The 57671-nt window shown below is 41.6% G+C and carries 58 protein-coding genes; 37 read left to right on the plus strand and 21 right to left on the minus strand.

Annotation, left to right across the window (positions count from 1 at the left end):
- A partial coding sequence (locus AC13CC_RS07105; RefSeq protein WP_482875575.1) for a transposase occupies positions 1–118 on the plus strand: 118 nt, incomplete at its 5' end.
- 331 nt (positions 119–449) lie between these two features.
- Here AC13CC_RS07105 and AC13CC_RS07110 read toward each other — a convergent pair.
- Positions 450–2717: a patatin-like phospholipase family protein gene (locus tag AC13CC_RS07110; protein ID WP_482875977.1), complete on the minus strand. Its 2268-nt coding sequence runs from the start codon at positions 2715–2717 to the stop codon at positions 450–452.
- Positions 2718–2720: 3 nt separating this feature from the next.
- Entirely contained in the window at positions 2721–4514 is a 1794-nt protein-coding gene (gene uvrC / locus AC13CC_RS07115; RefSeq protein WP_482875979.1) for an excinuclease ABC subunit UvrC, read from the minus strand.
- Positions 4515–4989: 475 nt separating this feature from the next.
- Here uvrC and AC13CC_RS07120 point away from each other — a divergent pair, with 475 nt between their 5' ends.
- Positions 4990–5553: a 5-formyltetrahydrofolate cyclo-ligase gene (locus AC13CC_RS07120; protein WP_326279492.1), complete on the plus strand. Its 564-nt coding sequence runs from the start codon at positions 4990–4992 to the stop codon at positions 5551–5553.
- Here the strand turns inward: AC13CC_RS07120 and AC13CC_RS07125 are convergent.
- The 4 genes from AC13CC_RS07125 to ileS all read right to left on the minus strand — a co-directional run bounded on the left by AC13CC_RS07125 (position 5541) and on the right by ileS (position 10662).
- Positions 5541–6191: a lipoprotein signal peptidase gene (locus AC13CC_RS07125; protein ID WP_326279493.1), complete on the minus strand. Its 651-nt coding sequence runs from the start codon at positions 6189–6191 to the stop codon at positions 5541–5543. The two genes, AC13CC_RS07120 and AC13CC_RS07125, sit on opposite strands and share 13 nt — an antisense overlap.
- A gap of 33 nt (positions 6192–6224) precedes the next feature.
- A complete protein-coding gene (locus tag AC13CC_RS07130) occupies positions 6225–6806 on the minus strand; it encodes a DUF4097 family beta strand repeat-containing protein (protein WP_326279494.1) in 582 nt (193 codons plus the stop codon).
- Between the two features lie 67 nt (positions 6807–6873).
- On the minus strand, positions 6874–7257 hold the full coding sequence (locus AC13CC_RS07135; protein ID WP_482875981.1) for a TraR/DksA family transcriptional regulator: 384 nt from the start codon (positions 7255–7257) through the stop codon (positions 6874–6876).
- Between the two features lie 3 nt (positions 7258–7260).
- The gene (gene ileS / locus AC13CC_RS07140; protein ID WP_482875984.1) at positions 7261–10662 is read right to left on the minus strand and encodes an isoleucine--tRNA ligase; all 3402 of its coding nucleotides are present in this window, start codon (positions 10660–10662) and stop codon (positions 7261–7263) included.
- A gap of 180 nt (positions 10663–10842) precedes the next feature.
- Between ileS and AC13CC_RS07145 the strand changes: the two genes are divergently transcribed.
- Entirely contained in the window at positions 10843–11136 is a 294-nt protein-coding gene (locus tag AC13CC_RS07145) for a hypothetical protein (RefSeq protein ID WP_326279499.1), read from the plus strand.
- A 174-nt stretch (positions 11137–11310) separates the two neighbouring features.
- On the opposite strand, the gene AC13CC_RS07150 is transcribed toward AC13CC_RS07145, so the two are convergent.
- The 4 genes from AC13CC_RS07150 to AC13CC_RS07165 all read right to left on the minus strand — a co-directional run bounded on the left by AC13CC_RS07150 (position 11311) and on the right by AC13CC_RS07165 (position 17162).
- A complete protein-coding gene (locus AC13CC_RS07150) occupies positions 11311–13731 on the minus strand; it encodes a TonB-dependent receptor (RefSeq protein ID WP_482875986.1) in 2421 nt (806 codons plus the stop codon).
- Positions 13732–13733: 2 nt separating this feature from the next.
- Positions 13734–14453, minus strand: a complete 720-nt coding sequence (gene recO, locus AC13CC_RS07155; protein WP_326279501.1) for a DNA repair protein RecO — start codon at positions 14451–14453, stop codon at positions 13734–13736.
- Positions 14454–14537: 84 nt separating this feature from the next.
- Positions 14538–15878, minus strand: coding sequence for an NADP-specific glutamate dehydrogenase (gene gdhA, locus AC13CC_RS07160; protein WP_326279502.1), 1341 nt, complete (start codon positions 15876–15878; stop codon positions 14538–14540).
- 129 nt (positions 15879–16007) lie between these two features.
- Positions 16008–17162: a cystathionine gamma-synthase gene (locus AC13CC_RS07165; protein ID WP_326279504.1), complete on the minus strand. Its 1155-nt coding sequence runs from the start codon at positions 17160–17162 to the stop codon at positions 16008–16010.
- Positions 17163–17236: 74 nt separating this feature from the next.
- Here AC13CC_RS07165 and AC13CC_RS07170 point away from each other — a divergent pair, with 74 nt between their 5' ends.
- Entirely contained in the window at positions 17237–17977 is a 741-nt protein-coding gene (locus AC13CC_RS07170) for a DUF3298 and DUF4163 domain-containing protein (protein WP_482875988.1), read from the plus strand.
- Here AC13CC_RS07170 and AC13CC_RS07175 read toward each other — a convergent pair.
- The gene (locus tag AC13CC_RS07175; protein WP_482875990.1) at positions 17974–18441 is read right to left on the minus strand and encodes a DinB family protein; all 468 of its coding nucleotides are present in this window, start codon (positions 18439–18441) and stop codon (positions 17974–17976) included. The two genes, AC13CC_RS07170 and AC13CC_RS07175, sit on opposite strands and share 4 nt — an antisense overlap.
- A 174-nt stretch (positions 18442–18615) precedes the next feature.
- Between AC13CC_RS07175 and AC13CC_RS07180 the strand changes: the two genes are divergently transcribed.
- Complete coding sequence (locus tag AC13CC_RS07180) at positions 18616–18969, plus strand: arsenate reductase family protein (RefSeq protein WP_482875992.1); 354 nt, start codon at positions 18616–18618, stop codon at positions 18967–18969.
- Positions 18966–19862 carry a DMT family transporter gene (locus tag AC13CC_RS07185; protein ID WP_326279512.1) on the plus strand — a complete coding sequence of 299 codons (897 nt, stop codon included), beginning with the start codon at positions 18966–18968 and terminating at the stop codon, positions 19860–19862. The genes AC13CC_RS07180 and AC13CC_RS07185 overlap by 4 nt, the downstream gene beginning before the upstream one ends.
- Positions 19863–19873: 11 nt before the next feature.
- On the opposite strand, the gene AC13CC_RS07190 is transcribed toward AC13CC_RS07185, so the two are convergent.
- The gene (locus tag AC13CC_RS07190) at positions 19874–20362 is read right to left on the minus strand and encodes an acyl-CoA thioesterase (protein WP_482875994.1); all 489 of its coding nucleotides are present in this window, start codon (positions 20360–20362) and stop codon (positions 19874–19876) included.
- Positions 20363–20480: 118 nt separating this feature from the next.
- Here AC13CC_RS07190 and AC13CC_RS07195 point away from each other — a divergent pair, with 118 nt between their 5' ends.
- The 8 genes from AC13CC_RS07195 to AC13CC_RS07230 all read left to right on the plus strand — a co-directional run bounded on the left by AC13CC_RS07195 (position 20481) and on the right by AC13CC_RS07230 (position 26447).
- Positions 20481–21458: an NAD(P)H-dependent flavin oxidoreductase gene (locus AC13CC_RS07195; protein WP_326279516.1), complete on the plus strand. Its 978-nt coding sequence runs from the start codon at positions 20481–20483 to the stop codon at positions 21456–21458.
- A 22-nt stretch (positions 21459–21480) separates the two neighbouring features.
- The gene (locus AC13CC_RS07200; RefSeq protein WP_326279517.1) at positions 21481–22440 is read left to right on the plus strand and encodes a YheT family hydrolase; all 960 of its coding nucleotides are present in this window, start codon (positions 21481–21483) and stop codon (positions 22438–22440) included.
- 117 nt (positions 22441–22557) lie between these two features.
- Complete coding sequence (locus tag AC13CC_RS07205) at positions 22558–23037, plus strand: c-type cytochrome (protein WP_482875997.1); 480 nt, start codon at positions 22558–22560, stop codon at positions 23035–23037.
- A gap of 83 nt (positions 23038–23120) precedes the next feature.
- The gene (locus tag AC13CC_RS07210) at positions 23121–23828 is read left to right on the plus strand and encodes a membrane or secreted protein (RefSeq protein WP_482875999.1); all 708 of its coding nucleotides are present in this window, start codon (positions 23121–23123) and stop codon (positions 23826–23828) included.
- A gap of 37 nt (positions 23829–23865) precedes the next feature.
- Positions 23866–24417, plus strand: a complete 552-nt coding sequence (locus tag AC13CC_RS07215) for a dihydrofolate reductase family protein (protein WP_326279522.1) — start codon at positions 23866–23868, stop codon at positions 24415–24417.
- A 181-nt stretch (positions 24418–24598) separates the two neighbouring features.
- Positions 24599–25018, plus strand: a complete 420-nt coding sequence (locus tag AC13CC_RS07220) for an META domain-containing protein (protein WP_482876000.1) — start codon at positions 24599–24601, stop codon at positions 25016–25018.
- Positions 25015–25839, plus strand: coding sequence for an META domain-containing protein (locus AC13CC_RS07225; RefSeq protein ID WP_482876002.1), 825 nt, complete (start codon positions 25015–25017; stop codon positions 25837–25839). Before AC13CC_RS07220 ends, AC13CC_RS07225 begins: the two co-directional genes overlap by 4 nt.
- 2 nt (positions 25840–25841) lie before the next feature.
- On the plus strand, positions 25842–26447 hold the full coding sequence (locus AC13CC_RS07230) for a DinB family protein (protein ID WP_482876003.1): 606 nt from the start codon (positions 25842–25844) through the stop codon (positions 26445–26447).
- Positions 26448–26557: 110 nt separating this feature from the next.
- Here the strand turns inward: AC13CC_RS07230 and AC13CC_RS07235 are convergent, their stop codons facing one another.
- Entirely contained in the window at positions 26558–27478 is a 921-nt protein-coding gene (locus AC13CC_RS07235) for a nicotinic acid mononucleotide adenyltransferase (RefSeq protein ID WP_482876004.1), read from the minus strand.
- A gap of 124 nt (positions 27479–27602) precedes the next feature.
- Here AC13CC_RS07235 and AC13CC_RS07240 point away from each other — a divergent pair, with 124 nt between their 5' ends.
- On the plus strand, positions 27603–28604 hold the full coding sequence (locus AC13CC_RS07240) for an NAD(P)H-dependent glycerol-3-phosphate dehydrogenase (protein WP_326279532.1): 1002 nt from the start codon (positions 27603–27605) through the stop codon (positions 28602–28604).
- On the opposite strand, the gene AC13CC_RS07245 is transcribed toward AC13CC_RS07240, so the two are convergent.
- Genes AC13CC_RS07245 through AC13CC_RS07255 form a run of 3 tightly spaced genes read right to left on the minus strand, consistent with a single transcriptional unit; the run spans position 28601 to position 30938 of the window.
- Positions 28601–30268, minus strand: coding sequence for a glycerol-3-phosphate dehydrogenase/oxidase (locus AC13CC_RS07245; protein WP_482876006.1), 1668 nt, complete (start codon positions 30266–30268; stop codon positions 28601–28603). The genes AC13CC_RS07240 and AC13CC_RS07245 overlap by 4 nt on opposite strands.
- Before the next feature lie 4 nt (positions 30269–30272).
- A complete protein-coding gene (locus AC13CC_RS07250; RefSeq protein ID WP_482876008.1) occupies positions 30273–30581 on the minus strand; it encodes an antibiotic biosynthesis monooxygenase family protein in 309 nt (102 codons plus the stop codon).
- Positions 30582–30938 (minus strand): hypothetical protein, encoded by a 357-nt coding sequence (locus AC13CC_RS07255; protein ID WP_293165934.1) that lies wholly within the window; start codon positions 30936–30938, stop codon positions 30582–30584.
- Between the two features lie 59 nt (positions 30939–30997).
- Between AC13CC_RS07255 and AC13CC_RS07260 the strand changes: the two genes are divergently transcribed.
- The 6 genes from AC13CC_RS07260 (at position 30998) to AC13CC_RS07285 (ending at position 35798) form a co-directional block, all read left to right on the plus strand.
- Positions 30998–31528, plus strand: a complete 531-nt coding sequence (locus tag AC13CC_RS07260) for a CvpA family protein (protein WP_482876010.1) — start codon at positions 30998–31000, stop codon at positions 31526–31528.
- Positions 31529–31716: 188 nt separating this feature from the next.
- Positions 31717–32232, plus strand: a complete 516-nt coding sequence (locus AC13CC_RS07265; RefSeq protein WP_482876012.1) for a CAP domain-containing protein — start codon at positions 31717–31719, stop codon at positions 32230–32232.
- 107 nt (positions 32233–32339) lie between these two features.
- The gene (locus AC13CC_RS07270; protein ID WP_326279542.1) at positions 32340–32882 is read left to right on the plus strand and encodes a 3-hydroxyanthranilate 3,4-dioxygenase; all 543 of its coding nucleotides are present in this window, start codon (positions 32340–32342) and stop codon (positions 32880–32882) included.
- Positions 32882–33253, plus strand: a complete 372-nt coding sequence (locus AC13CC_RS07275; protein ID WP_482876013.1) for a DUF1304 domain-containing protein — start codon at positions 32882–32884, stop codon at positions 33251–33253. Before AC13CC_RS07270 ends, AC13CC_RS07275 begins: the two co-directional genes overlap by 1 nt.
- Before the next feature lie 70 nt (positions 33254–33323).
- Positions 33324–34877 (plus strand): L-piperidine-6-carboxylate dehydrogenase, encoded by a 1554-nt coding sequence (amaB, locus tag AC13CC_RS07280; RefSeq protein WP_482876014.1) that lies wholly within the window; start codon positions 33324–33326, stop codon positions 34875–34877.
- A 363-nt stretch (positions 34878–35240) separates the two neighbouring features.
- Positions 35241–35798: a hypothetical protein gene (locus AC13CC_RS07285; RefSeq protein ID WP_326279548.1), complete on the plus strand. Its 558-nt coding sequence runs from the start codon at positions 35241–35243 to the stop codon at positions 35796–35798.
- A gap of 27 nt (positions 35799–35825) precedes the next feature.
- Here AC13CC_RS07285 and AC13CC_RS07290 read toward each other — a convergent pair whose 3' ends face one another.
- Positions 35826–36821, minus strand: coding sequence for an acyl-ACP desaturase (locus AC13CC_RS07290; protein WP_482876016.1), 996 nt, complete (start codon positions 36819–36821; stop codon positions 35826–35828).
- A gap of 47 nt (positions 36822–36868) precedes the next feature.
- Positions 36869–37594, minus strand: a complete 726-nt coding sequence (locus tag AC13CC_RS07295) for a metallophosphoesterase (protein ID WP_482876018.1) — start codon at positions 37592–37594, stop codon at positions 36869–36871.
- Positions 37595–37745: 151 nt separating this feature from the next.
- On the opposite strand from AC13CC_RS07295, the gene AC13CC_RS07300 reads away from it, so the two are divergent.
- On the plus strand, positions 37746–38690 hold the full coding sequence (locus AC13CC_RS07300; RefSeq protein WP_482876019.1) for a carbohydrate kinase family protein: 945 nt from the start codon (positions 37746–37748) through the stop codon (positions 38688–38690).
- Positions 38691–38702: 12 nt separating this feature from the next.
- Here the strand turns inward: AC13CC_RS07300 and AC13CC_RS07305 are convergent, their stop codons facing one another.
- The 3 genes from AC13CC_RS07305 to AC13CC_RS07315 form a co-directional block, all read right to left on the minus strand.
- On the minus strand, positions 38703–39839 hold the full coding sequence (locus AC13CC_RS07305; protein WP_482876020.1) for a DUF5929 domain-containing protein: 1137 nt from the start codon (positions 39837–39839) through the stop codon (positions 38703–38705).
- A 151-nt stretch (positions 39840–39990) separates the two neighbouring features.
- On the minus strand, positions 39991–40749 hold the full coding sequence (locus tag AC13CC_RS07310) for an SDR family NAD(P)-dependent oxidoreductase (protein ID WP_326279553.1): 759 nt from the start codon (positions 40747–40749) through the stop codon (positions 39991–39993).
- 9 nt (positions 40750–40758) lie between these two features.
- Positions 40759–41631: an aldo/keto reductase gene (locus AC13CC_RS07315; RefSeq protein WP_482876021.1), complete on the minus strand. Its 873-nt coding sequence runs from the start codon at positions 41629–41631 to the stop codon at positions 40759–40761.
- A 159-nt stretch (positions 41632–41790) separates the two neighbouring features.
- On the opposite strand from AC13CC_RS07315, the gene AC13CC_RS07320 reads away from it, so the two are divergent.
- The 15 genes from AC13CC_RS07320 to AC13CC_RS07390 all read left to right on the plus strand — a co-directional run bounded on the left by AC13CC_RS07320 (position 41791) and on the right by AC13CC_RS07390 (position 57625).
- A complete protein-coding gene (locus AC13CC_RS07320; RefSeq protein WP_482876023.1) occupies positions 41791–42792 on the plus strand; it encodes an AAA family ATPase in 1002 nt (333 codons plus the stop codon).
- A 69-nt stretch (positions 42793–42861) separates the two neighbouring features.
- A complete protein-coding gene (locus AC13CC_RS07325; RefSeq protein WP_293165961.1) occupies positions 42862–43728 on the plus strand; it encodes a DUF58 domain-containing protein in 867 nt (288 codons plus the stop codon).
- Positions 43728–45392: a hypothetical protein gene (locus AC13CC_RS07330; protein ID WP_482876025.1), complete on the plus strand. Its 1665-nt coding sequence runs from the start codon at positions 43728–43730 to the stop codon at positions 45390–45392. Before AC13CC_RS07325 ends, AC13CC_RS07330 begins: the two co-directional genes overlap by 1 nt.
- On the plus strand, positions 45393–46391 hold the full coding sequence (locus tag AC13CC_RS07335; protein ID WP_326279560.1) for a vWA domain-containing protein: 999 nt from the start codon (positions 45393–45395) through the stop codon (positions 46389–46391).
- Between the two features lie 3 nt (positions 46392–46394).
- Complete coding sequence (locus AC13CC_RS07340) at positions 46395–47447, plus strand: VWA domain-containing protein (RefSeq protein WP_482876026.1); 1053 nt, start codon at positions 46395–46397, stop codon at positions 47445–47447.
- The gene (locus tag AC13CC_RS07345; protein WP_482876027.1) at positions 47434–48327 is read left to right on the plus strand and encodes a tetratricopeptide repeat protein; all 894 of its coding nucleotides are present in this window, start codon (positions 47434–47436) and stop codon (positions 48325–48327) included. Before AC13CC_RS07340 ends, AC13CC_RS07345 begins: the two co-directional genes overlap by 14 nt.
- On the plus strand, positions 48327–50114 hold the full coding sequence (locus AC13CC_RS07350) for a BatD family protein (protein WP_482876028.1): 1788 nt from the start codon (positions 48327–48329) through the stop codon (positions 50112–50114). Before AC13CC_RS07345 ends, AC13CC_RS07350 begins: the two co-directional genes overlap by 1 nt.
- A 2-nt stretch (positions 50115–50116) precedes the next feature.
- Positions 50117–50875 carry an SH3 domain-containing protein gene (locus AC13CC_RS07355; protein ID WP_326279568.1) on the plus strand — a complete coding sequence of 253 codons (759 nt, stop codon included), beginning with the start codon at positions 50117–50119 and terminating at the stop codon, positions 50873–50875.
- Positions 50876–50931: 56 nt separating this feature from the next.
- Positions 50932–51243, plus strand: coding sequence for a hypothetical protein (locus tag AC13CC_RS07360; RefSeq protein ID WP_293165974.1), 312 nt, complete (start codon positions 50932–50934; stop codon positions 51241–51243).
- A gap of 83 nt (positions 51244–51326) precedes the next feature.
- Entirely contained in the window at positions 51327–52910 is a 1584-nt protein-coding gene (locus AC13CC_RS07365; protein ID WP_326279571.1) for a SulP family inorganic anion transporter, read from the plus strand.
- Between the two features lie 11 nt (positions 52911–52921).
- On the plus strand, positions 52922–53548 hold the full coding sequence (locus AC13CC_RS07370; protein ID WP_326279573.1) for a carbonic anhydrase family protein: 627 nt from the start codon (positions 52922–52924) through the stop codon (positions 53546–53548).
- A gap of 99 nt (positions 53549–53647) precedes the next feature.
- Entirely contained in the window at positions 53648–55501 is a 1854-nt protein-coding gene (locus AC13CC_RS07375; RefSeq protein WP_482876030.1) for a SulP family inorganic anion transporter, read from the plus strand.
- Positions 55502–55513: 12 nt separating this feature from the next.
- A complete protein-coding gene (locus tag AC13CC_RS07380) occupies positions 55514–56206 on the plus strand; it encodes a hypothetical protein (protein WP_482876032.1) in 693 nt (230 codons plus the stop codon).
- Positions 56199–57218 (plus strand): phenylalanine--tRNA ligase subunit alpha, encoded by a 1020-nt coding sequence (gene pheS / locus AC13CC_RS07385; protein WP_293165983.1) that lies wholly within the window; start codon positions 56199–56201, stop codon positions 57216–57218. The genes AC13CC_RS07380 and pheS overlap by 8 nt, the downstream gene beginning before the upstream one ends.
- 8 nt (positions 57219–57226) lie before the next feature.
- On the plus strand, positions 57227–57625 hold the full coding sequence (locus AC13CC_RS07390; protein WP_326279579.1) for a hypothetical protein: 399 nt from the start codon (positions 57227–57229) through the stop codon (positions 57623–57625).
- The last annotated feature ends 46 nt before the right edge of the window (positions 57626–57671 follow it).

The following is a 57671-nucleotide window of genomic DNA, read 5'->3' on the forward strand; positions in this document are numbered from 1 at the left end:
AAGTACAAATGCTTCAGCAGAGTCCTTCAATGCAAAAATAAAAGCCTTTAGGGCTCAGTTTAGAGGTGTCAAAAATGTAGAGTTCTTCCTATTTAGATTAACAACAATTTTTGCATAAACACAACAATTGGTCTTGATCCAAAATCACTTTAGGGGCCATGCTGTTCACATATACTTAAACAAAACTTATTCCAAAATAGTATAAACAAAAAAAGCCCAGTCTTGAGACTGGGCTTTTCCTAAATAACCAACCAAACTTTAAATTATGAAAAACCAATACTTAAAGTTATAAGGGAACCACCCCTTATGTGGGTCAAAGATACGGCAAGGTTTTGTAGGAAAAAGTGTTTTTAACGGACTTTAACTAAACCCTTATATTATTGGTTGATTTTATCGGTTTTTTTGACAAATTATTAAGAGAATTGGGCTGATTGATCGAGTGATTTTTATTAGAACCAATACCCGACACTGAAGAAGATATTGCTTTCACTAATCTCCGGAGACCACGAATAGTAAACTTGAATTGGTCCTAGAAAAGATTCGAAACCATAGCCTACCCCATATCCTGAAAAACTAGGCTCTTTGAACCAATCCCCTGTTCTAAAAAGATCGTCGTTGATATTGGCATAATTTGCAGAAAACAAAAAGTGGTGCTTGTAGGTAAATTCGTAATCCAAACGACCATATCCTTTAATGTAACTATTGCCTGGCAAGCTAAGAAAATCGTAACCGAAGAAGGGCACAAAATTGTTTACAAAGTCGTTGCCAAAACCTCCCAGGATAAAATCAAAAGAAGTTACTTGCGAAGTTCCAAGCTTTACACCTCCATCCGCTTCCAGCTGTAAGCTTAAGTTATTTAGCATTGAAAATGTGCCGCCAAACTTAGTCTTTGCTACGGCAAACTGGCTAAAATTATTGTTATAATCGGAAGAGAACGCGTAAAAGTGAAAATCGCCATCGAACAAAAGCCCTTTGGTGGGAAAGTATTTATCATCGTACGTGTCCAGTTTTATTTGGGAGAACGCGCTAAAATAATTGGAGTTTTCAAAAGTAGTCCTTTTGTTGGATGCCGACATTGCAACCTCCCCATCTGTATCTATTTGGTTTAGTGTTCGAGTACTATAGTTCAAGAATTTGTGCTCTGCTCCAATGGTAAAGGCAAACTCTTCTTGGAGAACGGTTTGCAGATATACTTGGTTGGTAAGGTCGGTCACATCTATATTAATTCTTTGGATATTGGGATTGTTCGGAACATTAAAGTTGCCTTGAATCAAAGAAAAATCGGTTTCAGCATCAAAATCGGTCAATTTTGAATTTATCCCAAGGCTCCAGTAATAGCCTTTATCCAAATAGTACTGCATGTTGTACCTAATATGGTCGCCCAATATAAAATCAAAGGAAGCCACATCATCCTTCATTAAAAAATTCTTTTTGGTGAGATTGATCAATGCCGCACTTTTATATAGATCATCATAATGAGCAGACATTTTTATGAACATTTTGGTGGGGTTCTCTTTGAGTTTTAGAATCAAGTCCGTGCCCAGACCGTTAGATACAAGGTCGTACCGGATTGCCTTAAAGTTTCCCGTTGCAGAAAGATTGCTCATTCCTTGCTTTAAATCATCAAACGAAATCTTCTCCGCCAGATTAAACCTCAACTTACCTTTAATGTACCCTCTGGTGTACTGGTCGTTACCTTTAATGATCATCCTGTTGATGGTTAGGCTGTCTACCATCTTGATTCTTTTACGGGGTTTTGGGGCTTCATCTTGACTTTGTGCTATTTGTTTTAGCTCATCCATTTTATTTTGAGCCGCAGCTTCCCCACTCTTCAGAATTTGTTTGCCCTTATCAAAAGCAATAACGGAAAATTCGTCAATGTCCGGCCGGATATACAAATCGGTTTCCTTGGATTTTTTCTTCATATCGTTTACCGTACGATAATTGTTGATCTGGAGCAATATTTCCGTAGCCGAAGAAAGTGATTCCCTTGTGGCCAGATCGTGTTGCACGTCTACCCCAATGATAATGTCTGCCCCCATTGCCTTTACTTGATTTATAGGGTAATTGTTCACCACGCCGCCATCGATCAAGATCTGTCCATCGATCTCAGCAGGTTCAAAAAGTGAAGGGAATGTCCCACTTGCCACAATGGCCTCGGGCAGATATCCTTTGTCCAGAAGAACCTCTTCCCCAGTTTCTACATTGGTGGCCACACACAAGAAAGGTGTAGGCAATTTTCTGAAATCCTGCACATCCTTTACATGGTACAAGAGCTGAACCAATAGGTTGTATATGTTCTGTCCGCCAGAAATAGCTTGCGGGAAGGTTACCTTAAAATTTTCGAAAGGCAAGGAAAGGGCATAGCGTTCGGAATCCTCTTTCTCGTAAAATGTTTTTGCACTTCGGGGAACATTGTCCTGTATCAAATCGGTAAAATCGGTACTCCTAAAAATGGAATCCAATTGCTGGGCGGAGTAGCCCGATGCGTACAAAGCCCCAACAATGGCCCCCATACTGGTTCCGCCAATATAATCCACTTTAACACCAGCTTCCTCAATAATCTTTAATGCGCCAATATGAGCCAAACCCTTGGCGCCGCCTCCACTTAGTACCAGCCCAACTTTTGGCGACTTTTTGTCTGTAGTGTTTTGGGCCATCCCCACCACACCTAGTAAAGCAATTAAAAGTGTTGTGATTGTTAGTTTTTTTCGCATTGCTTACTTATGAAAAGTTTTATAAATCTTCTTTGCCTTGGACACCCCAACGGAAGCTGTTAAAGTTTCCAGGGACGCTTCTTTGATTCGTTTTACCGATTTAAAGCTTTTTAGTAGTTGCTGGGCGGTTTTTTCCCCTATCCCCTCAATATTAACCAATTCTGAACTAATTGCACCCTTACTCCTTTTGTTCCGGTGATGGGTGATCCCAAACCGGTGGGCTTCATTTCGGAGCTGTTGGATTATTTTTAAACTTTCCGACCTTTTGTCCAAATACAGCGGTACCGGGTCGTCCGGAAAATAGATTTCTTCCAACCGCTTGGCAATGCCAATAATGGCTATTTTTCCACGTAGCCCCAAAACTTCCAAACTCTTTAACGCCGACGATAATTGCCCTTTTCCTCCATCTATTACAATAAGTTGGGGCAGGGATTCTTCTTCTTCGAGCAACCTTTTGTACCTCCTAAATACTACTTCCTCCATACTGGCAAAGTCGTCCGGTCCCTCCACAGTTTTTATATTGAAGTGACGATATTCTTTTTTTGAGGGTTTTCCATCCTTGAAAACAACACAGGCCGCAACGGGATTACTGCCTTGTATGTTGGAATTATCAAAACACTCAATATGTCGTGGCTCCTCCGAAAGCCTTAAATCCGACTTCATTTGTGCCATGATGCGTTTGGTATGGCGGTCTGGGTCGGTAATTTTGATTTGCTTTAGCCTATCCTGCCTATAAAACCTTGCATTACGTTCGGACAAATCTAATATCCTGCGTTTATCGCCCAACTTGGGCAGGGTCATCTTTACATCATCTTCCACGATAACCGGAAAGGGCAAATACACTTCCTTGGATTGTGAGTTGAAGCGCTGTCTAATTTCCGTAATTCCCAATTGGAGCAATTCTTCATCGGTTTCATCAAGCTTCTTCTTTATTTCCAGAGTATGAGACCTAATTATGGCCCCGTGGGAAATCTGTAAAAAGTTGACATAGGCATGGGTCTCATCAGAAATAACCGAAAATACATCCACATTGTTGATCTTGGGGTTCACTACAGTGGATTTGGCTTGATAATTTTGCAGAACTTCAATCTTATCCTTCACACGCTGTGCCTTTTCAAATTCCATTTTCTCGGCAAAATCCTTCATTTGCTGCTTAAAGGTCTGTATGGAGTTTTTTAAGTTTCCTTTTATGATCTGCCTAATATCTTCTATCTGGTCATGATACTCTTTTTCGCCCTGAAGTCCCTCGCAAGGCCCCAAACAATTGCCCAAATGATAGTCCAAGCATACTTTATATTTACCGGCATCTATTTTTTCTTCGGATAGGTCGTAGTTGCAGGTACGCAATGGGTACAGGCTCTTTACCAGATCCAGAAGCGTCCTCACCGTTTTCATGCTGGTGTAGGGGCCAAAGTATTCGGAACCGTCCTTGATCAGTTTTCGTGTGGAAAATACTCTGGGGAATCTTTCATTTTTAATACAGATCCACGGATAGGATTTATCGTCCTTGAGCAAAACGTTGTATCGGGGCAACAGTTTTTTAATGAGATTGTTCTCCAGCAAAAGGGCGTCCGACTCCGTAGGCACCACAATATGTTTAATGGAATGGATCTTCTTTACCAGCACCCGGGTTTTGCCATACTCTTGTTTTTTATTGAAATACGAGGAAACCCTCTTTTTAAGGTTTTTGGCCTTGCCAACATATAAAATCTTTCCATCGGCATCATAAAATTGATAAACCCCTGGATTGTTGGGCAGCGAGCTTAACTGTACTTTTAAAGATGCTGATTTGGACATAAGTAGTTCTAAAATGAACTGTTTTTGACTTTATAACAAAGTTATATTTTAATTGTGGTGATAATTGTTAAACTTGATGAATTCACGTTTTGCGTTCATATTTGACCGTTTTCACTTTAAAATCCGTCAAAAAGCACACAAAATCAGAATTTTGGCTACCCTATCCCAAACAAGGGTTTGTCCCTAAAAAAACTATGGAAATTGGACAATTTGATGATTGAGGTTTGGTTTAATTTGTTAAACAGTTGCTAAAAATTGTGCATTTCGTCGATAAAAAGTGCATTTCATGGTAAAATTTTCAATTGTTTTACTTACATTTAACCATCTAAATACAGTCCGATGGAAAACTATATTATCGTTTTGGGAATGTACTTGATTTTGATGCTTTTCTTCAAAATTTTTTTCTCCGTTGCAACCAACAAGGGAGAATAATGCTCCATTGCCCAAAAACAACCCCAAAATCTTCAACAGTTAAATGTTGAAACGTGAACTTAGAAAAAAATACACAAATCTGAGAGCAGCTATTACTCCTGCAAAAGCCTCGGATTTGAGTTTAGTGTTAGCCAACAATATACTCCAAATCCCTATCTGGGATTTTTTTTATTTCCATATATTTCTGAGCATAGAGGAAAAGAGCGAAGTGGACACTTTGCCTTTGATAACACTTCTCCAAGGAAAGGATAAAAACGTGGTGGTCCCCAAAGTGGTAAGCAGCAATTCCATGGAAAATTATTTGCTCACCGACAATACTTCTTTAAAAAAAAGTGCCTGGGGCGTACCCGAACCTGTGGATGGCATTGAAGTCCCTGAAAACAAAATTGATGTAGTCTTTGTACCCTTATTGGCTTTTGACTCCTTGGGCAACCGGGTGGGATACGGAAAGGGCTTTTACGATACCTTTTTGAACAAATGCCCCAAGGAAACCATAAAAATTGGCTTATCGTTTTTTGAAGCTGAAAATGAACGAATTACCGATGTCCATAAAAACGACGTAAAATTGGACTACTGCGTTACCCCAAAAAAGGTTTATGCATTCTGATCGGCAACGGCCTCTTTCTTATCTTCCTCCTTTGGAAATGCTTTTTTATTGAAAACAATCAAAATTCCTACCCCTGTACTTATTGCGGTATCGGCAATGTTGAACACTGGCTCAAAAAAGCGAAAACGTTGACCTCCCCATGAGGGAACCCAATCTGGCCATGTGGTATCCACCAAAGGAAAGTAAAGCATGTCCACCACTTTGCCGTGGAACAAACTTCCATAAGGCTCTTCCGCAAAAAGCGTAGCTACCTGACCATGGCTGTGGTCAAAAATAAGTCCGTAGAAAACAGAATCGATAATGTTACCTACCGCTCCGGCAAAAATTAGGGAAACCGCCAAAATCAAAGTTTTGGGTGACTGTTTTCTAATAATGTCCCACAACCAATATCCAATTCCAAAAACGGCAAAAATCCTGAATATCGTCAAAACCAGTTTTCCCACTGGCTCGGATATTGGCAGCAAATCACTCAATTTTGTGCCCCAAGCAGCGCCTTCATTCTCAATAAAAAGTATTTTGAACCAACTGAAAACCTCATGCGCCTCACCCAATATAAAACTGGTTTTGATATAGATTTTACTGATCTGGTCCACCAATAGGATCAGAATGATTATAATAAGGGACTTCTTTAAATTCATTATTCTATTAAAAGGGTAGCAAAAATATGGATATTATTTTGTTTTGGTTAAGAAGATGTCTCCTTCTATCGTCTTCAGAACAAATTGATTGTGACCAAAGGGTATTGTTTCCTTCTCTACTCTTCCGTAAGTGCTCTCCGCAACAATATCTCCACTCGGTACAGTTACCGTAATATCCCCTTTTTGGGTGGTCACCTTAACAGATTCGGAAACATTCTCCAAGGTACAGCGCCCATCGGACAAGGTAACGTTCAAATCTCTATATTTTCCCGAAACATACAAATTGGTATTGGTTCCAAATACATCTACACTTTTATATTCGGGAACACTAATTTCCAAAGCTATGGAAACAACTTTGTGCGCACTGAGTTTGTCGTTGGGGTTTACAAAAAGGGGTTGAAAGCCAGCACTTATCATGGCCGTGGTCCCGCTTTGTTCAATGGATATCAATAAATCTTTGGCATATTCCCCCTCCATACTTGCAGCGACCTGTACCTCATCGGACGATGTGGTCTTTAAATCAATTCGGTAACAATATTGGGCATCTATTTGAATAGTTTCCGTGCGAGGGCCAATAAAGGCTTTCCTTACTGATTTTTGCGCGTGAGTATTCACGAGCGTAAAAAAAACCGGCAAAAACAATAGTGCCCTCATAAATAAAAAACGCCCGAAGGCGTTTCAATTACTTCTGCATGTTCTTCGCCTCAATGCTCAAAGTAGCATGGGGCACAAGCTTTAATCGCTCCTTGTTGATGAGCTTACCGGTAACCCTGCAAACACCATAGGTCTTGTTCTCGATTCTCAATAGCGCATTCTTTAAGTCGCGGATAAATTTCTCCTGACGGATGGCCAATTGGGTGTTCGCTTCCTTGCTCATGGTCTCAGAGCCCTCTTCAAATGCTTTAAACGTTGGTGAAGTATCATCTGTACCGTTGTTACCATCGTTCATATAGGAGCTCTTTAAAAGTTCCAAGTGTTTCTTGGCCTTCTCTATTTTTTCCTCTATCAAAGCCCTGAATTCTGCAAGGTCCTTGTCGGAATATCTTACTGTTGAATCTTCTACCATTTTCTAATGTTTTTGAATAAACAATTTTGTATTCACTTCATCAAAGGCAATTGCTATACCTTCTTCAAGTTTTTCTTCAAAGTTGAGCTCAGCGGTCAAAGTTTCCGTTTTGATGTAATCCTCGTTACTGGAAACCGCATTTTCCACAAAGCCGTCCTTCAATATCTTAATATCAATTTTATCAGTCACCTCAAACCCGGATTCCTTTCGAAGATTCTGGATTCGGTTCACCAGCTCTCTCGCAATACCTTCTTTTCTTAAGGTTTCATCTATGGTAACATCCAGCGCTACGGTCAATGGACCGGAACTGGCCACCAACCAACCTTCGATGTCTTGGGAACTTATATCTACATCGGTTAACTGTAAATTAACGGTTTTATTTTCCAACTGTAGCAATAATTCTCCCTCGCGTTCCATTTTTTGTATGTCCTCTTGGCCCAATTTAGATACTCCGGCAGCAATTGCTTTCATATCCTTACCAAATTTTGGGCCCAACACCTTAAAGTTGGGTTTTATTTGTTTTACCAGAACTCCTGAAGCATCGTCCAACATCTCAATTTCCTTCACGTTTACTTCGGATTTCACCAAATTGGAAACGGCTTCAATATCACTCCTTTGCTCATCATCCAAAACTGGGATCATGATTTTTTGAAGCGGTTGGCGTACCTTTATTTTCTCCTTCTGACGTATGGAAAGTACCAAAGAGGAAATTTTTTGGGCCAACTGCATTTTGCGTTCCAAGTCTTTGTTTACCATATTGACATCAAAAACAGGGAACTCGGCCAAGTGTACACTTTCAAAACCTTCCTTTTTGGTGGTAGCGTCCAAATCCCTGTACAGTTGATCCATAAAAAATGGGGCGATCGGGGCAGATAATTTGGCTACTGTGGACAAACAAGTATAAAGCGTTTGGTAAGCCGAAATCTTATCGGTTTGATAATCGCCTTTCCAGAAACGTCTTCTGCTCAAACGCACGTACCAATTGCTCAAATTCTCCTGTACGTAATCGGAAATCATCCTTGCTGCCCGGGTAGCTTCGTAATCACCGTAGGCTTCATCCACATTTTTGATCAAGGTATGGAGTTCGGATAAGATCCATTGATCAATCTCTGGCCTATCTTTCAACGGAATATCGGCTTCGGAATAATCAAATTCATCAATATTGGCATAAAGTGCCATAAAGGAGTAAGTGTTGTAGAGCGTTCCGAAGAACTTTCGTTTTACCTCAACAACGCCTTCAATATCAAATTTTAGATTGTCCCATGGGTTGGCATTGGAAATCATGTACCAACGTGTGGCATCGGGGCCATGCTCCGGCAACACCTCGAACGGGTCTACGGCATTGCCCAATCGTTTGGACATTTTTTTGCCTTCCTTATCCAAAACAAGCCCGTTGGAAACCACATTTTTGTACGCAATGCTATCAAAAACCATAGTGGCAATGGCATGCAGGGTATAGAACCAACCTCGGGTCTGATCCACACCTTCAGCGATAAAATTGGCCGGAAATGCAATTCCGTCATCAATGAGTTCCTTGTTCTCAAAAGGATAGTGCCATTGGGCGTAGGGCATGGAACCACTATCAAACCAAACATCGATAAGATCTGCTTCGCGCTTCATGGGCTGTCCAGATGGCGAAACCAAAGTGATGCCATCCACTATATTTTTATGCAGGTCGATTTTATCGTAGTTGGACTCGCTCATATCACCAACCACAAAATCCTCAAAAACATCCTTCTCCAACACACCCGCCTCAACAGCTTTGGTCATTTCTGACTTTAGTTCTTCCACGGAACCAATCATCAGTTCCTCCTTGCCATCTTCGGTGCGCCAAATGGGCAATGGAATACCCCAGTATCGTGATCGGGACAGGTTCCAGTCGTTTGCATTGGCCAACCAGTTTCCAAAACGACCTTCGCCAGTGGATTTTGGTTTCCAGTTGATGGTCTGGTTTAGCTCGAACATACGGTCTTTTACATCCGTTACTTTGATAAACCAGGAGTTTAACGGGTAATAAAGGATAGGTTTGTCCGTACGCCAGCAGTTCGGGTAGCTGTGCACATATTTTTCGACCTTAAAGGCCTTGTTCTCTATTTTCAGTTTGATGGCAATCTCAACATCAACAGACTTTTCGGGTGCTTCACCCTCATCATAGTATTCGTTCTTTACATATTTGCCGCCAAATTCCTTCATTTCAGGTCTAAACCTGCCTTGCAGATCAACAAGCGGAACCGGATTGTCATTTTCATCCAAAACCAACATAGGCGGAATTTCTGGCGTGGCCTGTTTTGCCACCAAGGCATCGTCCGCACCAAAGGTGGGTGCCGTATGTACAATACCTGTACCATCTTCGGTGGTTACAAAATCCCCGGAAATTATCCTGAAAGCATTTTCCGGGTTTTGGTAGGGCTGCACATAATCAATCAACTGCTCGTACAGGATGCCTACCAAATCCTTGCCCACAAAAGTTTCGCACACCAAATATGGAATCTTTTTATCGCCTTCTTGGAATACATTCAATTCCTCTTCTGTCTCAACCTTAGAGAACTTTCCTGAAAAATTGTAGTTTACCAAGTTTTTGGCCACCACCACATTGATAGGTTCAAACGTATATTGGTTGAAGGTTTTTACCAACACATAATCTATTTTTGGACCAACTGTCAACGCCGTATTAGATGGAAGCGTCCAAGGTGTGGTGGTCCAAGCTAAAAAATAAATATCCCCATCAACTTTCTTCAAAAATTCTGGAAGCGAATCGATTTTGGCCTTGAATTGCGCGGTTACCGTGGTATCCGTCACATCTTGATAGGTCCCTGGCTGGTTCAGTTCGTGTGAGCTTAACCCGGTACCCGCCTTTGGGGAATAGGGCTGTATGGTATAGCCTTTATAGATAAGCCCTTTGTCGTAAATCTGTTTAAGCAACCACCAAACGGATTCCATGTACTTGGACTTGTAGGTGATGTACGGATTGTCCATATCCACCCAATACCCCACTTTTTCGGTCATCTCGTTCCAAACGTCCGTATAGCGCATTACCGCTTTTTTACAGGCTGCATTGTATTCTTCAACCGATATTTTTTTGCCAATATCCTCTTTGGTGATGCCCAGTTCTTTTTCCACGCCGATCTCTACAGGTAGGCCGTGGGTATCCCATCCCGCTTTTCTTTTTACCTGAAATCCCTTCATGGTTTTGTACCGCGGAAATATATCCTTGATGGTACGTGCCATAACGTGGTGGATCCCGGGCATTCCGTTTGCAGATGGCGGTCCTTCGAAGAACACATAGCTTTCCTTGCCTTCCCGTGTGGAAACGCTCTTTTCAAAAATCTGTTTGTCCTTCCAAAAGTCAAGAATTTCTTCAGATACTTTTGGCAAATCCAATCCCTTATATTCCGCAAACTTCATATACTGCTTCTTCTACTAGAATTCAAGTTTGCAAAATTATAAATTTAGATGGAATTACACCCTCCCTTTTTGCATTAGAATTCACTTAATTCCCTTAACCTAAATATGATAAGCACCAAATCAATTCTTAACATAAATTTCCCTATATTGATTCCTCATTAACACTTAACCATATATATCATGAAAAAAGTTCTAATTGCCGCAATGGCATTGACCTTGTCCATGTCTGTTATGACTTCCTGTAGGGACACTAAGGACAAAACCGAGGAGGCTTCGGAAGAAGCTGCAAAAAGCTTGGAAGAGGCTGGTGAAGATTTAGAGAGGGCCGCTGAAGATGCTGCAGACGCCATGAAAGAAGCAGGCGAAGATGCCAAAGAAATGGGCGAAAAGGCTCTGGACAGCATTAAAAAAGTTGGTGAAGAAACCATGGATGCTACAAAAGAGGCTGCGAAAAAAGCTATTGACAGCATGTAGCTTTATACTGACTCAAGACGAAACCTCTACAAAAAAAGGAGGGTGTCCAAAAGCCTGTTACTCGTCAGTTCGGGCGCAGTCGATAACCTAATTAAATCTGATAATCAAGAGGTTTAGACTGCGCTCATCCTGACAAAATCGAAATTTTGTTGCTTAGAATTCACCCTCTTATCTTTAAAATACATATCCCAAGCCCAAAACCAAATTAACCCCCGGGGCAGCAATGCCCGAAGAATACATCCGATACCGTTGGTTTGTCATGTTTTCCAGGCTCACAGATGCCTTCAAAGCATTGGTTATTTGATATTGCGACCTAAAATTTAAAGTGTACCAAGATGGCGAAAAAGGGTTTCCATTAGCATCACTGGCGTACATATACGTCTTGCCTTGTTCTGAAAGTGCCAAATCATTGTTGCTTACCTCGCCATTGTAGTTGACAAACACATCTGCTTTCAGTTTTTGGTTTTTCCAAATCAAATGTACATCACCAAAGGTTGGCGCGGCGTGGCGGGATGGGCTATCGGTTCCATCATCGTCCTCCTCAACTCCTTTTGTTAAGGTTAAATTGGAGTTTAAGGAAAGGTGTTCGTTAAAATAGGCTTCCAATCCAAACTCAAAACCATACACATAGGCCTTGGCTGCATTTTGTATGGCCTGCACATTGCTTGGTTCCCCGTTGTATTCAATTTCGGTTTGCCCACCGAAGGTGAAATCCCTTCGCACTAAAGCATCCACCAAGTAAGTGTAATAAGTAGCACCTTTCAAAACCAAAACATCATTAAAATTTTTTCTGAGCCCCAGCTCACCATTGTAGGCATATTCGGGTTCCAAATCGGGATTGGGCACTACTACCGAGCCAGGTTCGGAGTCAAATATTTTACCGATATCATCAATATTGGGTGCTCTAAATCCAGTAGAACCGTTCAAGGTTACCTGTAAATCGGATCTTGGGAACCAACTTATCCCCAAACTTCCAGTAAGGGCTCCGGTTACAATATCTGCCTCATCAAAAGGAAAGGTGTAATAGGTGGTATCGAAAATAGCATCTACCCAAACTTGGCTATACCGGATTCCCGATAATAAAGTAAGGTTTGGCTTTAATTGATACTCTCCATTTATATATCCGGCCAAGGTTTGCCATGTGGAACCATCGGGATATCTTGAAGCTGTTTCCGATACTTCATCCGTTTCAATATCTTGCATGCTTCCTTTGGAATCGACCTTGTTAAAGACATACTCAGCACCATAATATAGGTGCAAGTCCCCCATTTTCTTGTTTTCAAAATCCAAGTTTACGGATAGGGCATCTACTTTTTCCCTGGTTGAATAAAGTTCAGGATCTTGAAAGCCCCTGTCGTGTCGACTTTCTTCAAAAAACTGATAAGCTGTGGTCAGTTTTACTCCATCATAGAATTTGTTTTTTCCTTTTTGTGTGATTTGAAAATTTCCCATGAACCATTTTTGTGGGCCATAGTACCATTCTGCCGAACGAAGTCCATCGCCATCCTTACTGGGCCTGATTAATCTGTCATACCTTGGAAAATCCGATGTTTCGGAATAATACAATCCCAAATCGTAGTTCCAAGCGCTATTGGGTTTATAGGTGAACTTTTGTAGCAGATTGACCTGGTCGTATCCTGAACCCACTTGTTTTTTAGGTTCATCATTCGCAACCAAAACATCGGTTCCGTTCTCACGAACCACATAATTGTTTCGCAAATAGGATTCAGGCCCGTGCTTGCCCATCTTCAGATCATCAAAATTGTTGTAGGTAAAGCTTGTGTAGGATGCCCACTTTTGCTTTCCGAAATTAAAATCAATGTGGGCGGTGTTCTCATTATTGGCGGTCGAATATCGGTAGTTCACATTGGCGGAAAAAGCGAGGCTATCTGTAAAAGAAAAGCGTGGCTTTTGTGTGTAAAAATTCATTACACCTCCAATGGCATCACTACCGTAGATTACCGAACCCGGACCAAAGGTCACCTCTGTTTTTTTGATGGTGAACGGGTCAATGGATATCACATTTTGAAGGTTTCCTCCTCGGAATATGGCGTTGTTCATTCGAACTCCATCTACGGACAATAGTATTCTGTTGGTAGCAAACCCCCTGATCATGGGGCTGCCACCACCCAATTGACTTTTTTGCACAAATACTTTACCGCTATGCTGCAATAGGTCTGCGGAGGTCTGCGGAGCGGTAAACGCAATATTTCGGGCATCAAAAGTTTCAATTTTTTGGGGGATGTGTTTTTTCTGCTGCTCCCATTTGGAGACGGACATCACTACTTCTTGAAGTTCTTCTGTTTTTAGGTGGAGATAGACCCGGTTGCCTCGCCTTTCTATTTGATTTTTGGTAGTGGTATAGGTTGCATAACTAATATGTTTAAAAGTGATTTTTTCATCAGACGAAAAAATATCGAGCTCACTTTTTCCATTGAAATCTGTTACCGTAGTCTTACTCTGATCTTTGTTGAAAACCGCAATGTTGTCCACTGGCACTCCAGTATCTGCATCCAAAACGGTTACTTCTTGGGCATAAAATGTTAGGGTGAAAAATATAAGAATTAGAGGTAAGGTTGATTTTAGGTTTTGCATTGTTAGGTAAATACTGCATTTAATACGGCGAGGGATTTTGGTTCCCGAAATCCATATACATGTAAGCGGAAATACTGGACTACCGTTTTTAAGAGTTCTCGCCTGTTCGACTTAGTTAGTTGTATTCCTTGTAGTGCCTCAAAATTCGTGCCTAAAAATTTCTTAAAGTTTTCCAGATTTTCATTCTGAATCAAGGGATTAAGCGATGGCTCATTACAGAAACGGCCTTCCAAAAGATCAAAAAATGGCGAGTTTTGGTAAGAAGTGTCTGGATAGAAGCCCAAATACTTGGTAAGATTGAGCAAAAATAGGATGTGAAAATTAGGCGAGAGCTTATGCGCATCCATCCAATGGAGGGCATACTCCAAATAATTGAAAAGGCCTTCGTCCTGTTCTTGTTCCTGAATACTGTTTCCCAACATTTCAGCTAAAAAAAGCACCACGCTGTTCTTTACAACATCGGTGTGCATGGTTTGGTAAGGAAAGGCCACCCTAACATCGCGGATACTTTCCAAAGTGCCCTTGTTTTTATGGTTGGCCACAATCTCCAACTGCATCAGGGGAAGAAAATAAGCGGGTCTAATTTTAGCTTTTTTGGAAGCGAGAACTCCTTTTAGCAAATACGATTTTACCCCATCGGACTGCGTAAAGGCTCGAACAATAAGGCTGGTGTCCCCATATTTTAAGGAAGAGAGAACAATGGCCTTTGTTGTGATTTGCATGGGCTAAAAAAAAGCAGTTAACAGAAGTGTAAATGTAGCCACTACTTCTGGTAACTGCCAATCTAAAATTATTTTGGAACCGGATTAGATCACTCCTTGGGCCAGCATTGCATCTGCAACCTTGACAAAGCCGGCAATGTTGGCTCCTTTTACATAGTTACAATACCCGTCTTCTTCTCCATATTCCACACATGAATCATGAATATCGGCCATAATCCCTTTCAATCGTTTATCCACTTCTTCCCTTGTCCAACTGATACGAAGTGAGTTCTGACTCATCTCCAATCCTGAAGTGGCCACCCCACCCGCGTTTGAAGCTTTACCTGGTGCGAACAGAATTTTAGCATCGTGGAATGCGTGAATCGCTTCTGGGGTAGAAGGCATATTTGCGCCCTCTGCCACGGCAATACATCCGTTTTTGATCAAGGTAGCTGCATCGTCCCCATTCAATTCGTTTTGGGTGGCACATGGCAATGCGATATCGCAAGCAATCTTCCATGGTGTTTCTCCCTTGCGGAACTCTGCCGATGGGTATTTATCGGCATACTCGGAAATTCTTCCTCGTTTGTTGTTTTTCAAATCCATCACAAAGGCCAGTTTTTCGGTATCAATACCATCCTTATCGTAGATGAATCCTCCGGAATCAGAAAGTGTTAAAACGGTACCTCCAAGTTGCAATACTTTTTCAGCTGCATATTGTGCCACGTTCCCAGAACCTGAAATCACCACTTTTTTACCTTCAAAAGTCTCGTTTCTGGTTTTGAGCATGCTATCGGCAAAGTAAACCGTACCATAACCGGTTGCTTCGGGACGAATCAAGGAGCCTCCCCAAGAAAGTCCTTTACCTGTTAACACGCCGGTAAACTCGTTTCGTATTTTCTTGTACATCCCGAACAGGAACCCGATTTCACGGGCACCTACACCTATATCACCTGCTGGAATATCGGTATTTGGACCAATGTGTCTGCACAGCTCGGTCATAAAAGCATGGCAAAAACGCATAATCTCATCGTCCGACTTACCTTTAGGGTCAAAATCGGACCCCCCTTTACCTCCACCCATGGGCAGGGTTGTCAAACTATTTTTGAAAACTTGTTCAAAAGCCAAGAACTTAAGCACACTGGCGTTTACGGTAGGGTGAAAACGAAGCCCCCCTTTGTATGGCCCAATGGCCGAGTTCATTTGAACACGATAGCCACGGTTTACATGGATTTCTCCATCATCATCTATCCATGCCACACGGAATGAAATCAATCGCTCGGGCTCCACCATCCGCAATAGAATGTTTTTACCGTGGTATATGTCGTTCTGTGCTATGTAAGGTATCACGGTCTCCGCTACCTCTTGCACGGCTTGTATGAATTCGGGCTCATGACCATTCCTGGCAATCACCTCATCCATAAACGTTTTTATTTTTGCTTCCATATATTGGGTTAAAATTTATTGTCTTTCCGCTCGCGAAAAGTGTTTTTTTAATGAATTATGAATTTGAGGGCAAAATTATATTATTTCAATAATTTGAATGTATCTATTTTATAAATTTTTCAAAAAATGTTATTTCAACGCCTGATCTAAATCTGTAATCAAATCAGTTATATCCTCAATACCTACGCTAAGCCTGATCAGGGCATCGACTACACCATTTTTTTCTCGCTCTGCCTTTGGAATACTACCGTGCGACATACTCGCTGGATGTCCCACTAAACTTTCGGCACCTCCTAACGATTCGGCCAGCGTGAATAGTTGAAGGTTCTCCACAATTTTTATGGCACTCTCGTAGTTACCGCCTTTGGGCACAAAGGAAATCATACCGCCAAAGCCCCTCATTTGATTTTTGGCCACATTGTGGTTGGGATGATTCTCAAAACCAGGCCAATACACTTTATCAATTTTGGAATGATTCTCCAAATATTTGGCAATCAATTCCCCATTCTCGCAATGCCGTTGCATGCGCACGTGAAGAGTTTTAATGCCTCGAAGGGTCAAAAAACTGTCCATGGGACCACAAATACCTCCACTGGATTTCTGGATAAAATAGAGTTGCTCGGCCAATTTTTCATCCTTTACCGCCAAAGCCCCGACCACTACATCGCTATGCCCTGCCAAATATTTGGTAGCGGAATGCATTACAATATCTGCCCCGAGCTCCAAGGGTTGCTGTAGGTAGGGTGTGGCAAAGGTGTTGTCCACCGCTAACAGCAACTTATGCGATTTCACGATTTTTGAAACGGCTTTAATATCAATAATGTTCATCATGGGATTGGTAGGCGTTTCCACCCACACCAGTTTGGTATTTTTATTGATTTGCGAAGCTAGTTCCTCCATATCCGTCATATCCGAAAACCTGAACCTGACCCCAAATTTTTCAAAAACACCTTTAAAAAGCCGGTAGCTTCCTCCGTATAGGTCACTTGTGCAAATCACCTCATCACCAGGGCCCAACAGTTTCATCACGGCATCTATAGCGGCCATGCCACTGCCAAAAGCCATCCCAAAGTTGCCGTTTTCCAAGCTGGCCACCGCATTTTCCAAAGCAGTTCTGGTAGGGTTTGCCCCTCTGGAATATTCGTAACCTTTATGCCCTCCAGGAGTGGATTGCGCATAGGTAGAGGTTTGGTAAATGGGAGGCATTACGGCACCATAGGCTTTGTCGGGGTGCTGCCCACCGTGAATGGCTCTGCTGTTGAACTTTAACTCTTTTTTGCTCATGCTAAAACTATCTTACTACAAATGTATCGTTATCTTTCCGAAGTATTATTTTTGATGACCCAAAACCTCGACCCATGAAAAAACATCTTGCAACAATCTTTTTTTTGTGCCTTTTGATGAGTTGCCAAACCGAGAGCAAACTTACTTTTGAGCCAACACAGTTGTTGGGCGAAAACTGCAATGGTTGTCCAAAAATAGAGATCAACATTCCCAATGCGCTGGACGACTCCCCGGTTGCCGAAACTATAAATATTGCGCTACAAGAAGAGATTATCAGTATTTTGTCCTTTAATGACGATGAAACCATAGACAGTGTGGACAAAGCCCTGCAATCGTTTACCGCGAGCTACAAGGAACTTAAGGCCAAATTCCCCGATGAGGTGCAATGGGAGGCCGAGATAGATGGCACAGTGGTTTATGAGGATGAAAACATTCTTACTTTGATGCTCAATTCCTACTCCTTTACGGGCGGTGCCCATGGCTACGCGTCCACTTCCTATCTAAATTTTGATAAAAGAAAGGGTACAGAACTCGAAAACTCGGAACTTTTTGATGATTTGGAAGGTTTTGAAGATTTTGCGGAGACTAAGTTTCGCCTTCAAGAAAACATCCCAAAGCATAAAAATATTAATGCTACGGGCTTTATGTTCGATGGAGATTCCTTTCACTTATCCAACAGTATTGGGTATACAAAAGATGGGTTAAAATTGATCTACAACCAATACGAGGTAGCCTCATACGCCGATGGACCCATTGTTTTAACATTGCCTTACGGTGAAATCAATACCTATTTAAAAAGAAAAGTGAAGCACTAACGATTCCGTTCCAACGCCTTTTTCAAAGCCAAGATGGCCCCAAGGTGAAGCCCCTCGTGAAACACATTGAAAGCCAAAGCATCTTTCACATTGCTTAAACCAATTTTGGGGGTTGTCATATATTCCTTAAAAGTTTTGAATTTGCCGTGTTCATAGTCCAACTGGATAAGCTTTACCGTACTGAACAGATAGGCCGATATTTTCTCCATCTCCTCCTTTGTCGGCTCTCCTTCGGGAAATGTTCCTTTTCGGTATTTATCTATCAGCTCTTTCTCGATGGTAAATCCCATCCCGTTCAATCCGTAGAACAATAATTGGGGCGTAACCACTACATGGGCTATGTTCCACCAAATATTGTTGTTGAAACCTTCAGGAATTCTGAACAAATCCTCCCTTGGGGTATGCTCCAAATGGTCGTGAAGTATCTTTCTGTTCTTGAGAAGAATGTCGAATAACTTTTCCATGGGATAGCAATTGGTTGATGTAAAACTAGCCCTAAAATCTGAAAAAGTATCCTTCAAGCGTGATTAATCCATCATCAAAAAAACAAACACTGCCTTTAAAAGCTGTTGAATTTACATGTTCGTAATGTGTTTTGATAGTTTTTTGATTTCCTTTGTCGATCCAAAACCATTGTCATGAAAAAAATATACCATTTGGGCAGTTGCTCAACCTGCAAGCGTATCCTTAAGGAATTGGAACCGTTGGGCGGCGTGGAGCTCCAAGAAATAAAGTCCGAGGCCATAACCCCGGAACAATTGGAACAAATGGTGAAACTCAGCGAAAGCTATGAATCGCTCTTTAGCAGAAGGGCCATGCTTTTCCGCCAAAGAGGTTTACATGAAAAAGACCTTTCGGAAAAGGATTACAGGGATTTGATCTTAGAACATTATACCTTTTTAAAAAGACCCGTGGTTATGGCCGACAGGCAAATTTTTATTGGAAACTCCAAAAAAACGGTTCAAGCCGCCAAGGAAGCCCTGCATTCATGAGCAAAAGAACGCTGGCCATTTTGGCTGCCATCGGTGCCACTGTAATTTACGGTATCAACCACACCTTGGCCAAAGGGGTCATGCCCACGCACGTTAAACCCTTTGGGTTCATTTTTTTAAGGGTTGGGGGAGCTGCCATGCTCTTCTGGCTCATTTCTTTTTTTGGTCCCAAGGAAAAAATTGAGAAACGGGATTGGGGCCGTATGTTGGCCTGTTCCATTTTGGGCATGTCAATCAACATGCTTTCGTTTTTTAAGGGCCTACAACTTTCCACGCCGATCAACAGCGCTGTTTTGGTAACAATTACACCTATTATAGTGGTCGCTATTTCAGCTTTATTTTTGAGTGAAAGAATCACCCTGAACAAGGGATTAGGGATCTTTTTGGGTTTTGTAGGGGCGGTAGGACTCATTCTATTTGGAGCAGAAGCCCGCCAAGATGCGCCTAACATCCCTCTGGGGAACTTTTTGTTCATTATCAATGCAACTGCTTACGGCGCCTATTTGGTAGTCGTAAAAAAATTGATTGAAAAGTACCACCCCTTCACCATAATGAAATGGCTCTTTACCATCGGCGTTCTTATCAATCTGCCCATTACCCTGCCAGAGGTTTTAGAGATACAATGGTCCACCATGCCTCTCTGGGCCTATGGTTCTGTTGCCTTTGTGGTGATCGGAACCACATTCTTGACTTATTTGTTCAATATTTTTGCATTGACACAGCTCAAGGCTTCATCCGTAAGTGCTTTTGTTTATATGCAGCCCCTTGTAGGCATACTTTTCGCCCTTTTTTCGGGCAAAGACCACCTTACCTTGGTTAAAATTACCGCAATGGCCTTTGTTTTGGTCGGGGTGTATTTGGCGAGTAAAAAACCGAAGCCCATAGTACGTTAAGTTAGTTCAATCTATGATTGAATATCCTCCAAATCCTTCGGAACCTGAACATGCTTTCGGGTATCTTCCTTAGTAAGGGTTTTAAAATCTGCTGTTTTTTCCATGGACTGAAAAGCCTTGAGAAACTTATCGGGCAATCCTGTTAGTTTCCTTTCTTTCAAATCTATCCAAGCGCCCATCATCTCGCAACGTGCAAAGTTTTTGCCCTTATGGTCGTAAAAATTGTGCCGGAACTCAAAAAACATTCCGTCCTCGCTCATTCCTACAAACTCCAACGAAACTTTTACGGGCATGCCAGGAAATGCTTCTTTAAAATAGTATACGTGCTCGTAAAAGACCACGGGACCAATATTGTGGGCGGCCATACTCTTTTGGTTAAAACCAAGCTGTTGCAAATAAGCCATTCGGGTATGGCTCATAAAATTGATATAAGCGGAATTCGCCAAGTGCCGATTAGCATCCGTATCGCTCCATCTGATCTCAAATTCTTTAAAAAACATAGCGGGTTATTTTGTTATGCATGCATAATAATTGTAAAAATACCATAGTTTTGGTAACTGATTCCAATACGGAAGAAGAATTGTTCCTATTTTTAAACATAGTTTAACACGAAAAACCATGAGCCAAAAAGCTGAATTCATCAAAAACCTATCCCTTCCTGTAATTGCCGCACCCATGTTCTTGATTTCGGGATCTAAATTGGTGGTGGAATGTTGCAAAAACGGTATTGTTGGTACATTTCCTGCCCTTAACCAACGTACTAGTGAAGGTTTTGAGGAATGGCTCATCCAAATAAAATCCGAACTAAAAACATTTGAAGAGGAAACAGGTAAAAAAGCGGCTCCTTTTGGTGTCAATCTTGTGGTACACCCTACAAACCCGAGATTGGAGGCAGATGTTAAACTCTGTATAAAGCACAAAGTGCCATTGGTAATCACTTCCTTAGGTGCTGTGAGCCAAGTGGTGGATGCCATTCACAGTTATGGTGGCTTGGTTTTTCATGATATCATTAAAAAACGTCACGCAGAAAAAGCTGCCGAAGCAGGCGTGGACGGACTTGTTTTGGTGTCTGCCGGAGCAGGCGGGCATGGTGGCACCATAAACCCGATGAGCCTAATTGCCGAGGTGAAAAAATTCTTTGATAAGACCATCATTCTATCTGGATGCATCAGTACCGGACGTGATGTTGCCGCTGCGCTTCAAATGGGAGCCGACCTTGCCTATATGGGCACTCGATTTATCAATACAGAAGAAAGTAAGGCCACAGATGAATATCAAAAAATGATCATTGATGCAGGTGCCGGTGATGTAGTCTATACCGCGGCCATTTCGGGGGTACACGCCAATTTCCTGGCAGAAAGTTTAAAAGCAGCCGGAATAACCGAAGAATACTTAAAAAAAGATACGAAGATTGATTTTGGCAAAGAACTGGATACCGAAGCCAAAGCATGGAAAACGATTTGGTCTGCCGGACAAGGGGTAACGACCATAGACAATGTATTGCCCGTATCAAAACTCGTTGCAAACTTGAAAGACGAATTTAAAACGGCGGTTGAAGAACAAGCAAACCTTTTAAAAACCTTCCCAAAGGAGTAATTTTTAAACCAAAATTGTACCGATGCCCCAAGTCACTTCCGATTACACTCCGCCTTTTCTGTTTAAAAATGGTCATTTTGCCACCATTTACTCAGGCATTATCCGTTCGGTAAACGGCGTGGTCCAAAAAAGGGAAAGGCTCACCCTTTCCGATGGGGACTTTTTGGATTTGGACTGGAGTGATTCTCAAATACCGACCCAAAAATTGGTGGTCCTTCTCCATGGGTTGGAAGGAGATGCGCAACGACCCTATATTACCGGAAGCGCCAAAATACTCAACCAAAATGGGTACGACACCTGCGCCGTAAATTACCGCGGTTGCAGTGGCGAGCCCAACAAAATGTACCGTTCCTATCATTCTGGGGCGACTGAAGATTTAATCGAGGTGCTCGACCATATCCTAAATACAAGTGATTACTCCGAAATTTACTTGAAGGGGTTTAGTTTGGGAGGAAACCTATTGCTAAAATATTTGGGGGAAGAAAACAATGTTCCAAAGGAACTGAAAGGTGCGGTTGCAGTTTCCGTACCCTGTAATCTTCACGACTCTTGCCAGCAATTGCTCAGTCGAAAAAATATTCTCTACGCCATCCGCTTCAAAGGAAATTTATTGGGCAAGCTCAGGCAAAAACAACAAATGTTTCCCGAAAACATAAGCGAAGCCGACATCAAAAAAATTAAGACTTTAAAAGATTTTGATGACATCTACACCAGTAAGGCGCATCATTTTAAAGATGCCTTGGATTATTACCACAAATGCAGTTCCCTTCAATTTTTGCCGAATATAAACGTCCCGAGTTTGATCATCAATGCAAAAAACGACTCTTTCTTGGGACCGGAATGCTATCCGATCGAAGAAACCAAAAACAACGATTCACTTTATTTGGAAACCCCAACTTATGGTGGACATGTTGGTTTTTGGGGCAAAAAAAACATCACTTACACCGAAAAAAAAGCTTTGGATTTCTTTAATTCTCTCTAACTACAACGTTTTCTGATCTTATATTGTGATGATCAACACAGAAATGCCCATAATATTATTGGCTAATTACCTATCTTAGTGCCTACGTTTACACAAACAAAATTCAATAGAATCAGAATGAAAAAAATTGTAATGTTCTTGGCCTTGGGTGCCTTGATAGTGAGCTGCGGCGGAAAAAAAGAAGAAAAAAAAGATGGTTTTGAGGTGAGCCGTACCAAAACTGAAGAAAAAAAAGCTGAAGAAAAAGAAGGTGTTCCCGTTGATTTGGACAACAAAGGAATTGGACCCATAACCAATTTGGAATTCCCCGACGAAATCAATGATGAAATGGCTGCGCGCGGAAAAGCTAAATTCGATGCCATTTGTGTGGCTTGCCATATGATCGATAAACGCATGATCGGGCCTGCCCTAAAAGGAGTTTACGACAGAAGAGGCCCTGAATGGGTAATGAACATGATTCTAAACCCTGATGGGATGCTGAAAGAAGACCCCATTGCAAAAGCTTTGTTGAAAGAATACAACAATGCGATAATGCTTAATCAAAACCTAACTGAGGACGAGGCGAGAGATATTGCCGAGTACTTAAGAACGCTCTAACGAACCGACCTAATTATATAGAAAAGCTGCTGTTTTGCGATAAAACAGCAGCTTTTTTTTATCTTAATAAAAACTTTTAGGCCATGAAAAAATCAATATTGCTTGCTGTTTCTTTATTAATCGCCCCTCTTGCACATGCACAGGACTTGCATGGTGCATGGACCACAACAGAATCTGACAATACGGGAGACCAGACGGAACATACACTTATTTTTGCGGGTACTTTTTTTTCGGAGGCCATTTTTGGAAAAACCCACGGAAAATTTATAGGCACCAAAGGGGGCAGTTACACATTGAATGACGACACCCTTGACCTTACCTACGAATTTGCCAACCAGAGCCCCAACTTGGTCGGGGAAACCAGATCCGTTTCATACACCTTAAAAAACAACATCCTAGAAATGGGCGGGTCGACATGGACCCGAATTGACGACGGAACCCCGGGCGATTTATTCGGGGCATGGCTGATATCGGGCAGAAAACGTGACGGTGAAATTATAAAGCGCGATACCTCGGGGCCACGAAAAACTATGAAGATATTGTCCGGCACCCGTTTTCAATGGATTGCCTTTAATACGGAAACCAAACAATTTATGGGAACAGGTGGTGGTACCTATACCACTATTGATGGCAAATACACCGAAAATATCGGTTTTTTTTCCAGGGATGATTCCAGGGTAGGTGCAAGCTTAGAGTTCAACTACGAACTGAAGGACGGCGATTGGCACCATTCTGGACTAAGCAGTAAAGGGCAACCCATTTATGAGGTTTGGAGCCATAGAAGGCTATAAGTTATACGTTTGACAATCATTTTGAGAAAATAATACCATGAGAAAGATTGTTGCGGCATTAAATATGACAATTGACGGGATTTGCGACCATACTGCTGGAATACCCGATGAGGAAATACACCAACATTATACGGAATTATTAGGTCAGGGAGACGCAATTTTATATGGCAGAACTACGTATCAACTTATGGAGTTTTGGCGAACGTTTTTAGAAAATCCCTCCGAAGAAAAATCAATGAACGACTTTGCTATGGCTATAGACAACATTCCTAAAATAGTTTTTTCCCGCACGATTAAAAATGTAGCATGGGAAAGTGCAACAATAGCAAAACGAGACTTAAAAAATGAAGTTATAGAACTCAAGCATCAACCGGGTAAAGATATTTTTGTAGGTAGTCGCAGTTTAATCATACAACTGATAAAACTCGAATTGATCGATGAGCTCCAACTTTGCATTCATCCAATGGTTGAAGGAAAGGGCTTGCCGTTGTTTGAAAACTTAAACGACAGGACTATTTTTAAGCTTGTCAAGAATAAAACCTTTAAGAGTGGGGCTATAATTCTATATTATCAACCAAAAAACGAATGACAAAGAAAACAAAGACGGTTATACGTAATTGTTTCTGCCCGTTTACTCCGAAAATTCCTGTGACCGCTCGGCCAATACTGCAAATGGAACAATGCTCCGAGCCGTTTTACCCAACAGAATAGATGTTTACAAGCAATATTTTTAGTATTTTACCGACACATTAACCACTCATTTCTGTAAAATGAAACTATCCGTCACCCTCTTTTTTATGGCTGTTCTACTGGCTGAATCCTGCGGTGGGCCAAAATCCAATGAAGAAGCATTGTACGGTCCCACTTGGGAGCTCGAATATATTTCTGGGCCACGGATTGCTTTTGATGGTCTTTTCCCGGAAAAAAAACCACAAATAACCTTTAACAAAAAATCCGGTAAAGTATCCGGCACGGATAGTTGCAACGGGTACTCTGCAGATTATATGCTGGAGGGCAGCTCCATCTCTTTCGGTGAACCAGGGCCAACCACCATGATGTTCTGTGGAGGTAGCGAACGCCAATTCTTGGAAATGATGAAAAAAATAGATGGTTATTCCTTCGAGGGCAACAAACTCAATCTATTGGTGGACGAAATTCCCATGATGCGCTTCAAAGAAGTTAACCCATGAGAAAAATACTCATCCCGATCTGCGCTTTGTTTTTGTTTTCCAACTGTATCGAAAATAAAAAACAAGAAACTTCCGAACCTGAATCATTAGAAATGGGAACAAAGGACACGGTTCAAGTGAAGGAACAAATCAGGCAAATGGAACCCATTACCATAAAAATTGATGGAAGCTTTTTTAAGGCCACTGGAACCGAACCTTTTTGGGGACTCAAAATTTATGATGACAAAATTGAGCTTCAGACCATTGAGGACACTATTGTAACGCCCCCGTCAAAAGCGATTAAGGCACAAGATGTCAATATTAAAATGTTCCGTATTAAAACTGAGGCAAACCAATTGGACATTATTATTTCGAACAAGGAATGTGCCAATGCCATGTCGGGAGAGGTTTTTCCCTATACCGTAACCGTTTCTTATAAAAATACAGACGGAGACGAAACGCATGTTCTGGAGGGCTGTGGGTCGTACATTACGGACTATAGGCTTCACGATATTTGGGTGTTGGAAGAAATGCAAGGAGCACCCGTATCCAAAGAGGATTTTAACGGGAACGATGTTCCCAATATGGAAATCAATATCAACAACAATAAATTTTCAGGCTTTTCTGGCTGTAATAGGATGAACGGCAGTGTTTTTTATGAAAAAGATGTGTTACGCTTTACCCAGGTAGCCTCTACCCGAATGGCCTGCTCCAATATGGAAATGGAAACCGAATTTTTAAAGGCATTACAGCGCAGTACCAAACACAAAGTGGAAAACAACAGATTGTACCTATCCAATGGTTCCAAAGAAAACCTTCTTGTTTTTAAAAAAATAGACTGATCATGAAAAATGATTTCCCCTATCAATTTGCGACCATTCTCTTTATCTTGATGGCCTATTCAAACCTTCAAGCACAAGTAATGGAGCTACCTTACAAAGAAATCCCTGCCTACCCCCCAGATTATACTTCGGGCAATGTGATATCCCGAATGATCGACGGGTTGGGATACCGGTATTATTGGGCCACGGAAGGCTTAACACAAAAAAATCTTGACTATAAACCTTCGGAAGATGGGCGTACCGTTATGGAAACCTTGGAACATATCCATACAATGTCCAACAATATTTTATTGGCACCTGACGCAAAACCGTATGAGCGCCCCAAGAATCCTCCAAAATACTCCTACAAAGAGCTTCGCGCTCTCACCCTGCAAAACTTAAATGCCGCAAGCAACAAGGTGTTGGGCAAAAGCCCTGAAGAGATGGAGCATTTTAAAGTAATTTTTAAGCAAGGGGAGAGGATATCGGAATTTCCGTATTGGAACATGATCAATGGAATGATTGCAGATTGCATTCAACACACTGGGCAAATAGTTTTGATGCGACGGGCAAGTGGCAACCCGCAGAACCCAAACGTAAATGTGTTTTTGGGGAAAACCAGGGAATAACAAAGCCACGCATAAAAAAGAACCGCCCCAAGTTTAAATACTGGGGGCGGTTCTTAACTAAATAACCAACCAAAAAACTTGTTTGTAAAGTCGAACAATATTGTTTTTCCTTACATATTTCGTTGACGGGTAACGTTCATTGTCGGATTTTTGGTTTTTGAACGTTTTTTGCCCGTTACATCACTCGATTTCAAATATTGAATGTATCCTCTTCCTGTGAATTCATAAACCGTTCCGCTGGATACATGGTACAACTCTATGGTGCTATCGTTAATAACGTACAACTCAAAATAATCATTGCCCAAGAAGTCATAATCGAGTGTTAAAGTTTTCAAAGTGGCATCATTTGCCACATCATACACTTCATAATGACCTTCGTAATCCCATTGTATATTGGTAAGTGGAATTCCTTGTGCATCTAGGGATGATCTGAAAATCCTTCCTCCATCAGCAAAAAATTGTAGGTAGTTTTCCTCATCAAACTCGTTTAAGGCACCGACCTCGCTGGTATATGTTTTTTCCCAAACTTGGTATTCCTGTAAAAAGTAATGGATGTTGTCATAGAACACCATATCGTAATCAAAGTTGTTTCTTTGGTAACCTTCCAAAATGTAGGACGTATCCGAACTTGGGTCGTAAAACTCCAATGTGTTGTTGTCCAAGGCGAGTACCTCCATCAACCAAAGACCGTCCACATCGTGGTCTATTTCCACTTGACCGCTGTATGTGGCGTAAGTACCCACATCAATACCCAATCCGTTGCCCGTTTTTCCTATTCCTGAAAGGTTGTTGTTGGCATAAACGATACCTCTATCGAAAGAAATGGTAAAAGCGCGCTGCAAAAAGGGTACTTCGCCATTTCCACGGGTTTTGTTGATATCCACATACCAAAGGTCGTGCGATTCCAAAACCAATGCGGTATTGATCGGTGGTTCTGTAATCAAGTCATCTTCCACAATAACCTCGGTGTAGCAAGAACTGGCCAAAAGACCTAAGAATAAAATTCCGAAGAGTAGTTTTCTATTTTTCATAATCGAGGTTTTAAAATTCCCTTTACGTAAACCAAGCACTGTGCCAAGTTTTTTAACTATTTGATAATCAAGTAAAAACAAGCTGATTATTTTATTCTTTAGCTTTACACCATAATTTAGATGCATGAAAGATAAACTTACGTTTGGAGTATTTGGAGGTGGAAGCTGGGGAACTGCTATCGTAAAAATGTTGACCGAAAATTTGGAGCAGGTAAACTGGTATATGCGAAGCGATTCTGCAATACGGCATATTAAAAAAGAGTGGCACAATCCCAATTATCTGAGTTCGGTTGAGTTTGATGTGGACCAACTTGTTATGAGCCATGATATTAACGAGATTATTGAAGCATCTGATGTGCTCATTTTTGCTATCCCATCTGCTTTTTTGGACGGGGAGCTTCAAAATTTGACGGTTTCCTTAAAAGATAAAATCATTTTTTCGGCCATTAAGGGCATTGTTCCGGAAAGTGGACGGATCGTGGGAGAACATTTTAATGAAAAACATGATATTCCCTTTGAGAATATCGGGGTAATCACGGGGCCATGCCATGCCGAGGAGGTCGCCTTGGAGCGGCTATCTTATCTTACCATTGCCTGTGCTGATGCCGACAAGGCCAAAATGGTGGCCAAACACTTGAAAAGTGATTATATCCGTACCAAAATATCCGATGACATCATCGGTACGGAATATGCTGCCATGCTGAAGAACATTTATGCCATTGCTGCTGGTATTGCGCACGGACTCGGCTACGGGGATAATTTCCAAAGTGTTTTGATGAGCAACGCTATTAGAGAGATGAAACGGTTTATTGACCGCGTGTACAAAATGAAGCGTAATATCAATGCCTCTGCTTATTTGGGTGACTTATTGGTGACGGGTTACTCTGTTTTTAGTAGAAACCGCATGTTTGGGAACATGATAGGCAAGGGCTATACCGTAAAGAGTGCCATGATGGAAATGAATATGGTGGCCGAAGGTTATTACGCCACTAAAAGTGCCCATGACCTAATGGACAAACTGCTAAAGAAGTCCAAAACGCCCATCATCAACGCTGTGTACCAAGTGCTTTATAAAAACAAGAACCCAAAAAAAGTTTTTGAGAAATTGACGGAGAAGTTGGATTAATCCCGCTCCAACGAAAAATCGGAATGCTCTTTCAGTTGTGCCTCCAGTTCCTTGGAAAAGACTTCCATTTCTGCTGCTGAGTAATTGTACGCTTTCTGGAACTCTTCAAAAACAGGTTCTTTGTATTTCCTTACACTTTCTATATCAAAATAAAGCCTGCCCGTTCTTCTTATAAAAAAGTCCAATGGACTCAAGGCCATTTCACAAGCTATGGCAAACTGGGCCTCGGCCCTGATCATCCTTTCCTTGGGTTTATCTCCTTTAATGCGGGCATAGCGTTCTAAAATGGATTCGGTTTGTTTACCATAAGTGGTCACCAAATACCAAGCATCATACTGATCAAATTTATCAGCTTGTAAGCCTTCAAATACCTTGCTGATGTACTTTTTTACGTGCTTATACTTTTTAAAGTCGTTTCCACAAAGTGGAATCTTATCCGTAGTACAATGCTCCAGTTCTATATCATATTCTTCCCCCATTTTTTTGGCGATACGGTTTACCGCACGCTCGGCCATTTTTCGGTATCCGGTGAGTTTACCCCCGGCAATACTCACCAAACCGGTATCGGAAGTAAAAATTTCATCTTTTCGTGATAGCTCGGACGCCGATTTTCCTTCTTCGTGAATCAGAGGGCGTAATCCTGCCCATGAGGAAATGATATCGTCCAACTCCAATGCAATATCGGGGAACATATTGTTCACCGCGGAAACCAAGTATATGGCATCGGCAATATCAGTGGTCACATGGTCCTTGTCCAAATTATAGTTGGTGTCGGTGGTACCAATGTAGGTGACCTTACCGCGTGGAATGGCGAACATCATCCGTCCATCAGGGATATCAAAATAAACGGATTGCTTCACGGGGAGTTTTTCCTTTGGAAACACCAAGTGAACCCCTTTGGTCAAATGCAATCGCTTCCCCTTTTTTGACCGGTTCACGCTACGGAGTTCATCCACCCAAGGCCCAGCGGCATTGATTACATATTTTGATGATACACTATATTCATCCCCATGGGCTTCATCGGTGAATTTTACGCCTGCTACTTGCCCATCCTCGTAAATAAAATCGGTTACCTTGGCATAATTGAATAGCTGTGCGCCAAATTGAAGGCTGGTTTTTAGGTTTTCCAAGGTAAGCCTAGCGTCATCGGTACGGTACTCGGCATAATATCCTGCTCCGTTCAAAATCTTCTTGGGCAAAAGGGGCTCTAACTTCATGGCTTCCTTTTTCTCCAGCATTTGCCGTTTATCATCACCGGAAACCTGGGCCAAAATATCGTACACCTTCAAGCCGATGGACGTCAACCATTTTCCGTAGGAACCGCCCTCGATAAGTGGGAGCAACATCTTTTCGGGAAGTACCAAATGTGGTGCCAATTTATGTACGATGGCCCTTTCGGAACCTACTTCTTTCACCAACCAAAAATCGAACTGCTTTAAATAACGTAGCCCACCGTGAATAAGTTTTGTGGATTTACTGCTGGTGCCCGAGGCAAAATCCCCTTTTTCGAGCAAAAGCACTTTCATGCCGCGAGAAGATGCGTCCAAAGCAATGCCAGCTCCCGTGATTCCCCCTCCAATTACCACAAGGTCGTAAGTATCCTTGGTAATCTTTTGCAGGTTGTTCTTTCTATCTACGTTTGAAAAAGCAATGTTCTCGCTCATGAGTCTATTTGTTGAATTTGTATTCGCGTTCCACCCTGCAAATCCTGACTTTATACCAAGAATACCATGTTTTTATCCCATTCTTCTGCGCCTGCTTATGGTCCATATTGGCTTTCCAGTCGGCAATGGCCTCCAAACTTGCCCAATAGCTCACCGTAATGCCCAATCCGTCCCTGGCACTTTCAATATCCAAAAACCCCGGTTGTTTTCGAGCCAGGGTTTCCATTTCTTCCGCCATTTTCGCGTAACCTTGGTCCCCCTCAGTTCTAAGACTGGTGAAGATTACGGCATAGTACGGTTTTTTAAGCTCCATTTATGTGATGTATTCTTTTTCCAAGAAATAATTGACTACGGCTTCTTTCATTAAAACAGCCTGTTCCCCGGCCTTGAGCGGTGGCAATTGCTCTTTGATTTTATAATGCGGCCATCCGTCATCATCGAAAAAATCAAAATCGTAATAGCCATAGGGTTCCAATAATCTACAAATGGCTATATGCATTAGGTTGACTTTTTCGTCCTTTTTAAATTTGCGATGAAAATTGCCCAGTTCCTGTACGCCCACCAAATAGACAATTCCATCCAACTCCAAGGGGTCGCCATCAGAAAATTGCGCGGACAATTTTTCCACCAAAAATTCCCACCGTTCTCTTAATTGTTCGTCTCTAGACATGTTTTTGCAATGAATACCAAAGGTACAAATCAATATTCTATATTTGTTAAAACCCGTGTATGAGCTTTTTGGATATTATCATCGGAATTCTTTTGGTCTGGGGCCTATACAAAGGCTTAAAAAATGGTCTTTTTGTAGAATTGGCCTCCTTGATTGCCCTGATTGCGGGAATTTACGGCGCCATCCATTTTTCGCACATAACGGGCAACTACCTTGCCAATCGGTTTGATTGGAGCGACCAATACCTTAAAATTACTGCATTTCTGATTACTTTTTTTGCCATCATCATTGTAGTAAACTTGGCCGGGAAGTTCCTGACCAAGATTGCCGATTTTGCCATGCTGGGCCTTTTGAACAAGATTGCCGGTGGTATTTTTGGTGCCCTTAAAGTTGCTGTAATCCTTGGGGCATTTCTTGTTTTCTTCGAAAAGCTTTCCTCCCCCCTCGGATTAATTAATGAGGAAACCAAAGAAGAGTCCGTTTTCTACGACCCCATCAAAGAAATAGGTGCCTTGGTTTTTTCCTATGTTTTTGATGATGAAGAAAACAATCCTTCAAACCAAATCGAGGTAAAGGAAGAGGTTATATAAACGGTACACTTTTACCGATAACAGGATTCTGGTTTCATCAAAAAATACACTATTGAATACAGCTTCCTGTATTTCAACGTAATAATCTATCCTAACATGGAAATTTCATGGAAAAGGGAAGTGTCTCCTTTAGTTTAGCAACGAGAACACTTGGGAATTTAGAACACTCCCTGAAAATACCCCGAAAAATGAAAAAATTTTCTAGTGTAACGCTGCTAGTATTGGTCTTTTTATGGCTGCTTGGCAGTTGCAGCGACTCTTCATCAGAAGAGTTTGAGCAAATGTACTCTGAAACCAATCTTGAAAACCAAAAGGTTACTGTTGATCCCAACAAGATGGAAAAAGAACTATTGGGCCTAATCAACGAACATCGAACATCGATAGGATTGAGTTCTTTGGCAGATAGTGCCCCAGCTTACAAATATGCGGAGGAACACAACAATTATATGATTTCCAAAAACAGCCTAAGTCATGATAATTTTGAGACACGGGCCTCTAAGATTGCTGATGAAACCAATGCGTTAAAAGTATCTGAAAATGTAGCGAGATTTTATACCACTGCCGAAAGAACATTAAAGGCATGGGTAGAAAGCGACTCGCACAGAAAAGCTATGGAAGGAGATTTTAGCCATACAACCTTAAGTGTTCAATTGGATAAAGATGGCAGACCCTATTTTACGCAGATATTCATCAAGGTAGAGTAACAAAACAAGAACATAACTTTTAAAAAGACCCGTCAAGTTGCGGGTCTTTTTTGCTAATCGCTATGTTGCCAGCAAGGTTTTTTTTACCTTTCGTAAAATCTTTGGACATGGCAATACAGGAACCTTTCAACCTTAACAAATGGATTGAAGAAAACCGAGAAACCCTAAAACCCCCGGTCGGGAATAAAAACCTTTATAAATCGTCTGGCGATTATATTGTGATGATTGTTGCAGGACCAAACGCCAGAAAAGATTATCACTACAACGAAACCGAAGAACTTTTTTATCAGCTTGAGGGCAATATAGAAGTGCACATTCAGGAAGATGGCCAGAAAAAAACCATGAAACTGGGACCGGGCGATATGTACCTTCACCCCGCCAAAGTACCCCATTCACCTGCCCGCCAAGAAAATTCCATTGGCTTGGTCGTGGAACGTAAACGTGCAGATCTTGATACTGAAGATGGCTTACTATGGTTTTGTGACAACTGTAATCACAAATTGTACGAGGTCTATTTTAAACTGAATGATATTGAAAAGGATTTCTTAGGACATTTTAAACATTTTTACGGTTCGGAAGAATTGCGTACCTGTAATAATTGCGGAACCGTTATGCCCGTTGATGAACGTTTTGTAGCCAAAGAAGATTGATGCTCCTTCCCGCAAAGATAATTATTGGAATTGTGGCTTTGCTCCACATCTATTTTCTGTGGTTGGAAATGTTTGCTTGGACGACAAAAGCAAAAAAGGTATTCCGTACTTTTCCCGAAGAACTGTTTGAACCCACAAAAACATTGGCTGCCAACCAAGGGCTTTACAATGGCTTTTTGGCAGCTGGGCTTATTTGGTCTTTGATCATTCAAGATGCGGTATGGCAAGTTTACGTAGCTATGTTCTTTTTGGGATGTGTGGCAGTTGCCGGTATTTATGGAGCTGCAACTGCATCAAAAAAAATATTTACGGTACAAGCATTTCCGGCCATGGTGGGAATTCTTCTTCTTTTGATCCATCAATTCCTCTAAACCGTTCATTGGCTTCTATATTATTTGTAATATTGTAATAATATAACAATACATCTATTAAAAGTTATAAATGTCAAAAACAGCAACTGATTTTGGAATTGAAGAAGCCTTAAGGGAACTTGGCTTAAACGAAATAAATAATGGTACTTCCACAGGAAAAGATTGGTTTTCCAATGGAGAAATCATCGAATCCTATTCACCAGTAGATGGTGCGCTTATTGGAAAAGTGAAAACCACTGCCAAAGAGGATTACGAAAAAGTAATCACTACAGCCCAAAAGGGGTTTAAAACTTGGAGAACCATGCCAGCCCCTCAACGCGGTGAAGTGGTTCGCAAATTTAACGATGAGCTTCGCCGTCTAAAAGAACCTTTGGGCAAATTGGTGTCCTACGAAATGGGGAAGAGCTACCAAGAAGGATTGGGCGAAGTGCAGGAAATGATAGACATCTGTGATTTTGCCGTGGGCCTGTCCCGTCAATTGCACGGACTTACCATGCACAGCGAACGTCCCGGACACCGCATGTACGAGCAATACCATCCACTTGGTGTTGTGGGGATTATTTCTGCCTTCAATTTCCCAGTGGCCGTTTGGTCTTGGAATACGGCTTTAGCTTGGGTTTGTGGTGATGCCTGTATTTGGAAAGGCTCAGAAAAAACTCCGATGACCTCCGTAGCTTGCCAAAACATTGCAGCACGTGTGTTTACCGAAAACGGAGTGCCAGAAGGTATTTCCTGTTTGATTACCGGCGATTATACGGTAGGTGAATTTATGACCAAGGATGATCGTGTTCCCTTAATTTCGGCTACTGGATCCATTAGAATGGGTAAAATAGTTGCCCAAGCCGTTGCTGCAAGATTGGGAAAATCCCTGTTGGAATTAGGTGGCAACAACGCCATTATTGTAACCCCAGACGCCAACATAAAAAACACCGTAATAGGTGCTGTATTCGGTGCAGTGGGTACATGCGGACAACGTTGCACCTCTACACGTAGATTGATTGTCCATGAAGATGTGTACAATAAGGTAAAAAATGCCATTGTAGATGCCTACAAGCAAATCCGCATCGGAAATCCCTTGGATGAAAACAACCACGTTGGACCGCTAATAGACAAGGATGCTGTGAAAAATTATTTGAATGCCCTTGAAAAAGTTAAGGCAGAGGGCGGAAACATTTTGGTAGAAGGTGGCGTGCTCGAAGGTGAAGGCTACGAAAGCGGTTGCTACGTGAAACCTGCTATTGCCGAAGCCGAAAACCACTTCGACATTGTACAGCACGAAACCTTTGGTCCCGTTTTATATATTTTGAAATATAAAGGTGACCTTCAAAATGCCTTGGACATACAAAATGGTGTAAGGCAAGGACTATCCTCTGCAATTATGACCAACAATCTTCGGGAAGCGGAACGTTTCCTTTCCGTAGAAGGATCGGATTGTGGCATTGCCAATGTTAATATCGGTACTTCCGGAGCTGAGATCGGTGGAGCCTTTGGTGGCGAAAAAGAAACCGGTGGTGGCAGGGAAAGTGGTTCGGATGCTTGGAAGATCTATATGAGAAGACAGACCAACACCATTAATTATACCACCGAATTGCCGCTGGCACAAGGCATTAAGTTTGACCTATAAAAATAAAAAGCCGCCCATTTAGTATCTAACCTAAATGGGCAGTCTTTAAAACCAACTTAACTAACTCAAACTTAACTTTAAAACCCTATTTCAATGCCGGATCTTCGTCGGGAGAAACAGGGTTCTTCACTTAATATTGATTTTCAAATTTCTAAATATTTTATCAAGAAATTAAAAGTTATCTTATAAGTGGTCATAAAAAATGTATAATCGGTAATTTTAGTTTTGTTTTTGGCCTTAGATTTTTCCTACAAAAGCCCCCTGTTTTCAGAAATCCCTCAATTTTAGGTGGTTTAATTTAGAATTTTAAGATTTTTTTAATATTTTAAATGAGCAGTTTCTACTGTTTATTTTGTGTGAAATATGGATTGGATAAGTTCTACAATTTGGTATTGGATTGTTTTGGCCATAACGGGAATCATTTCTGGGATTCTTGGTTATTTTTTTGGAAAATCCAGCACACCCTCAGCAGCCGAAAATTCAGTTCAACTCAATATCCTTGAAATTGAAAACGCCAAGTTAAAATCCGATCTGGAAACTTGCAAAAAAAGACTGGATACATCCAAAACAAAGCAACTAAGCCTTGAACGGGATAAAAATCCTCCAAAAAAAGACGCTTTCTTCTTTGATGCAAATAGGGCAAAGACAGCTTTTGGGGAAAAAATCAAAGAAAATGATTTAAAGCTTGTTGAGGGCATCGGCCCAAAAATTGAAACCCTTTTTCACAATTTTGACATCAAAACATGGAAAGATTTGGCCGAAACCTCCGCGGACAAATGCCAAGAGGTGTTGGATTCCGGCGGTAAGCGCTATCGTATACACGACCCCGCCTCATGGCCCATGCAGGCAAAAATGGCTTACGAGGGCCATTGGGAACAGTTGTTCGAGTGGCAGGAAAAACACCGTGCCGGCAAATATTAATGCCATAGGCCAGACTTAACTTGATTCCTACAACATTCCGTTGGCTTCTACCCATTTAAAAGTATGCTGCTCTTGGGAAAATTTCATACGTTCGGATATGCGTTGTAGCCTTTCGGGGAGTTTCATCAGATAATCCCTGGCCTTTTCTGCCTGATCAGAAAGTCCGCGAAGGTTTCCTATATCCCAGTAATCGTTCAATTTTTTCAAAATATCAATATAGTCTTGTGAGGTATACACCCCCAACCGTTGGGCACAATTGGAAAACTGTTCGAATGCCTCTCCTATACTTCCGCCCGATTCCCTAAGAAAATGGGCCGGCATCACAATTTTTTTCTTCATCATATCTGCAAAGGCCAAGACCATTCCATCGGGATCCTGCCCCATAATTGTCTTTACAAATTCGCGATATGCCAAATGGTGCCTCATTTCATCACCTGCAATTATGGTGCACATTTTTGCGAGCAGTACATTGCCTTTCTTTCTGGCCATTTTTCCCACTCTTTTGTGCGAAATATTGGTGGCCAACTCTTGGAAAGTGGTATATACAAAATTCTTATAGGGATCCCTGTCCGTTCCAATATCAAACCCATCAGAAATCAAATGTTGGGTAGTTATCTCAATTTCACGCATGTTTACACGGCCAGAGAGGTATAAATATTTGTTCAAAACATCTCCATGGCGATTTTCCTCAGCTGTCCATGCACGCACCCATTTGCTCCATCCATTGTCCTTGCCATTGTGCTGATCAATGCCTTCCACATCCATCAACCAGGATTCATACGTGGGGAGTGCTTCTTCCGTAATGGTATCGGCCACAAGGGTTACCCAAAAATCGTATCCCAATTCCTTCGCCTCTCCGCGGATCTTTTCTACTTCATCAAAAAACTTATCGCTTCGGGAGTCTGGCAAAAAATCGGTGGGCTGCCATATTTTTTCTGTTGGAATAAGAAATTCATCAATAAACCCTTCAACTTTGGGTTCAATCGCCTGCATTACTTCCAATCTTACATTTTTTATCGACATAGTACGGGGTTTTTTACAAAGGTCTATATAAAATAATGAAAACTGCGCTAATTTCTTCCTCTTTCGCCAGGATAAAATGTGTGTACGGGATCACTTTGCCAATATTCCTTGGTTTCCACATCCAACATGGTCAATCCGCCCATAAAAGCGGCCCCTGTATCCACGTTCCAAACATTGGCTTTGTTCTGCGGTTCTACAAACCCGTTTTTGGACAAAGGGGTGTGGCCTATGTAAATTTCCTTGTAGTGGGTCAACCGTTTTGGAAACTTGGGACTTGTAGGTTCCAAATCAGGGTCAAGTGCCGTTACCAGTTCCCATAATGTCCTGTCCCAGTAAAAAGATTGTTCAAAATATTCGTAATCTACTCCCTTAAGGTTTGTGTAGCCGGCGTGCAAATACAACCGGTTGTCATCTGTGAGATAATAATTTTGCAATTCGTTATAAAACTTCAAATGTAATTCCCATATATCCCTATCTGCATTCAAATAAGAATCTCTGGTTGCAATGCCGCCGTGTGCCAACCATTGCGGGTTTTCTTTTTGATCTACCAACCAAGCCCTACAGAGTTCATCGTGATTTCCACGAATAAAAGTGCAGTTATATTCACTTTTGAGCTGAATCAAAAAATTTACGGTTTCCACTGCCGTGCTCCACCCATCTACATAATCGCCCAAAAATATGATATGATCTTTGGAGGTGACACTGGCCTTGCCCATTAATTGCTCCAACCCCCGCACCCCTGAATGGATGTCGCCCACAACAAGTGTTCGCATAGAAAAGTTTTTGACAAAATTACGCACAAATGCTTGGCCAATAAAAAATCATGCTGGCTTTATCAAGCATTTAACCTATATTTCAAATTAACCTAACTGTTTTTTGGACATGGTATAATTTTCTATGTACCTTAGAATATTCCGAAACAATATGAAAAAAGTATACTGCATTGGTGAAGTGTTGATTGATTTTGTTGCCGAACGTCAAGGAAGCGACCTTTCCAAAGCAAACGAGTTTACCAAAAAAGCAGGGGGAGCTCCTGCCAATGTGGCCTGTGCCATATCCAAATTGGGAGGAAACGGAATTTTTATTGGTTGTGTAGGGGACGATCCGTTTGGGAAATTTTTATTGGAAACCCTGAAAGAGGTTGGCGTTGACGTTTCGTTGGCCCAATTATCGGATACTTTCACCACGCTGGCCTTTGTATCGCTTTCGGAAGATGGAGAACGCGATTTTGTTTTTAGCAGGGGCGCCGATAAGGAATTGAAGTATAATCCCGAGCTAAGAAAGAACCTTCCCGGAAATATTCTTCACTTGGGGGCCGCGACCGCTCTTTTGGGCGGACCTTTGGAAAAAACATACAGCAAATATCTTTTTGATGGCCTTACCAAAGAAATGTTTATCTGTTTTGACCCAAATTTTAGAAGCGACCTTTGGAAAGATCACGAAGAAACCTTCATAAAAAAGTGCATGCCCTTTGTGGAAAAATCACATTTGTGCAAGTTCAGCCAAGAAGAAGCACAACTTATTTCAGGTAAAGAAGATTTACATGAAGCCTGTGATGTTTTGCACAAGGCCGGAACGAAAATAATTACCGTTACCTTGGGGAAAGACGGTACCTTACTGAGCATGAACGGCACCAAAAAGGTAATTCCGAGTATAAAGGTAGCTCCCTTGGACACTACTGGTGCTGGCGACGCTTTTATAGGGTGTTTATTGTATCAAATTTCCGATTTGGGCAATTTTGGGCCTGTTTTCGAAGATTTTTCGTTAGTGGAAAACATGGTCGCCTTGGCGAACAAGGCCGGGGCCATTACCACTACAAATTATGGTGCTATTGTTGCCTTGCCTACAAAAGAGCAACTCGAAAAATAGATGAACCAGCGACTAAGCGTACCTTACTTTCCTTAGAATTCGTTGGGATTCCTTTAAGGATTGGTAAATATTGCTGTCGTAAGTTTTTAACAACGCCCTTGAACTGTCCATTTTTTCCTTGGCCTCCTCAAAACCGTTCAGGTAACAAATAAGATACGTTGCTGGGAGGTGGGTCATATCCGTATGCTCCGAATCTGTTAACGGAATATGGTTTTCCAACTTTTTGAGCAATGCATTGTTGGTATTGTAAACATGATACAGCGTTTTTTTATCAAACTGTGGTGGCTCAAATATTAATTTACTGTTGATGGTGTACTTGCCATTGTCCGAAAATGTGATGACCACTTCTTCCAAAGGATAATATTTTTGTTGAGAGCCCAAGCCCAATTGCACATACTCCAAGGTTTTGAAGTGGTCGTCATCATAATCAATAGTGATTTCGTCCAAAGCGGAATAAAACAGTTTTACCTGTTCGTTGATGAGTTCAATATCCACTCGGGAATAGTAGACCTTGCCCTTAACTTTCTTCTTGTTTCCCGCCCAACAGACCACAAATTGTTCTTTAAAGACTTTGTAATCACTTGTTAAGTCAGGATGTCTGGTATTGAAGAATTTTATGACCGCATCCAGTGTCAATTCTATGTTATTCCGAGCATGCTGTTCAATCGTCGCCACCTTATCGGAGTTGATGTCCTTTAGCTCAATATCAAAAGCTTTGGGCAAGCTGATGCTACCTTCCCTAAAAAAGACCGCCCCCCCGTAATACTTCCAAATATTTTTGCGAAGGGCACAAACTTTTCCGTTGGACCTAATTGTTACGAGACCCACCACCTTGCCTTCGGGCAAATGGGGAAAGGGAATATTTTCATAGGAAATTAGAGGCGGATTGTCCAAATAGGCATTGACGAGGTTCTGAATTTTGCTGTCATCAAAAAAATCAACGCCAACAATAGTATTGTCCTCATCCTCCACCCCGATCACAATAAAGGAGTTGTTTTTTGGGTTGCTGTTGGCCAAGGCACAGACATGTTTTAAAAATTTGGCCTTGCCCTCCTTTTCCCCAATGGATATAAAACGCTTTTTATCGTAAAAACTATTCTCGTCGTTGTGGGCCAAAAGGTTTTTTACGAGTAGGCGTTTATTGATCATAACTTAGTGTTTCGGGATTTTATAAACCAAAGAAAAATTCGTCATTTCGAGAGGTTTTTTGAACTTAAGTTCAAAAAAATGTATCGAGAATAGAATTTTTAATAGTACAAACCTTGTTCTCGACCCGACGGTTTTGACATTTAACCATCAACTATGAGCCATTTTTGTTGACGATTGTACTGCTGGCCTGTGCGGTGGGCATTACCACAAGGTCGGCAATGTTCACATGGTAGGGTCGAGTTACCACAAACAGGATAATATCCGCGATATCCTCTGGTTTTAAAGGTTGAAAGCCTTTGTACACCTTTGATGCCTTATCACGATCTCCCTTAAACCGAACATCACTGAACTCAGTTTCCACCAATCCAGGGTTTACGGCCCCTACGCGAATTCCATAAGCATTCAAATCTATCCGCATACCTTGGTTAATGGCATCCACGGCATGTTTACTGGCACAATACACATTTCCGTTGGGATATACTTCCTTCCCCGCCGTGGAACCAATGTTGATGATATGCCCAGATTTGCGCTCCACCATTTGGGGAATAACGGCTTTTGACATATACAACAACCCCTTTACATTAATGTCCAACATGGCATCCCAATCATCTGGATCGCCCTTATCAATAGGGTCCAATCCATGGGCATTGCCAGCATTGTTGACCAAAATGTCTATTTCTGAAAATTCCTTGGGCAAACTTTCAATGGCCGAGAAAACGTCCTCTCGATTTCTAACATCAAAATTTAAGGTAAAGATTGCTGTGTCTCTTCCCAATTCATTTTTAAACCCTTCCAAACGTTCCTGTCTTCTTCCACAAAGAATTAAATTAAATCCTTGCTTTGCAAAAAGCTCTGCCGTTGCTTTACCTATTCCACTTGTAGCTCCTGTTATTAATGCTGTTTTTCCCATTTCCAATTTTTACGGAACATCATGTCCTTGGCTCGCCACCAAAAGGGCAAACCAATCTTGAAGTTCCAATTCTATATCTATGGCTTCTGCGGCCATTTCCATTCTTTTTTTGTTTGTGGTTCCAATGACCGGATGCACTTTTGCAGGATGTTTTAAAATCCAGGCCAAGAGCAACTGGCTCTCATCAGCATCATACTTCTCCATCAAAGGCCCCATGGCCTCTTTAATACGTTCTACTTGCTCATCATCTTCCCTAAAAAGTGTTCCCAACGGGCTCCATGCCATGGCCAATCTTTTGTTGGCTATGCAATCATCAAAAGTTCCATCGTACATAGGATTATGATGCGTCAAAGAAAATTCGACCTGGTTTCCTTCAACGGGTATGGCTGTTTCCAACATGGCCACTTGAGAGGTTGTAAAATTGGATACCCCAAACTGTTTTATTTTTCCACTTTGCAATAACTGCCGAGCAGCTTCTGCCATCTCTTCGGCTTCCATCAACGGACTTGGCCTGTGCATTAAAAAAAAGTCCAAATAATCCGTTTTCAACTTTTTTAAAGACGCTTCCGCAGACCAAATAATATAATCCTTGTCATACTGGTAATGATTGATTCGGTTATTCCTGCCACGGGTCATTTGAATACCACACTTGGTGATCAGTTGAATATCCCCCCTTTTAATTCCACTATTCCGAAATGCCTGTCCAAAATCGGTCTCGGTGGAATAGCTTCCATAAATATCGGCATGGTCAAAAGTGGTTAAGCCACAAGCAATGCTGTGGTGCATTAATTCAATCATTCCCTTTTTGGAAAGTTTTTTCCCCCAACTTCCCCATGTCATCGCTCCCGATATAATGCGGGAAAAATTCGTTGTCCGTCCCATAAGTGCTGAATGTATAAAATTAAAGCCTTAAATCCTTCATAAAACTAGGGGTTTAGCGTTTTTTTTAACCATTAATTAACAGCTAGGTTTTAAATAAATTTTCATTTTGCACACCTTAGCGAAAACCCCGACATTAACACCAAACAATAAAAGTATATAATGGAAGAAAACACTACTATTGATATTAGTGCTGTGAATGAAAAAATTGCCCAGGAAAGCGCTTTTATTGACCTTTTAAGGGTTGAGATGAACAAGGCCATTGTGGGGCAGACCCACATGGTGGAGCGCTTACTGATTGGTCTATTGGGAAAAGGCCATATTCTGCTCGAAGGTGTTCCCGGACTGGCAAAGACATTGGCCATCAACACCTTGGCCAAAGCGGTGAAAGGAAGCTATAGCAGAATACAGTTTACGCCCGACCTTTTGCCCGCTGATGTGATCGGTACATTGATATACAATATAAAAGAGAACGATTTCTCCATTAAAAAAGGACCCATCTTTGCCAACTTTGTTTTGGCAGATGAGATCAACAGGGCTCCCGCAAAGGTACAATCGGCACTTTTGGAAGCCATGCAGGAAAAACAGGTGACCATCGGGGACGAAACATTTGTGCTGGACGCGCCTTTTTTAGTAATGGCCACCCAAAACCCTGTAGAACAAGAAGGTACTTACCCACTTCCTGAAGCACAAGTGGACCGTTTTATGTTGAAAACCGTAATCGACTATCCAAAGTTGAACGAGGAACAACTGATCATCCGTCAAAACCTAAAAGGTGCAACCGAGGCCGTTAACCCCGCAGTTTCCTTGGAGCAAATTCTAAGGGCCCAAGAAGCTGTTGGCGAGGTTTATATGGACGAAAAAATCGAAAAATATATTCTCGACCTCATTTTCGCTACGCGTTACCCGGAAAAATACAACTTGGAAAGTTTGAAGCCGCTTATCAGTTTTGGTGCTTCTCCAAGAGGTAGCATCAACTTGGCGAAAGCGTCCAAATGCTATGCGTTCATTAAGCGAAGAGGTTATGTGGTTCCCGAAGATGTCAGGGCCGTGGTGCACGATGTACTGCGTCACCGAATCGGAATCACCTACGAGGCCGAGGCAGAAAATATTACCTCCGAAGAAATCATCAACAAGATTGTAAACGAGGTAGAGGTGCCTTAGCGGTTCAATGTTTATCGGAATAAGTAGCAATACTTTTAACCAACCCGAAAACCTATTTTTTTGAACCAAATGGATACAAAGGAACTACTAAAAAAAGTACGTAAAATTGAAATTAAGACCCGACGTCTTTCCGACCATATTTTTGGTGGGGAATACCATTCTACGTTCAAAGGTCGGGGGATGACGTTCAGCGAAGTACGCCAGTATCAGTTTGGAGATGATGTACGAAGCATTGACTGGAATGTTACCGCACGCTACAACGAACCCTACGTGAAGGTTTTTGAAGAAGAGCGTGAACTCACCATGATGTTGATGGTCGACGTGAGTGGGTCTGAACTTTTCGGTACATCCAATCAGTTCAAAAAAGAAATCATCACAGAGATTTCAGCCACGCTCGCATTTTCTGCGCTTCAGAACAACGATAAAGTAGGTTTGATTCTATTTTCCGATAAAGTAGAGCTTTATATCCCGCCTAAAAAAGGAAAAAGCCACGTACTTCGAATTATTAGGGAATTGTTGGAGTTCCATCCAAAAAGCAGTGAAACCAATCTTGCAGAGGCGTTGAAGTTCCTGACCAACGTGATGAAGAAAAAAGCCATTGTTTTTGTGCTATCGGATTTTATTGCGGATAACTACGAGAACACACTTCGCATTGTGGGAAATAAGCACGATGTTACCGGAATAAGGGTTTATGACCAACGTGAGGAAGCCATCCCAAATTTGGGAATGGTGCAAATGCAAGATGCCGAAACAGGGGAAATACAATTGGTGAACACCCAATCCAAACAGGTTCGTTTGGCTTATGGACAACACTACAAAGACAAAGTGGCCTATTTCACCAATTCCTTTAACAAATCAGGCTGCGGGGTCATCAATTGTAGGGCAGACGAAAGCTACGTAAAAAAGCTATTGGGGTATTTTAAACGAAGAGGATAATGCGAATAAACGGTCTACATAAAATAAAAAGCAAAACAACAAAGCCCCGATCAGTTTGGGGAACCATGTTGTTTCTATTGCTGATACCCACGATCGGTTTTTCGCAAACAGGACCCAAAGTTGATGCCGAAGTGGACACCTTGGCCATTAAAATTGGGGAACAGATTCAATACAAAATTACAGTTGAGACGGATTCCACCGATGTGGTTTTCTTTCCCGAAGGACAAACTTTTTCCCCGCTGGAAACCGTAGAGGCCATTATGGCCGACACCCTCAAAAATGACAATAAGGTCATCCTTCAGAAAATATATTCCCTAACCCAGTTCGATAGTGGCGCATACACGATTCCCCCACAACGAATTGCCATTAACGAGCAACCTTTTTTTACGGATTCTTTTCAAGTTAAAGTCGCAGACGTATTGGTGGACACCACTAAACAAAAAATGTACGACATCAAACCCTTGATCGAGGTAGAAAGAAGTACCGCCGATATGTGGCTTACGGCACTTTGGATTCTTTTAGGGTTGATTGTGGTCGGGGGATTGGTATATTGGTTCTTTCTAAGAAAGAAACCTTTGACCGAGGAAGAAAAAGTGGCCTTGCTCCCACCCTATGACCGAGCCCTTATGGAGCTTAAAAAGTTGGAGAACTCCAAATACCTTATTCAGGACGAATACAAGCAGTACTATTCGGAACTTACCGATATTGTGCGGTCCTATCTGGAAGAAGATGTGCACGTCACTGCCATGGAAAGTACCACGTCAGAACTCATTACCAAACTGGAAATGTTAAGGGATGCCGGAGAGCTTAAATTGGACGATGACACCATCCAACAATTTCAAAAAATATTACAAACGGCCGATTTGGTAAAGTTTGCCAAAAACAAACCAGCCACAACCGTTGCCGAACAAGATAGGAAAATGGTCGAAGAAATCGTGACCAAAACCCACGAAGCACTTCCAGAACCCACAGAAGAGGATCTTTTACTGGATGAGGAATACCTAGAGGAACTGGCCAAGAAAAAACAACGTAAAAGAATCTATTGGGCTGCAGCCATTTTTGCAGGAATCATTGTTTTGGGCGGTGTAGGTTCTACCATTTATTTTGGCACCAAAAAGGTTCGGGATACCGTATTTGGCTACCCTACAAAGGATTTGCTGGAAAATGAGTGGGTGGCCAGTTCGTACGGTTTCCCTCCCATTGAAATAGAAACACCAGAAGTTTTGGTCCGTCAAGAATTGGAACTTCCCAAAGAAACCGAAAAGCTCATTAAAGAGCTTCAAGCATTTTCCTACGGTAGCTATGTGGGGATATTTTCGGTAAGCACAAGCTCCATCACATTCAAAGAACAAAAAGAGGAGCCTCAATTTGATGCGGTAATAGGTTCCACCCTGACCAATTTTGAACAATTGGGACTAAAGAATATCATCACCAAACAAGAAGAATTTGTGACACAATCCGGTGTAAAGGGTATGAAAACCTATGGCACGGGAACTTTGGAACGACCCAACGGAGATTCCAAAAGGGCCAAGTACAATATTCTAACTTTTGGAGGTAAAGGTTTCATCCAACAAGTTGTGATCACTTGGGAAGAGGACGATGAGTATGCGGAACAGATCGTAGATCGGATTTTAGGAAGTCTGGACGTAAAAACACAAGTATAAATGTTTGAGAATATAGAATTTGCAAATCCTGAATTTTTCTGGCTGCTTTTGTTGCTGCCATTGGCTTTGCTATGGTATTTTTTCAAACGAAAAAATGAAATGGCCTCCCTGCGGATTTCCAGCATCAAAGGGTTCACGGTCAAGAGTTGGGCATCAAAATTAAAACCTGTTTTGTTTGCCATTCGATTATTGGCTTTGGCTGCAATAATTACGGCATTGGCCAGACCTCAAACGGAGGATATTTCAACACGGACAAAAACAACCAAGGGCATCGATATTGTAATGGCCATCGATGTATCGTCCAGTATGTTGGCCCGCGACCTAAAGCCGAACCGATTGACCGCATTGAAAGAAGTAGCCGCCGATTTTATCGAAGGTCGCCCGAACGACCGTATCGGTTTGGTGAGCTATGCGGGCGAAAGCTATACCAAAACCCCTATTACCAGCGACAAGGCCATTGTTTTGAATGCCCTAGAAGAAATCACCTATGGTGTATTGGAAGATGGAACCGCAATCGGAATGGGCTTGGCCACTTCGGTAAACCGACTAAAAGAAAGCAAGGCCATAAGTAAAGTTATCATTCTTTTAACGGACGGTGTCAATAATTCTGGCTTTATTGAACCTAGAACCGCAGCCGATCTAGCAGTCGAATTTGGAATCAAGACATACACAATTGGTCTCGGAACCAACGGAAATGCCTTGTCTCCCATCGGCTACAATAGGGATGGTTCCTATAGATACGGTATGCGACAAGTGGAGATTGATGAAGAATTGCTCAAAGAAATCGCAGAAGTGACAGGAGGAAAATATTTCCGTGCCACCGATAATGAATCCTTGGAAGCCATTTACGAGGAAATCAACAAGTTGGAAAAAACAGAAATAGAGGAATTCAAATATTACAAATACGAGGAAAAATTCAGGCCGCTGATTTTCTTGGCCGGAATTTTATTGCTGTTGGAATGGGGATTGCGAAACTCCATCTTTAAAAGTTTTATTTAGCGAATGATTCAGTTTGACGAAAAAATATATTTCTACCTCTTGGCCATAATCCCGGTAATGGCCCTGGCGTTCTTTTTTCTTCAAATCTGGAAGAGAAAGACACAAAAACGTTTTGCAGAATCAAACCTATTGAAGCGTCTGGCACCCAATAAATCCAACTTTAAGTCAACCCTTAAACTGATATTTTTATTGGGAGGGCTTACGTTTTTGGTATTGGGGTTGGTCAATCCAAAAATCGGTACAAAACTGGAAACCGTTAAACGCGAAGGTGTGGATATCGTTTTTGCCATCGATGTTTCAAAAAGTATGCTGGCAGAGGACATTGCCCCCAACCGTTTGGAAAAAGCCAAACGTATTGTTTCGGAAATCATCAACCAATTGGCGAGCGACCGTATAGGAATAATTGCCTACGCAGGGCAAGCCTACCCTCAATTGCCTATAACCACGGACTATGGCGCCGCTAAAATGTTCTTACAGAGCATGAATACCGATATGCTCTCATCACAGGGAACCGCCATTAACGCAGCCATAGATTTGGCCAGTACTTATTACGATGATTCCCAACAGACCAACAGGGTGCTTTTTATTGTTTCTGATGGGGAAGACCACTCCGAAAGTTCCACTATCGATGCAGTTGAAAAAGCTACACTGAACGGAATCCGTGTTTATACCATTGGAGTGGGTAAAGCCAAAGGAGCTCCGATTCCCATCAAAAAGAACGGCATTGTAGAAAGTTTGAAAAAGGACAACCAAGGCGAGGTTGTCATCACAAAATTGAACGAAAACATATTGACAGAGATTGCCGACAGGGGCAATGGCGATTATATTGATGGCTCCAGCACCGAAAATGCCGTGGAGTTCATCAAAGAGGAACTGAACCGGATGGACAAAACAGAGTTTGAAGCCAAACAATTTGCAGAGTACAAGGACCAATTTCAATGGTTCCTGGCCGCTGGCTTTTTATTTCTATTTTTGGACATTTTTGTTTTGGACAGAAAAACACAATGGTTGAAAAAACTGAATCTTTTTAACGAGCATGATGATGAGCAAGATTAAGTTGATGTTTGGACTATTACTATGTTTCGGGATGGTCCATGCGCAGGACGATATAACCGAAAAAGCGAACAAAGAAGCGGAAAAAGCATTGCAAGCCTCTACCAATCTTACCTATGAGGCCAACGAAGAACTTACCGCCAACGATTTTGTTACGGCAGAGGCCGATTACAGAAGGGCCATTTCCAAAAGCAACAAAAATGCCGCCGCCCGATTTAATTTAGGGAACGCCTACTATAACAGGGAAAGTTATGGAGAAGCTTTTGGAAGGTACAAACAGGCAGGAGAAGTTGCCGAGGATAAAGGAGAAAAGCACAAGGCATTCCATAACATGGGCAACGTGTTCATGAAGCAAAAAGATTACAAACAAGCCGTTGAGGCCTACAAACAAGCCTTAAGAAAAAATCCTAACGACGACGAGACTCGCTATAACCTTGCTCTGGCCAAAAAGATGCTAGAAAAACAACAGGACGAGCAAAAGAACGACCAAAACAAGGACAACGAAGACAAGAAAGATCAGGAAAACGAGGACAAGGATAAAAACCAAGACCAGAAGAACGAAGGCGGGGATAACGAGAAGAAAGACAAAGGCGAGCAAAAAGAGGATGAAAACAAAGATAAAGGCGACCAGGGTGAAAATGGAGAGGATAAGCCCAAGGAAAATCAAAAAGGCAATGGTGACAAGAAAAAAGAGCAAGAGAAAAAACCCAATGAGGGTGACCAGCCCGAAGATAAAAAGCAGCAACCTAGACCCAATCAATTGTCTGAACAACAGATTCAGAATTTGCTAGAGGCCATGCAGAACGAAGAGAAAAAAGTGCAGGAAAAAATGGAGGCCCGAAAAGTTCGAGGCAAAAAAATTAAAAACGAGAAGGACTGGTAATGAAAGTGTTGAAGGGCAACATATTGTTTATTCTGGGAATGTTACTCTTTACGGGCTTACATTCACATGCCCAAGACGATGCGGAAGAGATTTCGTTTACCATGAACTTGAGCAAAGAGGAATTGGGGCTAAACGAACGTCTTCGGGTAGATTTTACCATGAACAAGGATGGCGACAACTTTAAGCCGCCTCAATTTAATGGTTTTAATGTGGTGATGGGCCCTTCGCAGTCCATTAGTTCTTCTTGGGTAAATGGCAAACGCAGTTTTTCCAAGACCTATTCTTACATTTTAAAGCCCACGGCGAGGGGGAGTTTCACCATAAATCAGGCCACTATCGAGATTAACGGCCAAACATACAAGACAACCCCCAAGCAAGTAGAGGTTACAGCGGCAGTGGACAAGCCTAATGCACAGAAGACCGTGGACGATGTGGCCGACGAAAGCCTTCATTTAGTTGCAGAAGTATCAAAAGGAAATCCGTATTTAAATGAAGCTGTTACCGTAGTCTATAAGCTCTATGTAAGTCCAAACATAAGTGTTACAAATTACAGACCCTTGGACAATCCCACCTATAATAATTTTTGGAGCCAAGATATTCCGGTTACCAAGCACACCGCGCAAAACGGTACTTACCAAGGTAAACCCTATAGATATGTAGTTTTAAAACGAGTGGTACTTTACCCCCAAAAATCAGGACAGCTGGACATTGAGCCACTTTCTCTCGAGATTTTTGTTGATGTACCCACCAACAGAAGAGACTTTTTTGGTGGCCGAATTTATACCTCTACAAGTAAAACCGTTTCTGCAGGTAACAGAACCATCAACGTAAAACCATTGCCAGAAGCTGGAAAACCGGCCGGTTTCAGTGGAGCTGTTGGTGATTTTGATTTTTCGGTGACCACAAGCAAAACCCAACTGAATGCCTCGGAATCGCTTCAGGCCAAAGTTGAAGTTACTGGAAAAGGGAACTTGAAATTGTTCCAACTTCCAGAGCCAGAACTGCCGAGCTCTTTAGAAGTTTATGATCCCGAATACGAGGAATCCATCAACACCTACAGTACCGGCATGGAGGGCAAAGTGGCCAATAATTATACCATTGTACCTTCATTTAGGGGAAAATACCCCATTCCAAGTATCTCTTTCAGTTATTTTAATCCGAGTACAGGTAACTATAAAACCATTAATTCAGAAGAAATCAATATTGAGGTAATCGAAGGACCTACAAGTGGTTCTGCCAATATATCAAGTTCCTCTGCCAACAAGCAATTGGTTGTGCCGACCGGGGAGCAGTTTCATTTTATCAACATAAATCCGAACCTGATTCCTATTGGTTCTCACCGCTTTTTTGGCTCAAGCCTCTTTTTTATTCTTTTGTTCGCCCCGCTATTGTTTATTCCGATAGCCATTTTCACATTTAAGAAGAGAGAGGCCATTGCCAGCGATGTGGTAGGGAACAAAATAAAGAAAGCCAACAAACTGGCCAGAAAATATCTTTCAACAGCCAAAAAGGAACTCGGAAACAAAGAAGCCTTTTATGTGGCTCTGGAAAAAGGTTTGCACAACTACCTGAAGGCAAAATTACACATAGAAACTTCGGAATTCAGCAAGGATAAAATTACAAGCATTCTTTCGGAAAAAAAGGTTGACCAAAAGGATGTTGATGGCTTTATAGCATTATTGACCAGCTGTGAAATGGCACGATATAGCCCGTTTTCCAATGTGCAGATGCAACAAGATTATGAAAAAGCAAGTGAAGTAATTTCTAATTTGGACAAACAGTTATGAGCATGAAAAAGATGGTCCTTTTATTTTGTATGCTTTCGCTCTCTTTTGGATTTTCCCAAAACGAGGCTCTGTTTAATGAAGCCACCGAACTATACAACAATGGGGAATATTCCGCTGCCATAGAAAACTACAAGCAAATTCTGGAAAATGGCGAGCATTCGGCCGCACTGTACTTTAATTTGGGGAATTGCTACTACAAACTCAATTCCATTGGCCCCAGTATTTATTACTACGAAAAAGCATTGCTTCTTGACCCACCTAATAGGGAAATCCAAAATAATTTGGCGTTTGCCCAAAATATGAGGCTGGATGCCATTGAGGAAGTTCCTACAACGGGGATATCCAAAATCTACAAATCAGTTGTGGGTTTGCTCTCCTATGATCAATGGGCTTATTTGGCCATTGGATTGGTCTTTTTGTTTGTTTTGGCCTATATGGCCTATTATTTTCTTAGCCCGGCCAACCAAAAGAGGGTTGCATTTATTTCAAGTATGCTCTCTCTTGCTTTGTGCGCCGTCTCTGTTTTAATGGCCTACCTTGGATATCAACAATACAAGAACGATGACCCAGCCATAGTTTTTGAGAAAGAAGTCAATGTTAGTTCAGAACCCAATACCAACAGCAGTACTATCTTTACCATTCACGAAGGAACCAAAGTGAATATTTTGGACGAATTGGACGATTGGAAAAGAATACGTATTGCCGATGGGCAAACAGGATGGTTGTTGGGGGACCAGATTAGGTCGTTAAAGGATTTTTAGACATAATTAACAAATAAGTGCATATCTTATCTTAAATTTACCCCCAATCATATAATATGATGCGAACACTGGCTATACCGTTTATTTCCTTTGTGATGGTCACAATTTTGTTGACCTCACCTTTTGTCCCACTTATGGGGCGGGAATATAGTATTGCCTTTATTCTTGGTTCTTCCGAAGAGGAGAACAATACGCATGATACTTCGAGCAGTAAAACATTTGATATTAAATATTTTATGTCAAAAAGTTTTATTTCAGCGGATCCATCCATAAATCAAGAAAAAAATAATGATGCATTAGGATATGCATTCGCTGTATTGGAGTTTACCCTTGAAACACTAGACCCCCCTCCCCGAAAATTGGTTTAACATTCTTATTCTCGTTTAAATCAAATTTTAATTGTCCTTTACCACCAAATTTTATCTGATGTAGAGGACTAATCTTGTTTATTATGTTCAAGTATATAAAAAATGACTTGCCTGCCAGTATTGTGGTCTTTTTTGTGGCACTACCGCTTTGTTTAGGTATTGCCCTGGCCAGTGGCGCCCCTTTGTTTTCGGGGCTTATTGCAGGTATTATTGGGGGAATCGTTGTAGGTGCACTAAGTGGTTCCCAAATAGGGGTAAGTGGCCCTGCAGCAGGACTTGCAGCCATTGTACTAACCGCGATCGGAACCTTGGGAGGGTATCAAAACTTTTTGGTTGCCGTAGTATTGGGCGGTATAATCCAGCTGATTTTCGGATTTCTAAAGGCTGGTATTATTGCCTATTATTTTCCATCATCGGTAATTAAAGGTATGCTCACGGGTATTGGAATCATCATCATTCTAAAACAAATTCCCCATTTTTTTGGTTATGATGCCGACCCGGAAGGTGATTGGGCCTTCTTTCAAGTAGATGGTGAAAACACCTTTAGTGAAATTATAAACTCCATCAATTTTATTAGTCCTGGTGCAACCCTTATCGCTGTTGTTGCCTTGGCCATACTTATTTTATGGGGTCAGGTTCTAACGAAAAAATCCAGGATTTTTGAGCTTATACAAGGACCTTTGGTCGCTGTGGTCATTGGAATCGTGTATTATTCATTGACCCAAGGCAATGGCACATGGGGAATCACGCAGGAGCATTTGGTAAGCGTTCCGGTACCGGATAGCTTTGATTCGTTCTTGGGCTTTTTTAGTTTTCCCAATTTCTCCGCCATATCCAACCCAGAAGTTTGGATAACAGGTTTCACCATTGCATTGGTGGCCAGTTTGGAAACATTGCTATGTGTGGAGGCAACGGATAAATTAGATCCTGAAAAAAGAACAACGCCCACCAACCGCGAGCTTAGGGCCCAAGGAGTGGGGAACATGCTTTCTGGTTTGGTCGGAGGGCTTCCGGTTACACAGGTAATCGTTCGTAGTTCAGCCAATATTCAATCCGGAGGTAAAACAAAGGCTTCTGCTATTATCCACGGATTCTTCCTCCTCGGTTCGGTAATATTGATACCGACCTTGCTCAATAAGATTCCGCTGTCCGTTTTGGCCGCCATATTGTTTATCGTTGGTTTTAAACTCGCAAAGCCATCGCTTTTCAAAACCATGTACCAAGCGGGTTGGAAACAATTTGTCCCCTTTGTGGTAACCGTGTTGGGCATTGTTTTTACAGACCTTTTGGTCGGGATCAGTTTAGGTCTTGGCGTTGGTATTGTCGTTGTTCTTATTAAAAGCTACCAGAACTCCCACTTCCTTCATATTGAAGATAAGAGCAATGGAGCACATAAAATTAAAATGACCCTTGCGGAAGAGGTTACCTTTTTTAACAAAGGAGCCATTCTAAAAGAACTGGATAGTCTTCCTGAAAACTCCTATCTTGAATTGGATGTTAGAAAAACACGTTTTCTTGACAATGATATCGTGGAAATCCTAGAAGACTTTTCAAACAAAGCGAAGAACAGGAACATCGACATTAAAATTATCTCGGAAAAAGGCGAAATTGAAAATCCGGATAGTTACATCGAATTTTTTAATCTAAGACCGAAAAAATCGGCATAAAATATTTTAGCATGAAAGCACACACAAAAGAAACCCAGGCAACCATGACGCCAGAAAAAGCCATTCAATTTTTGAAGGAGGGCAATCAGCGTTTTCAACAAAACTTAAAAGCGAACAGAAACCTCTTGGAACAGGTGAACGATACAAAGGACGGTCAATTTCCGTTTGCGACCATTTTAAGCTGCATTGATTCAAGAGTATCCGCTGAGCTTGTTTTTGACCAAGGGTTGGGAGACATCTTTAGTATAAGAATTGCAGGGAATTTTGTTAACGAAGATATTTTGGGAAGCATGGAGTTTGCCTGCAAATTGGCAGGGACAAAAACCATTGTAGTTTTGGGGCATACTGCCTGTGGAGCGGTAAAAGGAGCATGCGACCATGCTCGTTTGGGCAACCTTACTGCTTTGATCAATAAAATTGAACCTGCCGTGGCCGCTGTCCACGAACCTAAAGATGAATCTTTAAGAAACTCTAAAAATTTAGAGTTTGTGGATGCGGTTTCGGCAAAAAATGTTGAAATGACCTTGGAAAACATCAGAAATCAAAGCAACGTTCTAAAAGAAATGGAAGACAATGGAGAAATTGCCATAGTCGGTGCCATGTACGATATCTCTGATGGTAAAGTTACCTTTCTGTAGCACAGAATAACTTTATGTAAAAAATGCCGGTGTATTTTACTACCGGCATTTTTTATTCATAATATTGTTATATTAAAGCTACGCAAACAACACTATACCATGTTTAAGCACCTAAAAGGAGATTTGTTCGGGGGAATTACCGCAGGCATTGTGGCCCTTCCTTTGGCGCTTGCCTTTGGTGTAAGTTCTGGGTTAGGCCCCAGCGCCGGTTTGTACGGGGCAATTTTCATTAGTTTTTTTGCCGCTCTTTTCGGTGGAACCAACACACAAATTTCGGGCCCAACCGCTCCAATGACAGCAGTGAGCATGGTTGTTATTGCAGGTATCATTGCCGTTAACGATGGGGATATCAACAAGGCACTTCCCCCTATTTTGACCGTTTTCCTTTTGGCAGGGATTATGCAGGTTGGTTTGGGCCTATTGGGCATGGGAAAATATATTAAATACATTCCATATCCCGTGGTTTCAGGTTTTATGACCGCTATTGGAATTATAATTTTAGTTACCCAAATATTGCCGGCAGTAGGGTATTACCCCAAGGAGGACGAAGCGTATGTCAATCAGTTTATGCCCCAGGCCGAAGAAGCCATTTTAGAAAATATACTGCATGAAGAGGCTGGTGAAGGAATATTGGTTTTAGAGAACTTTACGGAAACCATTAAGCGTGCCGAAAAAATTTCACATGCCGATATGTTAAAAGAAGCCGGCACCTTGGCTTCAAAAGATGCATCGGGGGTAATGGGAACATTTAAAGTACTGCCCAGGGCACTCAAGCACATTAATTGGCTGGAATTGGCCTTGGCCTTGGCAACCATTATCATTATTTACGGTTTTAAACGAATAACCACGGCAATCCCCAGCACATTGGTTGCCCTGATCGTAGTTTCTGGTGCGGCTTTCGGATTTGGGTTGGATTATAGACCCATTGAACAGATTCCAAGTGGGCTACCCATCCCCAACTTTGAAATTTTTACATCGTTCAACCTTAATGTTGTCACGCCCTATATTTTTACTGCACTTACTTTGGCACTGCTTGGTGCCATAGACTCACTGCTTACCTCCGTGGTTGCAGACAATATGACCCAAACCAAACATAAACCCAACAAAGAGTTGGTAGGCCAAGGCATTGGAAACAGTATTGCAGCTATTTTTGGGGGGATTCCTGGCGCTGGTGCCACTATCAGGACCGTGGTAAACATAAACTCTGGGGGTAAAACAAGACTATCCGGTATGATTGCCGGCTTACTACTACTTGTTATTTTACTTGCCTTGGGGCCAGTAGCATCACAAATACCCGCTGCAGTATTGGCAGGTATATTGGTAACCGTAGGTATTGGTGTAATGGATTACAGAGGGCTAAAAGCCATTCCCCACTTGCCCAAAGACATAAAATTGGGGCCTCTAAAACTCAGTTCCGAAGTTATCATCATGTTGGTAGTAATGGTATTGTCATCCATTTGGAATTTGGTATATGCTGTTGGAATCGGCCTTGTAATTGCCTCTTTAATGTTTATGAAAAAAATTGGAGATCTTACAGCACAACGTTCCAATGTGAGGGCCTTGCGTGAGGAAGCGTGGTCCGATGAAAAAAATATTCCCCAAAAAATTAAGGATAAGGTTTTTATAAAACACATAAAAGGGCCTTTGTTTTTTGGATCTACCAACGAATTTCAACAACTGGCCTCACAAATCCCCGATGATGCTTCAACAGTGATAATAAGAATGGGCAGGATGCAGTATATGGACCAAACGGGCCTATATGCCATGGAAGATGTGTTGCAAGATTTAAAACGAAAAGATATACTTGTGCTCTTGGTCAATATTCTGGACCAGCCCCGTTATATGTTGGAACGTATTGATATTATCCCGAATCTTATCCCAAAAGAACATATCTTCAAAAACTTTAAATCCTGTTTGGATTGGGTTGATAAAAACTTAAACCACCAAGAATAATATACGTTTTTGATGCTTCTTCAAGAGTTCCCACAAGATTCAGGACCTATATATCTGGAAACCGTTAAGGGCAGGTTTCCCGTTGAACCTTATAATACTTATAGCAATCTTATCTTTTTGTTCCTGATTATTTATTGGGGCATAAAAGTGTATAAACATCCAAAGCAACATCTATTTTTAGCATGGGTACTTCCCATAATCGGAATAAGTTATGTGGGCGGAACAATTTACCATGCCACCCGGAGCCATGAGTTTTGGCTTCGGTTGGATTGGATGCCCATTATGATCTTATGTGCTGCTTTGGTCATCTACTTTATTTTTAAGCTGGTTAAATCTTGGTGGAAGCGGTTGTTTTGGATCACCATGTTGCCCGGGGTTTCATTTTTATTTCGGATGCTGCCCATTCCATCTGGATTGAGAATTTCTTTGGGATATATAATAACAGCTGCAACCATACTTGTTCCCATAGCTTGGTATTTGGTTCGGACCAAAGGAAGGAACATTGTTTTTGTGATTGTTTCCTTCCTAATTTTTGGAGTTGCGATTTTCTTTAGGAGCATTGATCTGCATCAAAATTTCTTTCCGATGGGAACACATTGGCTGTGGCATCTTTTGGGTGGAATTGCAGTACATTTTCTTATTGCCTATATATTCAAGGACAATTTGCTAAATTTGTCCGCCAATAGCGTAAGCAATCATGATTGACACCATAAAGGAACATATCGCCGAAGTAGAAAAGTTTACTTCAACCTCAATAAAAGAAATTGAAGCCTTCCGAATTAAGTATTTAGGAAAAAAGGGGCTTTTGAACAGTTTCTTTGCCGAATTTAAGAATGTGCCCAACGAACAAAAGAAAGATTTTGGCAAGGTTGTCAATCAATTGAAAAACGCAGCTACCGATAAGGTCAATGCCCTTAAGGAGGCCTTGGAGAGCCAAACAGAAACTGTTGGCAAATATGGGGATTTGACACGCCCCGGTGAACCTGTTGAAATTGGTTCCCGCCACCCAATCAATATTGTAAAGAACCAGATCATCGATATTTTTTCCCGAATCGGGTTCAATGTTTCCGAAGGTCCCGAAATTGAGGATGACTGGCACAACTTTACGGCACTAAACCTTCCGGAATACCACCCTGCAAGAGACATGCAGGATACTTTTTTCATTCAAACAGATCCGGATATCCTTTTGCGCACCCATACTTCATCAGTTCAGGTAAGGTATATGGAGAGCAATAAACCTCCCATCAGGACCATTTCCCCTGGAAGGGTTTATAGAAACGAAGCAATTTCGGCTCGCTCCCATTGCTTTTTCCATCAGGTAGAAGGCCTATATGTGGACAAGAACGTATCCTTTGCCGATTTAAAACAAACCTTGCAATATTTTACATCGGAAATGTTCGGCAAGTCCAAAATTAGGTTGCGCCCTTCTTATTTCCCATTTACGGAGCCCAGCGCAGAAGTTGATGTTTACTGGGGCCTAGAGACCGAAACGGACTACCGCATGACCAAGGGAACCGGCTGGCTGGAAATTATGGGCTGCGGGATGGTAGACCCCAACGTACTTAAGAATTGTGGTATAGACCCCGATGTATATTCTGGATTTGCCTTTGGAATGGGAATAGACCGTATTGCGTTGTTGCTCCATCAAATTTCAGACATTCGCCTGCTCAGCGAAAATGATGTTCGCTTCTTGGAACAATTCAAAAGCGCATTGTAGACCATTTTATGAAAAAGGATATTGAAATTCCCGTAGCCAAGGATGTTCATGTTGCTGTAATCCGCGAGTGGAACGATGAATTTCTGTCCAAAGACTGGAATGCCTATCTGATCAATAACAGAAAAGATGCCATTGAAATGACCATTGTTGTTTCCAAAGGTTTTGACGAGGATAAAAAAACCTCTACCATGCGACACGGCATAGGGGTTGTTGAACCCAAGTCCTTTAAAAAAATTGAATTCCTGCAAGAAGAAGTGCTGGCCCTCAACAATGAATTCTTTGTTACCTTTTTTGCAGAAAACAAACTGTTTGAAAAGAGGTTCCTATTCCCCAAACATACTATTGCCGAAGACCATCTTACCACAATTCCAATTATAGATAAGGAAGGAATTCTAGCTAAGCATTGATAGGTGTTTTGTCAACGAACACTTTCTTTTAACAAAAATTTAGTTC

It is taken from the genome of Flagellimonas sp. L-11, assembly GCF_056857735.1.

Coding starts and splice junctions, on each gene's coding strand:
- AC13CC_RS07355 (WP_326279568.1), top strand. CDS start 50,117: ATGAAAAAGATGGTCCTTTTATTTTGTATGCTTTCGCTCTCTTTTGGA.
- AC13CC_RS07165 (WP_326279504.1), bottom strand. CDS start 17,162: ATGAGCAAAAAAGAGTTAAAGTTCAACAGCAGAGCCATTCACGGTGGG.
- uvrC (WP_482875979.1), bottom strand. CDS start 4,514: ATGTCCAAATCAGCATCTTTAAAAGTACAGTTAAGCTCGCTGCCCAAC.
- AC13CC_RS07120 (WP_326279492.1), top strand. CDS start 4,990: ATGTTGAAACGTGAACTTAGAAAAAAATACACAAATCTGAGAGCAGCT.
- AC13CC_RS07345 (WP_482876027.1), top strand. CDS start 47,434: ATGAGCAAGATTAAGTTGATGTTTGGACTATTACTATGTTTCGGGATG.
- AC13CC_RS07220 (WP_482876000.1), top strand. CDS start 24,599: ATGAAACTATCCGTCACCCTCTTTTTTATGGCTGTTCTACTGGCTGAA.
- AC13CC_RS07370 (WP_326279573.1), top strand. CDS start 52,922: ATGAAAGCACACACAAAAGAAACCCAGGCAACCATGACGCCAGAAAAA.
- AC13CC_RS07285 (WP_326279548.1), top strand. CDS start 35,241: ATGGATTGGATAAGTTCTACAATTTGGTATTGGATTGTTTTGGCCATA.
- AC13CC_RS07270 (WP_326279542.1), top strand. CDS start 32,340: ATGGCAATACAGGAACCTTTCAACCTTAACAAATGGATTGAAGAAAAC.
- AC13CC_RS07135 (WP_482875981.1), bottom strand. CDS start 7,257: ATGGTAGAAGATTCAACAGTAAGATATTCCGACAAGGACCTTGCAGAA.
- AC13CC_RS07305 (WP_482876020.1), bottom strand. CDS start 39,839: ATGATCAATAAACGCCTACTCGTAAAAAACCTTTTGGCCCACAACGAC.
- AC13CC_RS07145 (WP_326279499.1), top strand. CDS start 10,843: ATGAAAAAAGTTCTAATTGCCGCAATGGCATTGACCTTGTCCATGTCT.
- AC13CC_RS07260 (WP_482876010.1), top strand. CDS start 30,998: ATGAGCTTTTTGGATATTATCATCGGAATTCTTTTGGTCTGGGGCCTA.
- AC13CC_RS07315 (WP_482876021.1), bottom strand. CDS start 41,631: ATGGGACGGACAACGAATTTTTCCCGCATTATATCGGGAGCGATGACA.
- AC13CC_RS07180 (WP_482875992.1), top strand. CDS start 18,616: ATGAAAAAAATATACCATTTGGGCAGTTGCTCAACCTGCAAGCGTATC.
- AC13CC_RS07320 (WP_482876023.1), top strand. CDS start 41,791: ATGGAAGAAAACACTACTATTGATATTAGTGCTGTGAATGAAAAAATT.
- AC13CC_RS07335 (WP_326279560.1), top strand. CDS start 45,393: ATGTTTGAGAATATAGAATTTGCAAATCCTGAATTTTTCTGGCTGCTT.
- amaB (WP_482876014.1), top strand. CDS start 33,324: ATGTCAAAAACAGCAACTGATTTTGGAATTGAAGAAGCCTTAAGGGAA.
- AC13CC_RS07240 (WP_326279532.1), top strand. CDS start 27,603: ATGAAAGATAAACTTACGTTTGGAGTATTTGGAGGTGGAAGCTGGGGA.
- AC13CC_RS07190 (WP_482875994.1), bottom strand. CDS start 20,362: ATGTTTTTTAAAGAATTTGAGATCAGATGGAGCGATACGGATGCTAAT.
- AC13CC_RS07185 (WP_326279512.1), top strand. CDS start 18,966: ATGAGCAAAAGAACGCTGGCCATTTTGGCTGCCATCGGTGCCACTGTA.
- gdhA (WP_326279502.1), bottom strand. CDS start 15,878: ATGGAAGCAAAAATAAAAACGTTTATGGATGAGGTGATTGCCAGGAAT.
- AC13CC_RS07340 (WP_482876026.1), top strand. CDS start 46,395: ATGATTCAGTTTGACGAAAAAATATATTTCTACCTCTTGGCCATAATC.
- AC13CC_RS07110 (WP_482875977.1), bottom strand. CDS start 2,717: ATGCGAAAAAAACTAACAATCACAACACTTTTAATTGCTTTACTAGGT.
- AC13CC_RS07210 (WP_482875999.1), top strand. CDS start 23,121: ATGAAAAAATCAATATTGCTTGCTGTTTCTTTATTAATCGCCCCTCTT.
- ileS (WP_482875984.1), bottom strand. CDS start 10,662: ATGAAGTTTGCGGAATATAAGGGATTGGATTTGCCAAAAGTATCTGAA.
- AC13CC_RS07375 (WP_482876030.1), top strand. CDS start 53,648: ATGTTTAAGCACCTAAAAGGAGATTTGTTCGGGGGAATTACCGCAGGC.
- AC13CC_RS07275 (WP_482876013.1), top strand. CDS start 32,882: ATGCTCCTTCCCGCAAAGATAATTATTGGAATTGTGGCTTTGCTCCAC.
- AC13CC_RS07230 (WP_482876003.1), top strand. CDS start 25,842: ATGAAAAATGATTTCCCCTATCAATTTGCGACCATTCTCTTTATCTTG.
- AC13CC_RS07380 (WP_482876032.1), top strand. CDS start 55,514: ATGCTTCTTCAAGAGTTCCCACAAGATTCAGGACCTATATATCTGGAA.
- AC13CC_RS07200 (WP_326279517.1), top strand. CDS start 21,481: ATGCCCCAAGTCACTTCCGATTACACTCCGCCTTTTCTGTTTAAAAAT.
- AC13CC_RS07225 (WP_482876002.1), top strand. CDS start 25,015: ATGAGAAAAATACTCATCCCGATCTGCGCTTTGTTTTTGTTTTCCAAC.
- AC13CC_RS07255 (WP_293165934.1), bottom strand. CDS start 30,938: ATGTCTAGAGACGAACAATTAAGAGAACGGTGGGAATTTTTGGTGGAA.
- AC13CC_RS07245 (WP_482876006.1), bottom strand. CDS start 30,268: ATGAGCGAGAACATTGCTTTTTCAAACGTAGATAGAAAGAACAACCTG.
- recO (WP_326279501.1), bottom strand. CDS start 14,453: ATGCAAATCACAACAAAGGCCATTGTTCTCTCTTCCTTAAAATATGGG.
- AC13CC_RS07350 (WP_482876028.1), top strand. CDS start 48,327: ATGAAAGTGTTGAAGGGCAACATATTGTTTATTCTGGGAATGTTACTC.
- AC13CC_RS07290 (WP_482876016.1), bottom strand. CDS start 36,821: ATGTCGATAAAAAATGTAAGATTGGAAGTAATGCAGGCGATTGAACCC.
- AC13CC_RS07150 (WP_482875986.1), bottom strand. CDS start 13,731: ATGCAAAACCTAAAATCAACCTTACCTCTAATTCTTATATTTTTCACC.
- pheS (WP_293165983.1), top strand. CDS start 56,199: ATGATTGACACCATAAAGGAACATATCGCCGAAGTAGAAAAGTTTACT.
- AC13CC_RS07300 (WP_482876019.1), top strand. CDS start 37,746: ATGAAAAAAGTATACTGCATTGGTGAAGTGTTGATTGATTTTGTTGCC.
- AC13CC_RS07205 (WP_482875997.1), top strand. CDS start 22,558: ATGAAAAAAATTGTAATGTTCTTGGCCTTGGGTGCCTTGATAGTGAGC.
- AC13CC_RS07250 (WP_482876008.1), bottom strand. CDS start 30,581: ATGGAGCTTAAAAAACCGTACTATGCCGTAATCTTCACCAGTCTTAGA.
- AC13CC_RS07265 (WP_482876012.1), top strand. CDS start 31,717: ATGAAAAAATTTTCTAGTGTAACGCTGCTAGTATTGGTCTTTTTATGG.
- AC13CC_RS07195 (WP_326279516.1), top strand. CDS start 20,481: ATGAGCCAAAAAGCTGAATTCATCAAAAACCTATCCCTTCCTGTAATT.
- AC13CC_RS07390 (WP_326279579.1), top strand. CDS start 57,227: ATGAAAAAGGATATTGAAATTCCCGTAGCCAAGGATGTTCATGTTGCT.
- AC13CC_RS07295 (WP_482876018.1), bottom strand. CDS start 37,594: ATGCGAACACTTGTTGTGGGCGACATCCATTCAGGGGTGCGGGGGTTG.
- AC13CC_RS07215 (WP_326279522.1), top strand. CDS start 23,866: ATGAGAAAGATTGTTGCGGCATTAAATATGACAATTGACGGGATTTGC.
- AC13CC_RS07170 (WP_482875988.1), top strand. CDS start 17,237: ATGAAAAAACATCTTGCAACAATCTTTTTTTTGTGCCTTTTGATGAGT.
- AC13CC_RS07235 (WP_482876004.1), bottom strand. CDS start 27,478: ATGAAAAATAGAAAACTACTCTTCGGAATTTTATTCTTAGGTCTTTTG.
- AC13CC_RS07330 (WP_482876025.1), top strand. CDS start 43,728: ATGCGAATAAACGGTCTACATAAAATAAAAAGCAAAACAACAAAGCCC.
- AC13CC_RS07365 (WP_326279571.1), top strand. CDS start 51,327: ATGTTCAAGTATATAAAAAATGACTTGCCTGCCAGTATTGTGGTCTTT.
- AC13CC_RS07125 (WP_326279493.1), bottom strand. CDS start 6,191: ATGAATTTAAAGAAGTCCCTTATTATAATCATTCTGATCCTATTGGTG.
- AC13CC_RS07310 (WP_326279553.1), bottom strand. CDS start 40,749: ATGGGAAAAACAGCATTAATAACAGGAGCTACAAGTGGAATAGGTAAA.
- AC13CC_RS07360 (WP_293165974.1), top strand. CDS start 50,932: ATGATGCGAACACTGGCTATACCGTTTATTTCCTTTGTGATGGTCACA.
- AC13CC_RS07175 (WP_482875990.1), bottom strand. CDS start 18,441: ATGGAAAAGTTATTCGACATTCTTCTCAAGAACAGAAAGATACTTCAC.
- AC13CC_RS07325 (WP_293165961.1), top strand. CDS start 42,862: ATGGATACAAAGGAACTACTAAAAAAAGTACGTAAAATTGAAATTAAG.